This is a genomic window from Thermoproteota archaeon (genome assembly GCA_030130125.1).
Lineage (GTDB): Archaea > Korarchaeota > Korarchaeia > Korarchaeales > Korarchaeaceae > Korarchaeum.
Window position 1 is genome coordinate 1 of record JARZZM010000011.1, and the last position, 41,493, is coordinate 41,493.

Sequence of the window (41,493 nt, forward strand, 5' to 3'; positions counted from 1 at the left end):
AGCGAGTGGCCCAGCTCGTGCACCAGCAGGAAGGCCAGTATCCCGAGCGAGTGGGAGATCGTGGAGCTGAGTACATCCACCTGCATCCCTAATTCTCTCAAGAGAGAAGCTGTCCCATCCGAGATAATCCAAGCAGAGAACAGGACGGTAGCGACGGTAACCGCCGAGGGGGGGTACCTACGCTTAACACGGACACCCCGCCTCCCGGGAATGGAGAATACGAGCAACTTGAGATTCTCCCCATCGTGAAATAGCTTGGGGAGAAGGCCCATTCCGGTTAACTTCATATACAGACTCTTGAAAAGGGGCCCGGTCTCGGAGGGGCTTATCTCCTGCAGTAAGAACTCCACCTTATCCTTATAGTAGACTACATCTTTCACTTCAAAACTCTCGGCCACTACATCTTCTACTAAGGGTGGTATTTTCGACATAGGAGATCCTGCACCATTCGTTTAAAATATATGATCCCGTTGAAATTCCATGTGATGCTCCAAGGCTACAGGATAAGACCCTTCAAGCCCGAGGACTTGGAGGAGGTTGAGCGCATCAACAGGGTCTTCCTGCCTGAGAACTACCCCAGCTACTTCTTCATAGAGAACTACAGGAGGTTCCCGAACAGCTTCTTAGTGGCGGAAAACGATGACGGTAAGGTCGTTGGATACGTGATGTGCAGGGTCGAGAGCTATTACACTAGGGATCAGACTATCCTGCTTGGCCACGTCCTCTCCATAGCTGTGAGCAAGAAGCACAGGAGGAAGGGTATAGGCAAGGCACTAATGGAGGGAGCGGAGAAGGGTCTGAAGGGATACGGGGCTGACGCGGTTTACCTCGAGGTAAGGGTCTCCAACGAGCCCGCGATAAAGCTGTATGACGATCTGGGCTACAAGAAGCTCGGGATAATTCCCGCCTACTATGCTGATGGGGAGGATGCCTACCTGATGTACAAGATGCTAGATGAGGAGGTGGAGGGGGCCCTCGTTGAGGAGGTGCTTGGGAGGAGGGTTGTGAGAATATGAGAACCATCGATCTGAGGGGTAAGAGGAGCCCCTATCCGATAATACAGATAGCGAAAGCCGTGAAGAAGGCCTCCCCGGGTGAAACGGTAAACTTCCTCATCAATGATAAGGAATCGGTAGACGAGGTTTACGACTGGATAAAGAGGACCGGTCACATATTAAAGGCCGTCGTGAAGAGAGGGGATCACTGGCTGATTCAGATAGCAAAGAGGAAGTGATTTTTATTTCCTCAGCTACTAGCCAAGCGATGCGCTATGCCTAAGGTCAAGGATCCCGGTCTAGCTGAGAAGGGCGCGTTGAAAATAGAATGGGCCAAGGCCCATATGCCCGTATTGGGCACAATATCGGAGAGATTCTCCAAGGAGAGGCCCTTAGAGGGCATCAGAATAGCTGCGTGCCTCCATGTCACCAAGGAAACGGCCGTCTTAGTATTGACATTGAAGGAGGGTGGGGCGGAGGTCTGCCTGTCGGCATCGAACCCTCTCTCCACACAAGATGACGTCGCGGCGGCCCTCTCAGAGGAGGGAATAGATGTGTACGCTTGGAGGGGGATGAGCGAGGATGAGTACTTCTGGGCCATAGAGAGAGCGTTGAGCTGCAAACCTCACATCACGATGGACGATGGTGGGGACATTACGGTGATGGCCCACGAGAAGGGATTCGCTGACGGTGTGATCGGTGGGACCGAGGAGACCACCACGGGCGTCCTCAGGATAAAGTCCCTAGCTAGAGATGGGGTGCTCAAGTACCCGGTTATAGCGGTTAACAACGCGGAGACTAAGTGGAACTTCGATAACGTCTATGGGACCGGACAGAGTACGATCGACGGCATCCTGAGGGCGACGAATGTTATGATAGCCGGTAAATACTTTGTGGTAGCCGGATACGGACATGTCGGTCGGGGAATAGCCATGAGGGCCCGCGGAATGGGCGCCAAGGTCATAGTAACGGAGATCGATCCCATAAAGGCCCTGATGGCTGCCATGGACGGCTACCTAGTTATGCCAATGAAGGAGGCGGCTAAGGTAGGGGACATCTTCGTAACCGCCACGGGAAACAAGGATGTGATCAAGGCGGAGCACATAAGCCTGATGAAGGACGGGGCCATTCTGGCTAATGCAGGGCACTTCGATGTGGAGGTATCGGTCAAGGACTTGGAGCTAATGGCCCTCTCTAAGAGGGAGATGAGGGATAACGTGAAGGAATACCTGCTTCCCAACGGAAGGAGGATCTACCTGTTGGCGGAGGGCAGACTCGTGAATCTGGTTGCTGCGGAGGGGCATCCAAGCGAGGTCATGGACATGAGCTTCTCCAATCAGGCCCTAGCTGTCGAGTACCTGATCAAGGAGGGGAGGAACCTCAAGCCAGAGGTGCACCCGGTTCCGAGGAGCATAGATGAGGAAGTGGCCAGGCTGAAGCTGGCGTCCATGGGGATAGAGATAGACGCTCTGACGGAAGAGCAGGAGAGGTACCTCAAGAGCTGGCGTGGATGATCAATGGAGGAACTTCCTCTAGGTGCGCTCAGGGTTAGGGGCTGGAGCAGGGGCTGCGGGCTCTGCTGGGAAGGGGCTAAGATAGTCCTATTCGTGACCGGTAAGTGTCCCCTCTACGAATCCTGTCCATACTGCACGATCTCCGAGTGGCGCCGCGACAAGGACTTGGTGCTGGTGGACGAGAACCCGGTATCTAGCGATGAAGATGTGATCAGGGAGGCGGAACTCGTTTCCGCTCTAGGTGCGGGGATCACCGGCGGAGAACCCTCGCTAGTGGTGGACAAAGTGGCCCACTACGTCCGGATCCTGAAGGGCAGGTTCGGCGACTCCTTCCACATACACATGTACACCAACGCCGTGGGAATAAATGAGAGAAGTCTGTCCATTCTGAGGGATGCTGGGTTAGATGAGATCAGATTTCACAGCTGGGATAGGAGGATCTGGGAGAGGATGGTACTAGCCTTAGACGAGGGATTCATCGTGGGAGCGGAGATGCCCTCCATACCTGGCGAGCCTTGGGTGTCGAAGCTGAAGGAACTCGCCTCCTACCTAGACAGGATAGGCGCCAGCTTCATAAACCTCAACGAGCTGGAGTTCACGCCATCGAACAGGAATGGATTGCTAAAGATGGGTTTCAGGCCTAAGATGGACAGCGAGGTTGCTGTTCAGGGAAGTGCGGAGGCCGCGAGAGAGGTGCTGGAGTTCGTCGAGAGGGAGACGGGCATCATGGGTTACTACTGCCCGGCCCTCCAGAAGGAATATCAGGTGAGGATGAGGTGGGCTAGGAGGGCTAAGAACGTCGCGAAGGAGTATGAGGAGCCGACTGATGAGGGCACCCTCATCTACGGGGAGATCGAGGGTCCGGAGGAGGCTCTCCTATATCTCTCAACCAAGTACAGAGGCGTGATCTCCGGAGGTAGGCTCCTCATAGATCCGTATACCTTCCAAGATATCGCCAAGGAAGTTTGGGAACTCGGTTTGAATGGGAGGCTCGTGGAGGTCATGCCCACAGACGACAGGAAGGTGTTGCAGATCTTTCCCCTAGATTTCATCCTGAGGGAGATGAGGAGGAGTGAAAGAGATTGAGAGGAAGGTATGGGAGGCTTTGAGGAAGGTCAAGGATCCGGAGCTCAAGGTGAGCATGGTGGATGCTGGCCTGATAAAGAAGGTAGAGGAGAAGGATGGTGTAGTGACGGTGGAGTTCACCCTCACAACTCCTTTCTGCCCTTATGCCGATCTTCTCGCGTTAGCAATAAAGAAGGCGGTGGAGAGCATTGAGGGGGTGAAGGAGGCCAAGGTTAGGATAGTGGGGATAAGGGTGTGATTTTAGAATATGACCTCCTCGCCTAGCTCTGGAGAGAAGGCCGCCATTCCCATCTTATCCTCTAGCTCGTTGGCGAACTCCTCCGATTCCTCCCCGTGGACCACCATTATGCTCTCCGGCCTCAATTCCCTGATGAGTTTTAGTATACCGGACCTACTGGCATGAGCAGAGAAGTTGAGCTGGTTTACCTTCATCATTATCCACGTTTCTTCTCCCTCTATCTCCATCTTGCCCTCCTCTATCAGCCTCCTTCCCTCGGTTCCGTCCACTTGGTAGCCTGTCAGGGTTATGGTGCTGTTCTCGTCCTCCTTCCTCTCTCTCACATAATAGTGAACCGGGCCGCCCTCGAGCATACCCGAAGTGGTCAGCACCACATTGGGCCTCTTGGTTATCTTCTTCCTCATGTGCCAGTTCCTCACGGAAGTTATGGTCCTCACGGCCAGCTTCAAGTCGTTAGCGTCCCTAACCCTGTTCGAGAAGTACTCCGTTATCTCCGTGCTTTTCCGGGCCATCCCATCTAGGAAGAGCCTTCCCTTGAACCCCCTAGCCCTCAGAGCCATGGCGACCTCCAGAAGCCTGCCTATCGCGAATCCAGCGACTATGGCCGTCCCGCTGGACTTCAGGGTCTCTATCACTATCTCCTTGAGTAGGAGTTCCTGCTTCGCTCTGGGCGGGTGCTCTTTCCTAGCATAGGTGGATTCCGTTATGAGTATGTCCACCGGCGGTATGTCATCGATGCTAGCTGGAGGCATCAACCTGGAAGGTACTGTATTGAAGTCTCCCGTGTACAGGACGCTCGTCCCGTCGTACTTTATGTGGAACATGGCGCTGCCGGGTATGTGGCCAGCATTTACGGCGGTGACCTCCAAGTCGCCCACCCTGAAGGGAACATTGAATTCCACTGGCCTGAAGTTGTTCAGGATCCTCCTCACCTCTTTCGGTCCGTACCCTATGTGATGGCCCTTCAGCTTCGCCACCTTTATGGCATCATACAGCAGGAGCTCGGAGTACTCCCTAGTTATGTCTATCCCGTAGATGGGTACATCGTGTCCATGGCTAACCAGCCTAGGCAGCGATCCAGAGTGATCCAAGTGCGCGTGAGTCAGAAGGACAGCATCCACTTTCTCAGGTATAGGAGGGAACTCGGGGTGCTCCTTGGGTATTAGCTTCATGCCGTAATCCAGCAGCACCCTCGTACCTCCTGCCTCAAGCAAGAGCGCGCTCTTGCCTACTTCACGGGTTCCACCCAGCGCAGTCACAGATATCTTTCCCATTCTCTTTCTCACCTCTTATCTCGGACCGTCTCTAGCGGTCCTTTACAGGAGTAACGTCCTTCTTACTGATTTAAAAATAGTACCTTTCACGTAGAGTGGGTGGGTTCCATGGGTTACATCTCGTTTTCAGACTTTAAAAAACTGGATTTGAGGGTTGGAGAGATAATAGAGGCAGAGAGGGTTGAAGGCAGCAGGAAGCTCGTAAAGCTGATAGTGGATTTAGGCAATGAACGAAGACAGCTGGTCGCGGGCCTGGCAGAGCACTACGAGCCCGAGAGCCTCGTGGGTAAGCAGATAGTCGTCGTGACGAATCTGCAACCTAGGAAGTTCATGGGCATAGAGTCGCAGGGTATGCTACTCGCTGCGGTGGTGGGGGAGGGTAGACCCGTTCTGCTGACCCCTGAGGAGAAGGTCCCGCCGGGCACACCGGTCTCATGATTCCTCATCGGAACTGCTGGTACCCAGTATCCTGTACACCTCCACCCCCTCATCTCCTATCCTTTCGAAGTCCAGAAACGCTAGGCCCTTCCTCTCAAGCCTCTCCAAGACCTGCTTGGCCGTGTCGACTGGGAGGTTCAGGTCGGCTGCCACATCTGCAATGGTCACGTACCCTCCTTTCCTCCTAGCGAGCCTTATTACCCTCGCCTCGAGGAGTTCCTCGGATACCTGGGCTCTTTTAACCATCATATTAGCGTATATGGCCGCTCCTCCCAAGAGCAGCATGGTAAATCCGGACACGGTCCTAGAGGGGTTGTAGGAACTTGCTATCAGGAAGACCAAGCCGAAGAAGATCAGGATAGCTCCCGCTCCGTAAGCTAAAAAATTCCTGAGAGAGGGCAACTGGGATCAGCCCCCAACTTCCTCCCTCAGTCTCCTCAATTCTTCCTCGAGCTCGCTCTGGAGCTCGATCTTACCCAGTTCCCTCTCAATCTCGTCCTTCTCCTCAGGTTCCAAGACATCTAGAGCCCCTCCGGTGGCAACCAGCTCATCCAGAGCTGCGGCCCTAGCCTTCATCTCGTTGACCTTGCCCTCGGCCCTCTCTATTATCTCGGCAGCCGATGTGAAGTCCTCGGAAAGTCCGGTGACCATCTCCTGAACCTCCACCTGAGCCTTGGAGGCCTCGTACTCCGCCTTGAGCTGCTCCTTCTTTGCCTTGAACAGGTCTATCTTCGTCTTGAGCTTGTCCCTCACCTCAAGCAGTTTCTCCTCGTCCTCCTTCATGTCAGCTATCCTCTCCTCCAATATCTTCTTCTGTCTGACCAGAACGAGCTTCCTCTCTAGGGCCTTCCTAGCCAGATCCTCCCTACCGGCCTTGAGGGCCCTCTTGGCCTTATCATCGAGGTCCTCTATCTTCTCATCTATCCTCTCTAGCTCGAACTCCAGCTTCTTTCTAGCGGTGATCGCCCTAGATAGGGCCATCTCCACATCGTGGAGCTGCTGTACGAGCTTGTCGTACGCGTAATCCAGTTGCTCTCGGGGGTCCTCGAAGTTGTCCAACAGCTTATTCAACTTGGCCTCGATGCTCGTCTTGAGTCTCTCCCAAAAACCGGGCAACATGCATCACCGTGAATCCTCGAGGGACGGGATAAAAAAATTGTTCATCGGGATCGGGCTACTGAGCGACCGTACTGCCTGAGCCCGTAAAGTGCGGCAGCCGCCCTCTCTGGGGTCGGGTAGATCGGTATTCCCCCCTTCTCCATCCTGCGAAGTACCTCCTCGACATCAGGGGTTGTAGGGACTGCGGTGGCCACCACTGGTATATTGGATCTCTCGACCAACTCCAGCAATAGCCTCTCGGTCTTGTCCGGAACCATCCCGGGGACCCCGAACAGGGGTATGAGGAACAGGGCATCATATTCGCTGCTCTCAACGAAGGCCAGTCCAGCCTCCAAGAACTGCTCCGGTGTTGAGTCGCCGGTAAGGTCCGTCGGATTGCCTACTGGGTAGTACGAGGGAAGCATTTCCCTCAATTTCCTCATCAGCTGCTCGGAGGGGGGAGTTACCCTGAAGCCCCTGATTTCTAAGGCATCCACCGCCAGTATCCCGAATCCGCCACCATTCGTCAGCACTGCCACCCTGTCCCCGAACATGGGTGGCTGGGTCGCTAGGGCCACCGGAACGTCCACAAACTCGTTCAAAGTGTTGACCAAGATCCCGCCGCTCTGAAGGACCGCTGCCTGGAATATATCGCTCCTCCCGGCTAAGGATCCCGTGTGGCTCCTCACGGCCCTGTCTCCTGACGAGGTCCTTCCACCTTTAAGGACGACCACGGGTTTCCTCTTTGAAGCCTCCCTTATAGAGTCCATGAACTTCCTCCCGTCGGCCACACCCTCTATGTAGGCCGCGATGACCCTAGTGTCATCGTCCTCCGCCAAGTACAAGATCAGGTCCCCCTCATCCACGTCCAGCCTGTTGCCGTAGCTCACGAACTTGCTTATCCCCCTCCCCTCCTTCCTGATCATCGTGAGGAGGGTGCTTCCCAAGCTTCCGCTCTGCGTAATTATCGAAACCTCCCCGAGGCGCGGCCGGGGTATAACCTCCTCTGGGAGGAACAAGGTATCTATCCTGTCCTTGGGGTCGAATACCCCCAAGCAGTTCGGGCCTATCACCCTCACACCATGCCTCTTCGCCACCTCAAGCAGTTCCCTCTCCAATTGCTCATTCCCTATCTCGGAGAATCCTCCAGACACCACGATGGCGCCCTTGGCCCCCTTTTCAGCCGCCTCCTCTAGGGCTGAGGGAGTGAGGTCGGCCCTCAAAGCTATGACCGCCAAGTCGATGTCGCCGGGTATGTCCGTGACCCTAGGGTAGCAGTTGAGCCCCAGTATCTCGTTAGCCTTCGGATTCACTGGGTATATCCTCCCCGGGAACCCTATCTCTATCAGCCTCTTCAGAATGATGTGTCCAACTCTCTCAGGGTTCCTAGATGCGCCTATGACAGCCACAGATCTCGGCTTGAAGAAGACGTCCAGCTCTCCCAAATTATCCCCTAGGTAATCACGGGAACACGTTAAAATTTAGCAGTCGTGAGTTAGCTGGAATGGTGGTTGAGTCAGGGCTGCCCTTTGAGTCAATAGAGGAGGCATTGATCGAGGCCAGATCACGGGTGTCCTCCTTTCTCTTCCCGAAAAGCGGAGTGGAAGGTGACGCCCTGCTCTCGGTGATAAGAAGGGAGTGGAGGAGCGGTATAGGGCGGGGGGAGATGGAGAGGATAGCTGCCATCGATGGGAGCAACAACAGCGACTACCTCACCCTAGGCCAAGTGATCTTCGTGGTCTCAGCTTCCCTCTTCATGAGGGATAGCGAGCCTGTGATCGGTAGAAAGTACCAGATAGGGGTGATGGACGATTATCACTACAGGGAGAGGATCTCCTTCTGCCGAGAGACCATGGAGATCAAGATGGCCCTCAGATCCTTAGAGCTAGAGCCGGAAATCCTGCTCATGGATGGCTCCTTCTTGGCCATGGTCGACAGGGGGTTGTGGTCCACTCCTTACGGTCAGAAGGTGCCCTACCCCATGAGGAGGATCTTGAGGGAGGTTGAGTCGGCCTTGGGGGTGGATCTCACCCAAGGATTGGTCTCCCACACGCACCTCATGGACATCTCGAGCAGGATAGAGGAGATCGTGACCTCGGTGCTGGAGGATGAGAAGGGGAGATCTCCCGAGAGGGACGAGGTTAGGAGGGCGGTGGCCTTCATAGAGAGGTATGAGGTGCTCTCCAGCCTGAACGAACTTATGAGGAGAGGAAGGGGTATTCTGGTGGCTGTGGCGAAGAGATCAAGCGGCAGGCTCTACTTTAACTCGCGCCTACCCGATATGGAGGTTGTGAGGAGGTATACCAGCCTGGAATCTGGCTACCTGAGCCCGAAGTCAGCCGAACTTCGATTCCCCGAGTACTCGGGTATCGAAGATACCTACCGGATCACGCTGACCTATGCTAGGCTCGAGAGGGCTACCAACCCGCTGAGGGTAGAGGTGGTCGGGGATGCTGATGATTCTTTCTTGGAAGAGCTGCGGGGTTCTCTAGCTAGATACTCCGTGAGGGGGTACCCCTATCACCTTAGGAGGGTACACGAGCTCGCCAAGATAGGGAGAGATCTCATGTCCCACCTAGCGAGGAACCTCCTAGTTCCGGAGGTGAGTGGGAGGGAGAGAATTGGAGAGTGACGTTTTGGGAAGAATTGCTCCCAACTCTACGCCCGTGCAGGCCGAGATGATAGCCTATGCTGGTGTGGTGCCTAGGGTGGGGGACTACGTTGTGATAGACAGCGAGGAGTCCCAGCTGCTGGGTATGGTCAGTAACGTGGTTAGAGGGGCGTTGGAGCTGGCTAGGAGTGATCTCCTCCAAGCGAACTACTACGATACGATACTAGAAGTGGTGGGATCACCATCCGACTGGTTGAAGGCGACCATAAGGATGATAGGGGTGCTCTCGGGGAGCGAGCTAGCTGGCCTCCCCAGGGCGCCTCCTCCAACGGGGGCTCTCGTGAGGAAGGCCCCGGCAGACCTCTTGAGGAGGATATTCGCCCCTCCTGAGGGTAGAAAGGGGATAAAGCTGGGGAATCTCCTGACGAGGGGAGATGTAGTCGTCCATTTGGATCCAGATGAGCTTATCTCGAGACATCTAGCCGTGCTGGCCGTTACTGGTGGCGGTAAGTCCAACTCGGTGGCCGTGATCTTGGAGGAGATAGTCAGGATGGGTGGCGTGGCCATACTATTCGATGTGCACTCGGAGTATACGGGCATGACGTTCGGATGTCCCCACTGCGAGGTAGAGACAGTGGATCCCGTCCTAGATCCCAACACTCTCACCGTCGAGGAGCTAGGTGGTCTGCTGGGAGTTACCTACGATAATGCACCCAAGCAGTTCATCTACCTGAAGGCCGCTTACAAGAGGGCAAAGGAGCTCCTCATTAGGGAAAGGCTTGGAGAGTACCTGAGGAGGGCTGAGATCGAAGCTGAGATGGATGACCTCTTGGCCGGCATGCAGGCCATAATACAGCTGTCCTTAAGGGAGAAGGATTCCGATGACAAATTCCTCATAGCATTTCCTAGCAGCGACAGGGGGAGCGTTGAGAGCCTCCTAGCCAAGGTGGACTTCGTGAGGTCGAAGTACGGGAGGGTCCTCAGGCCAGCTGCCGGCGAACTGGTGGACCACCTGAACTACGGGAAGTTGGTAATAGTGGATCTAGGTCAGTTGGATTCGGATCTCACCGACGTCGTGGTGGGGAAGACCCTGTACACCATCCTCATGAGGGCGAAGCTGAAGAGGATACGGAAGGGGTACGAGGACTTTCCAACACCAGTCTTCGCGGTCTTAGAAGAGGCTCATGCCCTCATACCATCGGTGGAGCATACCTACACGTCGTCAGCTGCTGCATCCATAGCCAAGGAGGGCAGGAAGTTCGGGGTCGGTCTGTGCCTCGTCAGCCAGAGGCCCAAGAGGCTCAACTCCGATGTCCTCTCCCAGATGGTCAACAAGATCATACTGAGGGTCGTGGAACCCGAAGACCAAGCATACGTGAGGAGGGCAACCGAGTTCCTGAGTGAGGAGATGGTCTCCTATCTACCCTCCCTCGATGTGGGCGAGGCCGTGGTGGTGGGGCCCATGGTGAGGATACCAGCATTAGTCAAGGTGAGGCTGTTCGAGGGGAAAAGGGGAGGAGAGAGCCTGAAAGCCTATGAGATGTGGAGGGAAGGCTTGAGGAAGAGGTTAAGCGCATCTACCGACGAGTACTACGACTCCATAGGGGGGTAAACTTGAGGATAGTCCATATGTCCGATAACCACCTCGGGAAGGCCCAGTTCCATCTGGCCGAGAGGGAGGAGGACCTCTACAAGGCGTTCGACATGGCTGTGGATCTGGCGCTCCAGCAGGACCCCGATCTGGTGATACATACCGGAGACCTCTTCGACAGCTACAGGCCCCATCCCAGGGCCTTCGTTAGGGCCTTCGAGGGCTTGCTGAGGATAGTGGAGAGGGACATCCCCATCGCGATAATAGAGGGGAACCACGAACTGGGACCGGATACCGTCAGGAGGAGGATGGCCTCACCTCTGATAAACCTGAGGAAGCTCTTCGAGAGGTTAGGGTACGGGAAGCTTTTCGTGAGGCTGGGGCCCGGCGCGGCTAGGATCGGTGATGTAGTGGTGGCCGGCGCCCCCTACGCCAGCAGGGGAGTCAAGATAGCTGATACGGTAGAGAGCTTAGATAGGAAAGCCAAGAATCTCTGTGAGAGCTGCCCCAAGGTCTTGATGCTCCATCAGGGCGTGAGAGGGATGATAAAAGCCATCTACCCGGAGGTCGATTTCTCTGAGATAGCCAAGAGCTCCTTCGACTACGTGGCCATGGGTCACTACCATAATAAGGTGGTCAGGAGGAGTGGTAAAAGGGTATTCGCCTATTCGGGATCCACGGAGGTCATAGAGACTAGGGAGATCCCCCTAGCTGGAGAGGGGAAGTACGTGCTTTCCGTGAAGATCGACAAGGACTGCATCGAAATGGAGGAGCTGAGGTTGAGGACCAGGCCCTTCCTATACTTCTCAGAGACCCTGAACAATACCCAAGACCTATACGTCCTGATAGAGGGATTGAAAAATCAGTTAACGTCCCAAGAGTTCGATAGAAGGCCCGTGGTGTATGGAAAGCTCTCGTTGAAGGGAGACGTGAGGCCGGGCATGCCTACCCTCGAGATCAGGAGGGCTCTGATGGACCTCTCCCTCTACGTGATCGTCAGGGAGAGCAGGATCACTGAGGAGGGTGAGGACAAGGACCTCCTCACCGGAGTTGGCTTGGAGGAGCTGGTCCAGAACGCAGTAGCATCCCTAGATCTGGACGAAGGGGTAAGATCTTTGGCCCTGAGGATATTCGATCTTTGGTACAGGGAGGGCAAGAGGGGGGAGGCGTTCGTCAAGGGAGTCCTCGGCCTCATGGAGGAGGGATCATGAGGATAAAGCGGTTAGTACTGGAGAACTTCGGTCCGCACGAGAAGACAGAGGTGACGTTCTCGGACGGGATAAATGCGATAATAGGGGAGAACGGCGCGGGTAAAACGACCATATTGGAGGCGATGGCTTATGCCCTGTATCCTAGGAGCGTGAGCAAGCAGGAGAACCTGATCAGATCCGGCGCGCGTAAGATGAAGGTTCAACTCGAGTTCGAGCTGGACGGCCGGAGGTACCTCCTGATTAGAGAGAGGGAGAGGGGAGGGATTTCATCGGCCTCCATATACGACGTGACAGATGGGAGAAGGCTCCTCCAGAGGGATCAAAGTAAGGTGAACAGGCAGATCGAGGCCCTGCTGGGTATAAGCAGAGAGACGTTCCTCCAGGCCATCTACGTCAGGCAGGGCGAGATAGCCCAGCTCCTTGAACAGACTCCTTCGAGAAGGAGGGAGGTGGTGGGGAGACTCCTCGGCATAGAGATGCTGGAGAGGATATGGGAGGGGCTGAGGGATGTGATAAGTCGTTTGGACGCCGATCTCCAGTCGATAGATAGTGAGATCAAGGGTATCGGGGATGTCTTCAAAGAGAGAGCTTCCCTAGAATCCGAAAGGGAGGAACTGCTGGAGGATCTTCAGAAAACTTCAAAGGAGGAGGAAATACTAAATAAGGAGATGGAGAGACTGGAGAAAATTAGAGAAGAATTGGAACGCAAGAATCTAAAGTATAGAGAGCTCAAGACTAGGGAAGAGTCCCTAAGGAGGAGACTAAGCGAGGTATCGAAGCAGCTCAATGTTAAGAAGAAGAGGTTGATGGATCTTGAGCGTGAGCTCCTTAGAATAAGAGATCTGGAGATCAAGGCCTCCAAGTACGAGGAGCTCGAGTACGTGAGGGGTCTCTTGGTTGAGATCGCTCCGCTAGAGGAGGAGATCAAGCGTTTAGAGAGGATGCGACGAGAACTCGCGAAGTACGAGGAAAGGGTCTCCTCTTTAAGCATCCTTAGGGAGAAGGTGTCCAAACTCAGCCGGGAAATTGAAAGGCTCCAGCGGGAGGAGGTCCTCCTAGCTAGCATGGAAGAACGCCTCAGGCAGTTAGAGAGTAAGAGATCTCAGCTAGAGCGCAGGATGTTAGAGTACAGGCGTGAGATCAAGGATACCCTCTCAAACCTGTCCGAGCTGCTTGGCAGGTGGATAAAAGATCCGGAGGAGGGTGAAAGGAACCTCTCCAAGGAACTTTCCAAGTTAGAGGGTGAGTTGGACTACTTGGATAAGGAATTAAGCAGTATCGTTGAGGAGAGGTCTAGACTACTTCAGAGGAAGGAACAGGCATCCCGGTATCTTTCGGATCTAGAGGGGGATGTGGACAGATGTCCCCTCTGCGGGTCCAAGCTGGATCCCGGTTCCGTGGAGAGGCTGAAGGACGAATTAAAGCGGGAGATAGGGGAAATAGATTCTCTAATAATGGATAAGGAGAGGGAGCTTAGGTCCATCAGGGAGAGAAGGGAAAACATCTTATCGAAATATAAGGGGCTGAGCTCCTTTAACTTGGAAGGGACTATCGCCAGGGAGAATGAGTTGAAGTCCTTGGAGAGGGAGATATCAGAGATCAGCGACCAGATTACCTCCCTCAGGGAGGAGACAGTCCCGCTTAGGGAGAAGGTATCTCGCCTGAGCGCGTTGAGGGCCGAAATAGAGATCCTAAGGAGGGATCTCGCGGAAAGGGAAGCCCTGCTAATCAGGATAGAGGAGATTAGAGATGAGCTAAGTGAGAGAGACGTGGATAAATTGAGAGAAAAGTTGAAGAGGTTCAAGAAGGATTTAGAGGAAAAGCTCACGTCCTTGGGCTTGGAACTGGAGTCAGTTGATGGGGAATACAGGGAGGCTCTTTCCGCCGTGAAGGAGGTACAAAGGCTCAGAGGTATCCTGTCCACAAAAGACGGACTTGCCTCCGAGGTAAAAGAACTGGAGAGGAGGAAGCTTGAATTAGAAGGAGAACTCTCGTCCATACATAGAGAGATAGAGGGGCTTTCCTTTGATCCCTCCGAGCTTGAGATCATCAAGAGAGAGATAGATTACCTGAAGAGTAAGCTTAACTCCCTCACGCAGAAGAGGAGCAGGATTCAGGGGAAGATTGAGGAGATAGATAGGAGGATGGAGATCCTCAAGAAGAAGGAATCCAAATTGAGGGAGTTGATGGGGAAGAGAGAGTCGTTAGAGGCCTTCAGGTTGAAGATCCTTAAGGTCAGGGAGGTCTTCAGCAGAGATAAGGGGATCCAGCCTCTGATAAGGGACAGGGCGAGACCCGCCGTGGAGGAGGAACTTAACATCATATTCAGCTCTTTCAACTTCGACTACGACTCCGTGACGCTGGATGATGACTTCACGCCAAGCCTGAAGCGGGGAAGAACGGTGTTCTCTTTCGACAGGTTAAGCGGTGGGGAGAAGATATCCCTTGCCTTGGCGTTAAGGCTGGCGATAACCCGATTTCTCATGATGTCGAAGGTAGAGACATTCCTCCTAGACGAGCCGACCATTCACCTAGACGAGGAGAGGATCGATGCACTAGTTGAGACCATGTCCTCCCTCAACGTACCCCAGCTGATAGTGGTCACGCACTCTCCTAGGTTCAGGGACATAGCCTCCCACTCCATACTGGTCAGCAAGTCTGGAGAGGTGTCATCAGTCGAGGTCGTCGATGAGGGCACCCATGTTAGTGATTAAATAGGTCCTCCGGCTCATTGTTGGCGGGGAATCCCTTGGGCGACGAAAAAAAGAAGAAGCCTTACGACGATCCCTTCGATCACTTCATAAAGGACATGATAGATCTACTCAAGAGGATGGATGAGGACCTCTCAAGATTTGTCAATGGCGATGTATCCGGCTGGAGCGAGGATCTCCCATCAGGGGGGTTCGATGTGGGATATCCCTCCGACACGGGTGGTCTCGGTGGTGAGAGTGTTGAGGGGGGAGGTGCTCCTTTGGAGCTGGAGGAGCAGAGGGTTGATGTGATCGAGCTTGATGAGGAGATAATAATAGTCGCTGATGTCCCAGGCATAAGGAAGGAGGAAATCTCGGTCAGGGTGAAGGGAAGGGAGATCGCTATAAGGGCCGGTGACCTCCACAAGAGGTTCCAGCTTCCTATCGAGATAGATCCCAAGAGAACAAAGGCCACCTACAGGAATGGCATCCTAGAGGTGAGGATCTCCAAAAGGTAGATCCCTTGGCTCGCGTATCCTCCTCAACCCTCTTGGAGATCCTGGGTTACAACTATAGGACCTATTCAGAGGAAGAGGTCAAACCCGAGAGGATTGATCTCACTTTCGGGGACCTAGCCCCCTCCCTTAAATCCTACCCCGGTAAACCCTCGGAGATCGCTGAAATGAGGCTCTACTCGCACCAAGCCGAAGCTCTCAAGGCACTGGAGGAGGGTAAGAACGTCATCCTAATTTCCGGAACCGGTAGCGGTAAGACGGAGGCTTGGTTCTTCTACGCGGCTAAGGGCAAGCGGGCGCTGGCCATATACCCGACCCTAGCGTTAGCTAACGATCAGATAAGGAGGCTCGAGGAGTACTCCAAGGCGCTGGACATCAGCTCCCAGGTGATAGATGCGAGGAGGAGGACCATCCTGATCAAAGAGTTGGGAAGGAGCGGCTTACGGATCAAGATCTCGAGCGTCGATCTCCTGATAACGAATCCAGCTTTCCTCATGACGGATTTGAAGAGGATAGCCACGAAGGGATCCTACTTATCTGACTTCGTGAGAGGTATGGACCTATTGGTGGTGGACGAGCTCGATTTCTACGGACCTAGGGAGCTCGCCCTCGTAATCTCCATGATGAGGATAATTTCCCTTTTAGCGAAGAAATCCCCCCAGTTCGTGATCCTCACCGCGACACTGGGAAATCCAGAGGAACTTGCAGAGTGTTTGACGTCGATAAACGGTAGGGAGACCGTGATCATAAGGGGAAAGCCGTTCAGGGTGAGAAACGAGGTCTACCTCGTCCTAGGCAAGAACATGAAACGGATCTGGGAGGTCGTTCAGAGACATAGGGACGAGCTCCTCAGCCTTCCAATAGGTGAGGACCTGAGGGAAGCGATCACCGATTATGAGAGGTTTGAGAGGGATGTGTATCGAGTGGTTGAACTCCTAAGATCCGTCGGTGTTGAAGCTCCCCAGCCCGAGATCGATCCGGCTGAGGTGATATACCATTACGCTGAGGACGATGGGGTCACTCTGGTCTTCACTAGGGGTATAAGGTCTGCGGAAAGTCTGAAGAGGAGGCTCAAAACGGAATTTGGAATGGAGAATGTCGCCTCGCATCATCACCTAGTTTCTAAGGAGGAGAGGGAGGAGATAGAGGAAGCAGCTCGGAGGGGAGGGATCAAGGTCCTGATAAGCCCCAGAACGCTATCTCAGGGGTTGGACATCGGGACGGTGGTGAGGGTAGTCCACTTGGGCATGCCAGAGAGCGTCCGCGAATTCAAGCAGAGGGAGGGCAGGAAGGGCAGGAGGGAGGAGTTGGGTTGGACGGAGACAGTGATCTTTCCCATGCACAGATGGGACAAGGAGCTCCTTCTGAGGGGAGTGGAGGCCGTGGAGCAGTGGCTCCAGCTCCCCTTGGAGGTCGCCCTCGTCAACCCGAAGAACAAGTACTCCATACTATTCGAGGGGCTCTACAAGTTCGTCCATCCTAGGCTCCGGGATCAACTGAATCAGGAAGAGATAGATCTCCTCAAGGAGTTAGGGCTCGTTTCCCCATCAGGCCTCACCCAGCGTGGGAAGAGGGTCTGGGATAACCTTAACTTCTATGAGTTCGGGCCGCCCTACGGGTTCAAGCGAGCGCTGAGGGAGGGCGGTAATCTTCGGTACTTGGAGGACATAGGGCACTGCGACTTGGTCGAGAGATTTCAGCCGGGATCCATAGACTATAGCAACGATTCTGTGGTGGTTGACTTCCTCAGGAGGGGGAGGGTCATAACAGGGATAATAGAGGAGCCCCTGAACTACTCTACAATATACTCCTTCGATCCGCTCGCCTTCGTAATAGAGGAGTACGAGAGGACCAAGACGGAGTGGGGAGAGAGGGCGGACCTGATAGACGATTATTATAGAGGGAGGATCGGGAGTGAGGTGGTGTGCGTTGTGGATCCTCCCACCGACGGGTTCGGGGTGAAGACGAAGGTCCCTAACAGGGTCTACTGGAAGGTGACCTCCTCCAAGGTTAGGCCCATCCCCCTAGATGATAAGACCCTGTTCATAAGGGAGAGCAGGTCCCTTCCGGTCATGGGACCCACCGGAGGTGTTTATAGGGATTACACCTATGGGCTATCGATCGAGCTCGATCCCGGCGAGGATCTGACCTGGCTGAGGATAGGCCTAGCGACGCTCGTGCTGGTCATGAGGGTCTCGAAGGGGATACCCATAGATGCAATAGCCTACGAGGTAACGAACATCGGGGATAAGAAAATTTTGCTTCTCCACGAACCTGAATCAGCTGGTCTTCTCGAGCAGTTAGATTGGTCAGCGGTGCTCAAGGATGTGGAAAGGTTCCAGCCAGACGATCTATCTGAAGTTTTGATGATGCTGATAGATGATCAGGCCCATTACGAGCTAGTGGTCTCAGGGTTGAGATGGGATCTGGCCATTAAGTTCGCCAAGAGGGCGGTTAGCTATCTCCTGTTGAAGCAGAGGATACCTTTGATCCTAGAGGGAAGAGAGTTCCTCGTTCCGAAGCCGTCTAGGGCCCACAAGATCCTGACGATGGATTCTGTGGTTATGCCCCTCTCCGACGCGGTGACCCTCGGGGTTATAGCCGTGTTCGACGGTGAGAATGTGGGTATCCAGACGATAGCCAAGGAGTTCTTTGAAGGGCAGAGCTATGATCTATCTGAGTTGGAGAAAGCCGTTAACGATGGTTTCGCACTGATATGCTGGGACTTCGCTTCCCTCACTAGAGACCTCACCATGCTGGGACAGAAGACCCTAGTCTACGTGCTCCAAGGACTGAGATCCGAGGGAAAGGTAGTTGAGCTGAGACCGTTGGTGGAGGACTTCTTGGGAGTCTCGCCTGTCTCCCTAGAAGAGGTAGCGAAGGGTATGTGGGGGATAAAGCGGTCCCTAAAAGATGCTCTGGTTGAGGCCAAGAGGTCCATGAGTAAGATTGAGGAGAGAAGTGAGGTGGATTGGAGGAGATACACCAAGTACTTGAGGGAGAAGGTCAGGGAAATAGTGGAGGATAGAGTGAGGTCTCTCTACCTCACCTACTTGGCGCTGAGCGGTCAGTAGACGGGGACCATCCCGTCTATGAGCCTGTTGACGAACTCCCCTATGTTATCGAGTTCCGACGCAATGATCTCCTCTATCTGCCCCTTTATGTCCTCAAAGTTCGCCTCGGTGTACACCTCCGCCGCGGCCAGCGCTGGCTCATTTATCGGTTTTCCTATCCTGCTCAGTAGCCAGACGTAGACCTCCTGAACTTCTTCCACTTCCTTAACTATCTTCTTGGCTATTTCGTGGGTATATGCATTGTATATCTTACCCACATGACTGACGGGGTTCTTCCCGGCAGCTGCCTCCGAGCTCCTAGGTCTCATCAGGGGGATGACCCCGTTGACCCCGTTCCCCCTGCCGACCTGGCCAGAATCGCCTCCCTCGGCAGAAGTGCCTAGGACGGTTAAGTATACACCGTGTACTCCCCTGCCCTCCACATCTAGCGTGTTAATGTGAACATCAATCCTATCGAAGTAGTTCGTGAACCTCTCCTTCAGGAAGGAGTTGATCCTGTCCAAGACCTCCTGCTTACTTCTGAAGTACTCAGACTCGCTGGAGACGAACCTGTCCACGAAAGCGAGCGCTATGGTCAGGTCCAAGTGGTTGTTGTGCCGGCTCCCCATGACCTTTATATCCTCACCGGTCTCTTCAAATTCCTTCTTAAACTCCGGGGAGTTCAGATACTTCTCCAGCTCCAAGACCACCCTCTCAGTTTTGGAGAGTGGAGCGTAGCCCACAGCTGCTGATGTATCGTTGGCGCCCATTATCTCGGAGCCTCGCCTGAATATGTCTGTCAGCTCAGCACTCCCCTGTTTTAGCTCTATCTGGTAGCGGACATGCTCGTCTGGATCGACGAACCGGAGGTTCTCCCTTATCCAGCTCTTGGCTGCGCTCATGACGATCTTCTCCAAGTCTATGGACTCTCCCGCGTAGGAGACAGTGGCTCTGTCACCGAAGACGATCAGCATAGGTTCGATTACCTTGCCTCCACCGAACTGTGGCTCGGTAACACCTGCAGCCAATAGCGATTTATCCGCGTTGTAGTGGAGGATGCCACCGAACTTCTTGAGATACTCCTTGTTCAGCTCCAAAGCTACCCGCTCCATTATACCATCTGTGATCGTATCTGGATGGCCCTTACCCTTTCTCTCAACAATCTCAATGGGTTGCCTGTCCATAGGGAGCTTGTTACATTTGGAGACCTTCAGCATGAAATCACCTACTAAGGGCCAGATAAGAAATTGATAAATCTTCCATCGGCCAAATTACCCGAAAATGCTGATGCAGAGAGGAGGAGTGGAAGGGTAGGATCACCCCGAGAGGAGATCTAAGGCCCGATCCCCCTCCCCGGGATCATCCTCTCACCCCCCATTTCTCCTCCACAGTTATTAGCCAGAGCTTGTATTTAAGATTTTCGTTATATCTCGTAAATTTAGCAAAATAAAGACATGATAGATCGGTAAATTCGATTTATAATATGGATATCTGACTATTAAATTAAATTATTTTCAGAGAGTAAGCAGTACACCATTTCACCATCCATTCGGCCCATTTCCCTCGAAAAACTAAGCAAAGCTTATAGTTATGTGGGGAGGACTTGGAGCGTTCGATTATGGCGCTCCTAATAGTGACCACAACTGGACTCTGTAATCTAAAGTGCTCCTACTGCGGGGGCAGCTTCCCCCCACATCTGGTCCCCCCGAAGGAGCAATACGGACTAGAGGATCTGGTAGCCCTAGTCAAGAGCTTGGATGCGGATGTCGCTTTTTATGGCGGAGAGCCCTTGATCAACCCCGGACTGATCGAGAATGTCATGGATGCCCTAGGGCCTGGGAGGCGTTACATAATTCAAACCAATGGGACGCTCTTCGATAATCTGCCGGAGGATTATTGGTTGAGATTCGATGCCATACTTCTCTCCATAGATGGCAGAAGGGAGGTTAACGACCACTATAGGGGTAAAGGGAACTACGATACCGTGTTGAAAACAGCCAGGCGCTTGAGGGAGCTCGGGTATAGCGGTGACCTAATAGCCAGGATGACTGTCTGGGACCGCAGCGATATATACGAGGAGGTAACTCATTTGCTCGAGCTAGGTTTGTTTGACCATGTCCACTGGCAATTGAATGTTATATGGACCGAGCTGTGGGATTTCAGGAAATGGGCTGATGACTCATATCTTCCTGGAATAAGGAGGCTGGTCTCCCTCTGGGTTGAGAGGATGAGGCAGGGAGAGGTCCTAGGAATAGTCCCGTTTCTAGGGATAGCTAAAGTGGCCCTTTTCGGCGAGTGGAGGAGCCCTCCTTGCGGTGCAGGATCTGAGACCTTCACCCTACTCCCAGATGGGAGGATAGTGGCTTGTCCTATCGCTGTTGACTCCGAGTGGGCAGTTGTGGGAGATGTGAAGAGCGGTGTCTTGAGGAAGGTCCTCATAGGAGAACCCTGTACGAGCTGCAGCTACTTCAAGTACTGTGGAGGGAGATGCCTCTATACCTATATGGAGAGACATTGGGGTGAGAAGGGTTTCAGAGACGTGTGCTTCGTCACTAAAGCGACTATAGAAGAGATCTTGTCGAGAGTAGGTGAAATAAGATCTCTCATAGAGGAAGGCGTGGTGAAGCGAGAGGAGATATATTATCCTCCCTACGATAACACTACGGAGATAATCCCGTAAGGTGATCCTTTGAACTGGGACGATCTCTTGGTCGAGGCCTTCTCGAACAGGATCAGGGTTAGAATACTTAGACTTCTGTCTTCGACTAGAGGCGGTATGAACATAAGTAAGATAGCTAGGACGCTAAATGTATCGTACAGCTCGGCTGAGAGGAACCTTGAAGCGTTAAGATCGGTGGGAATATTGGAGGAGGTCAGGCTGGGGAGGGTTAGAATATATAGGCTATCGGGTAAGAGGGAGGTTAGAGCCGTACTGAGGTGCTTGATGCCCCATGAGCTGGAGGGCCTTCGAGAGGATAGCTGAGCGTTATGACAAGTGGTATGAGGAGAACGAGGACATCTATCTAGCTGAGCTCTCGTGCTTAAAGGACCTACTCAGAAAGGACGGTCCGTGCTTGGAGGTGGGCGTCGGAACGGGGAGATTCGCCGGACCCCTCCAGATAGATGTTGGATTGGATGCCGCTTATTCTCCCCTGCTGTTGGCGAAGGATAGGGGTTTAGAGGTCGTTCAGGGTAAGGCAGAGTCTCTTCCCTTCAGAGATTCATCGTTCTCCTGCGTTATCCTAGTGGTCACACTCTGCTTCCTAGAGGATAGGGAAATGGCGCTTAAGGAGATCGCTAGGGTGCTAAATAAGAGGGGTCTTCTTTACGTATGCGTGATCCCCTCGGAATCGCCGCTGGGAAAGCGGTACTCTGAGAAGAGGGGATCGGGATCCATATACTCTTACGCTAAGTTCGTCAGCAGAGAGGAGCTCCTCTCCCTCCTCAGAAGCAGAGGTTTCCTCCCCATGAGTGAGTGCCACACCTTAATAGAGGGAGGGGTTCCGAACTTCTTATGTTTGGAAGCAATCTACCCGGAAGGCTAGATCCTGAGAACACGTTCCTGCTAGTTATAGACATGCAAGAATCTTTTTCCAAGATAATAGTGGATTTTGACTCGATAGTCGACTCCATAACTTTGCTGGCTAGGATATCCAAGCTCCTAGGCATGCCCGTGGTGGGGACTGAACAGGCCCCAGATAAACTGGGCAGAACCGTTCGAGAGGTGGATGAGTTACTGGACGAGAAGATGGAAAAGACTTCCTTCGATGCGTTCAGGGATGAGAGAATCAGGGAGAGGTTAATCAGCTTGGGAAGGAGAAAAGTCCTGCTAACGGGCATAGAGGCCCATATATGCGTGCTTCAGACCGCATTGAGTGCGACATCCCATGGTCTAGAGGTCCACTTAGTCAATGACGCCACTGGATCGACGTTCCCTGAGGATAAGGAGGTTATCCTAGCTAGGTTGCTAAGGGAGGGGATCCACGTAACGACCTCTGAATCTGCGGTGTACGAGCTCTTAGGTAGCTCGGAACACTACAGGTTCAAGGAGGTGGTGCCTCTGGTGAAAGAGTACAGAAGTAGAAGGTGGAGAAAGATGAGGGGGGAGTAAATTCTACGAGGCTGGCCAGGGCCTCCTCCTCTTTCTTACAACGCTAGACCTGTCTCTCTTATTTCTCCTCATTGCTGGTCTTTTCACTGTCACCTTACGATATCTCTTAGCTTTCTCCTTGGACCTCTCAATGAATGCGTTACTCTTAGACTCCCTGTACGCCAAGTAACCGGCTCCTACTACTATCAAGGTACCCAAGCCCGCGGCGATCTCCAAGTTGCTGAAGTCGAAGCCGGCCCACGAGGCGGAGCTGACCCTTCCTTGGACTGAGGCCGTGACTCTTTTAGAGATCCAAGAGGACCAAGCACCTTTGTCATCCTTGACCCTGAACTTGACGGTGTAGTTACCGCTGGAGACATAGGTGTGGCTGATGAACCTGTGGGGTATGGAGTTCCCCTTTAACTCACCCTCGGTCTTCTTCCCGTCGCCGAAGTCCCATTCGTACGCGAGTACTTGACCATCTGGATCTATACCCATACCTTGGAACATGAAAGTGATGTTATCCCTAGTTCTCACCTCAACTATAGATGCCTGAGGGGGCTTGTTTCCCCTCACAGCCACACTGACCGTATAGGACGTGGAAGAAGCGCCTTTGGAATCCACTGCTCTCACTTTAACTGTGTAAGCCCCTTCCTTCTTGTAGGTATGGGACATTCTAGGGCCTCCGCTCTTTACAGTTCCATCTCCAAAGTTCCACTGAAATGTGAGCTTGTCCCCCTCGGGATCAGATGCAGTAACCCTGAACGTTACAGGAACCCCTATGGAAGGCTCTACTGGGGTGAATTCCACTTTAACTATAGTGGGTGGCTTGTTCTCAGGCTTCGGCTTGGTCTGAGACCGTATGTACACTTCCTCGGTAACCGGATCTGAGTAAGCACCTTTGTCGTCCTTCACCTTCACCTTAACGACGTATGTCCCTTCCTTAGAGTAAGAGTGCGTCACTCTAGTTAGATTGGCTCCCTCGGTCTTCTTCCCGTCGCCGAAGTCCCATTCGTACGCGACTACTTGACCATCTGGATCTATACCCTCTACTTCGAATACTACCTCCTTACCAGGTTGAGCTGGATTAGGGGAGATCCTCTTGAGCCTCACTATAGGCCTATAATTGGACTTCTTGATAGTAACGAGCTTAGTTTTGACACTGGACTCCTTGAGCCAGTCATCTATCACTTGGAGTTTGACCGTGTAGCTCCTATAATCGCTGTAGGTGTGTTTCACCACCATCTTGTAGGTTGAGTTCCCTGTCTTAGACCATCCACCAGTCTTCTTAACTATAGTTCCATCGCCGAAGTCCCAGATCCACTCCCTTAAGCCGCTGTCAGGATCCTCAACCACTCCTATCAGCTCCACCGTTCTCCCGTTGATCTTGTATACAGCTATTTCCACTACTTCAGGTGCCACATCGGTGGAGGAGTCTACGGCGGGGCATCCTGTGTCGGCCGAAACGGCGACTGTCATTAGCATGAGCACTAACAGGGCTAAGATAAGTGTTATTTCTGTTGCTCTCATCAGTTGATCCCCCCTAGTAGCCCTAAATAAAGGTTGATGCGAGCGAACCTCGGATTTACCCATGAAACCGTTTCATTTGTAATATTATATTAATACTCCGGTACTACCAACCTATATGGATGATATCTGCGATATTTTAATATAATTTTAACAAAAAAGAGAGGAAAATTCCATCCTGATCCCTACAGCCTCTCATCCAGAGGTATGTACTTGGCCTCCATCGGACCTATGTATAGGGCCCTCGGCCTTATCAGGACGTTCTCCTCCCAGTATTCGAACACATGACCTATCCATCCGGAGGTCCTAGAGATAGCGAATATAGGGGTGAATATATCTATGGGAATCCCCAGCATATGATATACCTGTCCAGAGTAGAAGTCCACGTTCGGGAATATGCCTTTCTTCCCGAGGAGCTCGATCATTACCTTTTCCACTTCCAGAGCAGTGTTGAACAGGTTCTCCTGGCCGGTTTCCTTTGCGAGCATCTCCGCATATCTCTTGAGTATCCTAGCCCTCGGATCATAAGCCTTGTATACCCTGTGCCCAAACCCCATTATCCTCTCCTTCCTCTCAAGCTTGGCCTTCACATAATCTCTAGCCCTTCTAGGATCTCCTATCTCCATCAGCATCTTCAATGCCTGCTCGTTGGCGCCCCCATGGAGCGGACCCTTGAGAGTCGATATGCCAGTTACCACTGCCGAGTATAGATCTGACAAGGTCGATGCGGTAACTAGACAAGCGAAGGTCGATGCATTAAATCCGTGATCCGCGTGCAATATGAGGGCCACATCCATGAGCTTAGCTTCAATATCCTTGGGCTCCCTCCCCCACATCATGTACAGGAAGTTCGCTGCGTGACCGAGATCGGTCCTAGGATGTACTACCTCCTTACCTTCCCTCATTCTATGGAAGTATGCCATTATAGTCGGCATCTTGGAGAGTATTCTCATAGCTATCCTCAGGTTCTCTGCCCTCTTCTCGTGTATATGCTGGCCCCATATTTTCGGCAGATCGGGATCGAAGGGGCCTAGGGCGGCCACTCCCGTCTTCAGGACATCCATCGGGTGGGAGCTCTTAGGAAGCTTTCTCAGGATCTCGATGATCTCTTCAGGTATCTCCCTCTCCTTGGAGAGGTTCTCCCTGAATTCATCCAGCTCCTTCCTATTGGGTAGCCTACCGAACCACAGTAGGTATGTGACCTCCTCAAAGGATGAGTACTCAGCTAGGTCCTCTATGGAATAGCCCCTGTAGATGAGCTTTCCCCTCTCACCGTCTATATAGCTGAGAGCTGTCTTAGCGACATAGATGCCCTTAAGACCTATGTATACAGGGGGAACCTCCGATGCCAAGCAGCACCACCATTAATGCTGGAGGCCCGTTTTCTTTTAATCATATGTGGGTGAGAACGGGAGGATAGGAGAACTTCAAATGATGGAAGGGGGAACTTCTCTGTGATAGGAGGTTATTACGCCTCGGTCAGGTGATCCTCTATCCTGTCTACTATCTCCTTGAATGCCTTGGACACCATATTCTCCGGATCGGCTAGTACTATAGGCATCCCCCTGTCCATGAATTCAACTACTTTCGGATCTATAGGTATCTCCCCCAAGAAAGGCACTTTCTCCTCCTCGGCGAGCCTCCTTCCACCACCCTCACCGAAGATCCTGATCTTTTCACCGCCGGGACATACGAAGTAGCTCATGTTCTCTACTATACCTAGGGGCTTGTACTCCATCTTCCTCACCATGTGAAGGGCCCTCCTCACATCCATTAAGGCGACCTCCTGAGGAGTAGTCACCAGAACGACGCCATGGAGGGGGATCAGCTGCATGACGCTAAGCGGCTCGTCTCCAGTACCGGGCGGCAAATCCACCACTAAATAGTCTAGGTCTCCCCAGTTGACGTTCTCTACGAACTCTTGAATTGCCTTAGCTTTGAGGGGTCCCCTCCATATGACAGGATCTCCATCCCTGACCATCAATCCTAAAGACATGACCTTCATCTTAAGGGGACCCTCCGCGGGAATGATCCCTTCGTTAGTGGCGTAAATAGGGACGTCTATGAGGCCTAATGCCTTTGGAACGTTAGGTCCGGTGAGATCGGTGTCCAATATGCCGACCGAATACCCCCTCTTAGCCAGTTCCGCTGCTATGTTAACGGATACGGTAGTCTTGCCGACGCCTCCCTTGCCACTCATGACGGCTATCCTTCTCCCTATCTTCTTGACATTCTCAGGTGGTTGTGGGATACCAGCGGCTCTAGGGGGGGTGAAGTGCGCCCTTATGTTGCTCATGATCGATCGATGCCACCTGATTAGACTTGGGTAAAAAAGTTACCTTAAGTAAACTCTCGCCGGGATGTAGGGGAGTACGTCTCTTCCCCTTCTCCTCAGGCCGAATGATATCAACTGACCGTGTTTCAGCGGATAATCCAGCACTTTGACCCATTTACCTCCTTCATAGACCCACACCCCTCCAGGAGACCCTCTATCGCTGATCCAATACTCGCCCCCTACCCTCACTATCTCTATCCATCCCCTAGGTGGGCCGGGAGGCAAGGATCTCCTAGATCCCACCTCCTGTAGATTTACATCCGCTCTTCCTGTTCCTCCCTGTCTCCTTATCCTTCCTATGGTTATCTTATCCCTTAGGGGTATGCCCCTCCCTTGAACAACTATCCTAGGTCCGGATTCGGAGGGAAGCTTCATCCCCATGAGGGCGAGCGACATATCTCTCGCGCTGCTGAACCTGTTCCTAGGATCGGGATCTAAGGCTCTACTCAAGACATATCTGAGATTCCCTGAGAGGTTCTTAGGGAGCTCTTCAGGTCTTATAGGTTCTCTAGGATCGATTCCGTAAACTAAAAAGATGATTAGAACCCCAACTGAGTATATGTCCGCTTCTGGGGATACCTCTCCCTCTAGAAATTCGGGAGCACTCCATCCTGGAGTACCTGCCACGGATCTCTTTCCCACAGCCCTAGCCACACCCAGATCTATGAGGACGGGATGCAGAGAACGTGGTAGGATTATGTTATCTGGCTTGACATCCCCATGAACCACGCCCAATGAATGCATCCTCTCCAGCGCGGAGAGGACGCCTAGGGATATCCTTATTGCATCATTCTGAGTGGCTCTTCTATCCCCATAGGCTTCACCTACCGTAGGGCCTGGGACATACTCCTCCACCAAGGCGGGTACCCTATCGATCCATTCGATGAAGGAGACTATATGTTCATGAGGTGAGGGGATGGATAGCTCCCTCAGGAGGGAGGCTTCCTCCTTGAGCAGAATCTTGGACATCTCGTCATCCTTAGGTAGCTTTACGACGACTAGCTCACCGTTAGTTCTAGCTAGAAGGATTTCAGCGAATCCTCCCCTCCCCAGTCTCTTTATCACGTGATAAGAACCATGGGATCCTTGGATCTTCATAGGGATGGGACACCCAAGTCCTCCGGTTCATTTGAGATGAATCTCAGCCTGACAACCTCGGCTACATCTATCACTGCTCCATTAACGAGCCTGACCGACTCCCCTCTGGTCAACCTCCTGCCATTCACCCAAGTGCCATTTAGGCTCCCTAAGTCCCTTATGAAGTATCCCTGCTGAGTTCCCCTTATCTCGAAGTGTCTCCTAGAGATGTAGTCGAGGTCCTCTTCTGGGACAAAGCCAGCGAAGTCCCTCCTTCCGAAGGTCCTTATTCCCGGGCCGAGCCTAGCAATAAACCCGTTGGGCCCTACCAGTTGCGCTCTCACTTCCCTGCTCCTAGGAGTGGGGGGAGGGGCTTCCATCAATTCCTCAGGTTTGGGCCTGCGAGGCTCTTTCCCTTCCTCGTAAACAGGCATACCCCTCTGATTAGGTGTCCTCCTACTAGGGGGCCTCATCTCCCCTCTTTCGAGCAGCTCTTCAAACTCTTCATCGATCTCGCCCTCCTCCACCTCTATCTCAGCGTATACCATCCTATTTATAGTGATTGACAGGAGTATGAGTCCCAGTATCGTCAATCCAAAGGGTAGGATCATCATATTCGAAAATAATGATAAAGGACCTATTAGAAGTAGCGCAGCTCCTACTCTGAGGTTACCGCTTCTCAAGATCACCCCTAACTTATAGAAGGCGTATACTATAGTTAGAAAAACCACTAAGCCAGTCAAGATGGACACTGCGAGTAGGGGATACTTTGAAGCGACTATAGAGAGGAATCCAGCTGAGCTTTCCCTCAAACCTCTAGTGAGAGAGGAGTACCCGTCCTTGAGGGAGATCAGGAGGAGAGCTAGGGAGGCTACGGTACCATATTTTACCACCCTACTCACTTTGCAGAACAGCTCTTCCAGTCCGAAGCACATCTCGATCCATCCCCTGTACATGAACAGTAGTGATGCCAAGATCAAGACGCCCGAGAGAGCCATAGCCACCACTGCCTCAGATAGGGCCGTTATGAACTGCTTGAAGCTGAGAGAGCTCAAGTCTCCGACTCCTGAGATCCCTAGGGATATCAAGGGTATTATAGTAGCTACCAAGGATAGGATAAGGGCGTTTCTCAGCAGCTTGAATCCTTTGGAAGGGTCTTCCATAGGAGATCAAGAGGTATGGAATCATTAAGTAAAAAAGCATTTAGTCTGGCCTCGGGTGCTGCGGGCTTGAAAGTGGACGTGGCGCTAATTCATGCACCTAGCGTCTATGACTTCAGGGACCGCTACCTCTACGCGACTGTCATAAGCGAAGTGGTGCCTTCCCTCTTCGTCTTCGACATGGTACCCTATGGTTTCCTTACGCTAGCCACCTACTTAAGCAGAAGGGGGTACAAAGTCGGGATATTCAATCTGGCCTCTAAGATGCTGAGAGACAGGGAGTTCAACGTAGAGAAATTCTTGAAGGACTTAGAGGCCGATGTCTATGGGATAGATCTCCACTGGCTTGTCCATGCGCATGGGGCCTTAGAGATAGCTAGGATATTAAAGAGATATCATCCAGGCAGCAAGGTCGTGTTGGGCGGTCTATCCTCTACATTCTTCAGAAGGGAAATCATGACCAGCTACAACACCGTGGATGCCATTCTACTCGGTGACAGCACTGAAGTACCTTTCCTCAAGTTCTTGGAGGAGGGTCCTTCAAGGGCACCTAACGTAATATGGAGAGATAACGGGAGGATCAGGGAGAACAAGCTCGGTTGGATCCCTGACAACTTAGACGAATTTATCGTAGATCACGGGGTCCTAGTGAAGAATTTGATGAGGTGTAGGGATCTCTCGCTGGGGATCCCCTTCTGCTCCTTCATAGAGGCGCCTATCGCGGGGATCATTACCGTCAAGGGATGCTCGTTCGATTGTGTTACATGTGGCGGTTCAAAGTTCACCTACTCTAGGTTCTTTCGGAGGGACAGGCTGGCGCTGAAGTCTCCTAGGGCGATAGCTGACGAGGTAGAAGGAATAGCGAACCTTTCCTCCATGCCAATATTCTTTGTCGGAGATCTCAGGTACGGAGATAGGGTCGAGGAGGTATCTAAGCTCCTCAAGGAGTTAGAATTGGAAAACGAACTGATATTCGAGTTCTTCTCTCCCCCACCGAAGAGAGTGTTAGAGCAGTTGAGGAGGACTTCCCATAAGGTTTACCTTCAGATATCGCCTGAGAGTCCTCTGGAAGAAGTTAGAAGGGCGTTTGGAAGACCTTACAGCAATGAGCAGCTGGAAAAGATGGTTAGGTATGTGGAGGAGCTGGGATTCGAGAGGTTAGATCTGTACTTCATGATGGGTCTTCCGAGGCAAACCCCGGATCAGGCCCACCTAGTGGCCTCCTACTTCCTCAAATTGAGGGAAATCTCGAGCAAGGTGGACGCATTCGTCTCACCCCTAGCACCCTTCGTGGATCCGGGCAGCAGGGCCTTCGTCAACCCCGAGGTGCACGGATATGAGATCCTATTCAGAGACCTAGAGAGTTACCGGAGGGCATTAACCTCCTATCACTGGAAGTACTCGCTGAACTACCGGACCGCTTGGATGGATCGACAGGATGTAGTATCTTCATCCCTGACCGCGTATGAGGAATTGAACAGAGCTAAGCTCGAGGCGGGACTCATAGATGAGAGGGCGTATGAATTGGCAAAGAGGAGGGTTCAGTTGGACAGAGAGGTCTTGAAATATGTCGAAATGGGGCTTTCGCTGGATAAAATGAAGGAATCCATCGAGGAAGTGGCGATAAAGCTGGACGCTGAGGTGAAGAAATCCCTCTCACTCTACCCCACTAGGGACCTCGTTCACTGCATCAAGAACCCGTTGCTGAGGGGAGTAGTCAGTTTCCTTACTCGTTGAAGCTATAGAAATCTCCCTATCAGCTCTCCTGGGATCGAACAGCACGCATGGACTATATCAAGCCCTAGGCTGGGATGGGGGTTTGCTATCCTATCCACCAGACCCTTCAAAGCACTGTCCAACCTCTTCTTCATCCAAGGGGGTCTCATGCACCCGAGGCTGACCTTCGAGGATCTGCTGAGCACACGAGTTACCCCGACCACCCTGTCCAGTGAGGGAGGATCGTGTCCCTCGAAGGGGGTGTCTGGGGTGGGTATGAAAACCAGTACAACTGATCTCCTTATTCCGAGTTCCCTGATTATGTTAGCTGCATCCTCGAACCATTTCTCTCGGGAGCCAGGCAGTCCCACGGTGATGTGGGGAACCACCTCTATAGACGATTCAACTAGAAGCTCCATGCCCCTCACGAAGTCTTCAGGTGTGAGTTTGAGCGACTTTGCCGTTCTTATGGCCTCTTCGTCCAAGATCAACTCGTAGTCGGCCAAGTCCACCCGAGCCGTGGAGAGCAGCTTGGCCTCCTCCTCACCAACCACTCCGGTGTGAACGCTGATGAAGAATCCCATCCCCTTAAGTTCTCGGATAGCCGATGCGAATGGTCTTAGCGGCAGTTTTCCGTCAGTCCCCAAACCACCGCTTATCAAGATACCCTCTATTCCCTTCTTTCTCAAGCTGCGACCCAGCCGGACTAATTCGACCGGGGAAGTAGCTGGCACCATCCCCCTGAGCCATTTTCCACGGCACATTGGGCAATTCAGGGGACAATGGTGTCCAGTTATGCTCACCTCAGCGAACTTTCCCGTAGGAATGAACCCTAAGGTCTTCAACGGCAGTCATCACCTCTTCCCTAACCTTCTCCCAGTCCTCCTTCAGCAGGTCCATGCTGGGGAAGTTGTATATCGGGCCTTTAGGGCTCTCGTTGTAAAAGGGCCTGTTGCAGGAGGGACATCCGCTAGTCAGGAAAGCCTCCCTGTACTCGTCGGGATCGTAAGACTTGATCTCCTCGATGGGGATCCCCTCGCTCAGGAAGTGCCGTATAACTTGAAGCTGCCTGTAATACCTGATATCTGGCTTAGGGTGGGATTCCATGGGTGTTCCGGGAACGGGGGTGAACGAGAAGAGAGCTACCTCAGCCCCCATCCCATATAGAGAGGACATGATATGTATAGCCTCCTCGAGGGATTCCCCCATCCCGGCTATCAGGTGAACGTGTACCCTTCCCCTGCCGAATATATTGATGGCGTTCTCAATGAACTTGATGTACGAGTTCCATGATCCGGGCTTATTCACTCTACGGAATACCATTGGGGACATGGCATCGAGCCCAATTCCTATCCTCTCAGCGTACCTCCTCAGGCGCTGCAGTACATCTCGATGCACGGGATTTATGGAGATGGAGACAGGACCCCTGAACAGCGATGCTAGGCTCTCTACTTCGGATGGAAATCCCCTTCTAAGAGTTGATTGGATGCATATCCTCTCGAAGAGTCCTTGGCCCCTGACCACGCTATCCACGTCAACTAGCGGCCATCTCAGCCTAGCCAATCTGGCCTCCTCGATCCATTGAGGGCAGAAGGCGCACTTGCCCAAACACCCGCCTGGGAGCAGTAGATAAGCCGTTTTAGGAGCTGCAGCCATCTTCATGTGAAGGAGCCCGAGTCTCACTAGAGTCCCTACCGAAGCCCTTACAGTGCTGGAATCCCCCGCCAAACCTGTGTGGAGCCGCACGGGATTCATATACATTAAAACCTTTTAATTTTCAGCTGCTGTGAATCCCGGTGGTCGAATGAAGGGTGGTTGGACTGGCAAGATACTCAGGGTGGACCTCACCCGGGGAAAGACTGTGGTACAGGATCTGGACCCTAAAGTTGCCGTAGATTTTCTCGGTGGAAGGGGCCTCGCCATAAAGACGCTCTGGGAGGAGCTTCCACCTGGCGTGGATCCCCTCTCCCCAGAAAACCTGCTCATATTTGCTACCGGGCCCCTCACTGGACTGACGCTCCCGAGCAGCGGGAAGATGGTCATAGCTGCCAAGTCCCCCCTAACAGGAGGCTACGGGGACGGTAATATAGGCACTAAGGCTTCAGTTCAGCTGAAAAAGGCAGGTTATGACGCAATTATCGTCTCGGGGAAGGCTGAGGAGCCGTCCATGATAGTAATTGAGGACGACAGGGTGGAGATAAAGTCGGCTAAGGACCTGTGGGGGCTGGACACCTACAAGGCTCAGGACGAGTTAGAGTCCCAGTATGGTAAGAATGCTGGGATCCTAGTGATAGGGCCCGCCGGGGAGAACCTAGTAAAGATATCCGTGGTCACCTCGGAGAAAGGGAGGGCTGGCGGAAGGCCTGGAATGGGTGCGGTCATGGGTTCAAAGAATCTGAAGGCCTTGGTAGTGAAGGGGAGCAGAGAGATACCCCTCGATAATCCGAAGGAGGTTCTCAGGCTGGGGGCTGAGGCCTACAAGGATGTGAAGTCCAAGGACAACTACGATTTCTGGGTGCGGCAGGGAACCATGTTCACCGTGGAATGGGCCAACGAGAACAGCGCGCTCCCCACCTACAACTTCAGTGAGGGGGTATTCGATGGGTTTGACAAGATAGGAGGTAACGCCATGGAGAAAATATACAAAGTCGCCCAAAAGGGCTGCCCCAACTGTAACATGCCCTGCGGTAACATAACTGAGATAAAGGAAGGCCCGTATCAGGGAAGGAGGACTGAGGTTGACTACGAGAACATAGCAATGAACGGTTCTAACTTGGGAATCGACAACATGAGCTGGGTAATGACTCTGAATCTCTTCTCTGATGAGACCGGTCTGGACGCCATAAGCATGGGCTCGGCCTTGGCGTTCGCGACCGAGGCGGTCCAGAGGGGTATACTGAGTAAAGAGGAGGTTGGCGTAGACCTAGAGTGGGGCAACGCCCCTGCCATGCTGGAACTGGCCAAGAAGATCGTGGATAAGGAGGGATTCGGTGCTGTGCTGGCTGAGGGGGTGGCTTACGCTGCCTCCAAGCTAGGAAACGGTGCTGAGAAGTTCGCGATGCACGTTAAGGGGCTGGAGACTAGTGCATACGACTGCCACGCATACATAGGGATGGCCCTAGCCTATGGAACGAGCCCCATAGGAGCCCATCATAAAGACGCGTGGTTCATCTCGATAGAAGTCAGGGAGGGCAGAGGAGTAGCCAGCAGGGAGAGGGTGGAGAAGCTCGTCTGGATGCAGAACGTGAGGGGAGGATTCTTCGAGAGCGCTGTGGCCTGCAGATTGCCATGGATCGAGCTCGGCTTCGATCTTGAATGGTACACCAAGTTCCTGAAGGCCGCTACTGGACTGGAGTACACTTGGGACGACCTCTACAGGATCTCCAACAGGATCTACTCGCTGATAAGGGCCTTCTGGATAAGGGAGAAGGGTGGTTGGAGCAGGACCATGGACTATCCACCAGCGAAGTGGTTCGAGGAGCCTCTGACCAAAGGACCGCTTGCAGGCACCAAGCTTGACAGGGACTCTTACGACAAGATGCTCTCATGGTACTACGAGCTCAGGGGATGGGACATCAACGGCGTCCCGAGAAAGGGCACGCTCAGGTCCTTAGGATTGGAGAGCGTCATACCTCAGCTGGAGAAAGTGGCGAGCCTCTCGGAGTAAGGAGGGCCCTCATGAGACTCAAGCTGCTGGGAAAGCCGAGGGAGCTCATGGGCAAGGAGGTAGAGCTGAACCTAGGCAGGACCACGCTGAGGAAGGTGCTTGAAGCTCTTCCAGAGGAAGTAAGGGAGCTCGTGACTGATGGCGAGAGGTTCAAGATGATAGTCCTGATCAATGGGGTATCCGCGGAGTCAAAGGGCGGGCTGGATGCGAAGGTGGGGCCTGAGGACGAGATCACCATAATGCCCGAGGTGGGAGGGGGTTAACTAGAACACCTTAGATACCTTGGCAATGGACGAGTATAGGGTCCCAAAGATCATGGGAGGCCACCCGTTCCCCTCCACTTTTATCGGCTCTATTTTTCCTTCATCCAACCTGGAAACCAACGTCCTGACCTTTCCTATCTCTCTAGGCCAGTGGGCATCACTTCCCCCTATACCCGGTATGCCGTGCCGTTTAGCGAACTCCTCGGCCTTCCTGTTATTCCAAGAGGGAGTCCTTCCATTCATCACCTCTATGTAGTCTATCTTTTCCAGGATATCCAAGACCGCATTTCCCAAGGCCCCCCTCATCTTCCTGTCAAAGGGGTGAGGCACCACCACCAGACCTCCCTGCTCTTTTATTCTATCCACGGTTTCCGAGGCGTCCATGCCTTTGGGTATTCTCTCGTTTATGAAGAGCCCTATGACATCGCCCTGTACCGTCTTCACCTCCTCCCCCGGGATGATAGTCAGATCCACACTCAGCCTCCTGACCTCTTCTAGCACCTCTTGGGCCCCTATCACCTCATTGTGATCGGTTATTGCTATGGCGCTCAGTCCCTTCCTCACAGCCAATTTCACCACATCCCTAGGAGAGGCCATCGAGTCCCGGGATCGCCTAGTGTGCACATGAAAGTCCACCCACATAGGGATCCCTCACAGTGAGTATTCCATTCCCTCTGCCTTACCTTTGACCTCGGGCTGCGGCTGGGGTAGCGGCGGCAAGGGTGGAGGCACACCCACCGATCTACACAGCATAACCGCCTCCGCGAAGCCCGCCGCGTATACAGCTTGGACCACAGGCTGAGGCATCTTACCGTTCCCTATATCCCTCAGCATCCTCTCTATCTCGTCTTTCTTGCCGGTTATGATGACCCTGCCCTCCACAGTTATTCTGGCCACGGAGGGTTGGTAGCTCACATCTATGAGGAACCTACCTTTGGCCCTCTCCTTGGATCCCTCCATCTTCCCTAGGTTCATGTTAACGGAGATCTGTAGGTTAGGCGGCAGCGGATCCTCTGGCTCCACGTATCTCTCGGCCTGAACCCTCATTACCCTCACGGCTATGTTCATGGTGATCATCTCGGCCTTCCCGCACCCCCTTTTAACCGTACCCCTAGGGAGTGAAAGTTTTTCGTATTCAGGTCGCCAGCTCCCCAGGTGATGACATGAAGGTGAGGAAGAGAAGCACCGGGACCGAGGAGGAGTTCCTTCCCGTAAAGATAGTTGCGGCCGCAATTAAGGCCGGAGCTTCCGTTAAGTTGGCTGATGAGGTTGCCAAGGCGGTGCAGGAGAAATTCAAGGGTAAAGAGGTAGTGGATAGCTCAGAGATCAGGGAATTCGTGCTTAACTACCTCAAGGAGAGAGAGCCCTCCGCCTACGAGAACTGGCTCAGGTTTGACAGTCGGGTGAAGGGCATCTCCTCCTAACACCTTTTTCGGGGGGTTCGGGGATAGACCTGAGGGAGCTAGTTGACCTCACCCTGAAAATAAAGGAGAGGGCTCTTCCCTTCATAGGAGCTGACAGGGAATATTCCTACGTTAGCGCTGGAGGGGACACCGCTAGAGCAGTGGACGAGGCCGCGCAGGAGGCTCTCTCTGCATGGTTAGAGGAGAGGGAAAGATATCCGAGCATACTCAGCGAGGAGAGCGGACTTATCGAGGGACAAGAGAGGGGAATCGTCCTCATCGATCCCGTGGACGGTAGTTCCAATGCAGACAGGGGAATTCCTTTCGCCTGCGTCTCCGTGGCCTATTCCTCCTCCTACTCTCTGAAGGATCTCGAGATGGCGGTTATACTAGACCTGTTCAGGGGAGACCTCTATCACGCCATCAAGGGAGGAGGTGCCTTCAAGAACGGGAACAGGGTGAGAGTGAGAGACTTCAGGGGTACACCAGTTATCTACTCACCTTGTCAAAGGAACAACTCGGTAACCAAGGAGAGGCTGGGATTCAAGCATATAGCGAGGAGGGATTTGGGATCTGTGGCCTTGGGCTTAGCTCTGGTGGCAGAGGGTAGGATAGACGCACTCATCGATCTCAGAGGGGACTTGAGAATAGTGGATCTGGCCGCTGGCCTTCTGATGGTTAGGGAGGCAGGAGGAACCGTTTTGGTGAACAAACACCGAATAGAGGGTCTGAGTAGGGAGTACTCCATCGTAGCCGGGATCCGTGAGGTCGTCAGGAGAGTAGAGATAGAGGGCATGATAGAGCTGTGATGGAGCCCCGGGGGGGTCTCGAACCCCCGACCTGCCGCTTACAAGGCGGCCGCTCTGCCAACTGAGCTACCGGGGCCAAACATGAGAGATGGCTCACCTTATATAAGTTTTAGAGGGAGGCTCAGAGGTCCTCTCCTTCCTTCCCCAGCTCGAATTCGTCATGCAATGCCCTCACAGCCTCTTCTCCATCGGTTTCATCGACCACGAACGATATATTGACCTCGGAGGATCCCTGAGCTATCATCTTCACGTTTATGCCCCTCGCGGAGACTGCTCCGAAGACACGGGAGGCAACACCGGGGGTGCCCCTCATCCCGGATCCTATGGCAGCCACTACGGAGCACCCCCTATCCAAGAGGACCTCTTTGAATATGGGCCCCAAGAGCCTAGCCTCCATTATACCCCTCGCCCTCTCAGCCTCTTCTGCCTCCAAGACTATCGAGATGTCCGACTCTGAGATGCTCTGGGAGATCATGAGCACATTGATCCCATTATCCCCCAAGAGTGAGAACAGCCGACCGGCCGTTCCGGGACGCCCGATCATCCCGACGCCCCTGACCGTTATTATGGATACTCCTCTCCTCAGACCCACGGCCTTAACCACTTCCCTGCTCCTCACCTCCCTGCTGGAAATGAGGGTGCCTGGGGACTTCATGTTACGGAAGTTCCTTATCCTCACAGGGGTGGAGGTCGCCATAGCTGGCTCCAAGAACCTAGGGTGCATCCTCTTAGCACCGAAGTACGCTAGCTCTATGGCCTCTCTGTAGGAGACCTGCTTGATCAGGCGGGCGTCCTCAACTATCCTCGGGTCGGCGGTAAGCAGACCGTCCACATTAGTCCATAGCCAAACCTCCCTAGACCCTAAAGAGGATCCGAGGAGGACCGCAGTCAGATCACTCCCTCCTCGCCCTAACGTCGTGACTCTACCCTCTTGGGAGAGACCAGAGAAGCCAGCCACAACGGGCAGTGTGTCTTCGAGAAGTGGGAGGAGCCTGCTCCTCACGTAAACGCGAGTGGCTTTGAGGAGCGGATTAGCCTCGCCATGAGAGTCATCCGTGACTATGCCAGCCTCTCCTCCCGTTAGGAACCTAGATTTAACGCCCTCCTTCTGGAGCAGCTCGGACAGAATGCTTCCAGACAGGTTCTCTCCCATAGAAGCTATTAGATCTTTCAGTCTGGGTGTGATCTCCCCAATATAAGTTATCCCGATCACTATCTTCTCAAGCCTCTCCAACTCCTTCCTGACAGCTTGACAAGTCAGTCCTAAGTCTCCACATATACTCAGGTGCTTCTCACTCAAGGATTGTAGCTCTTTCGTGACCGCAAGCTCGTCTCCTAACGCAGCTAGCTCACCTATCTTGAGTAGATGGTCAGTGACCCCCTTAATGGCGGAGATTACAGCTACTACCCTCTCCTCCTCCAGCGAACCCTTCAGATAATCCGCTATGGATCGGAGATCCCCAGCCCCCTCAAGTATGGACCCTCCGAACTTCATTATGAGCAAGGCTCGACACCTCCCAGGTACATCTTCAGTTCCACCAGATCCCTCATCAGGGCAGCGGCGGTTTCCCTCCCGCCCGCTCCCTTGCCTATCAAGGTGTGCCTCCCGGATATCTCTGCGATGAAAGAGACGGCATTTAGGGCACCTGGAACCACCAGCGGATCCCTCCTATCGATCTCCTCCGGTTGGACCCTGAGGCCAGATTCATCGGCTGTGGCTATCAACCTGACGGTCTTTCCTCTGGAGAGCATATCCTCCGTTATCTCCACATCCCTGATGCCACGGACGGACACATCCTTCAACGTCACGCCTAGATCCATGGCCCAGTTCGAGAGTATAACTAGTTTGGCGGCGGAATCCCACCCATCCACATCGTTACTCGGATCTGCCTCGGCGTATCCCTTCTCTTGAGCCTCTCTCAGCGCCTCTCGGAACGATATTCCGTCCTCCATCCGGTTGAGTATGTAGTTCGTGGTTCCGTTGATCACTCCCCTTATCGATACTATCTTCTCACCGGACAGGCACTTCCCAACGAATCTGAGGAAGGGCGTACCTCCCCCAACCGTCCCGCTGAAGAGAAGTCTGAGACCCTTGTGTTGAAACATCTCCACTAGTGCGGGCATTTCTAGGGCTAGAGGGCCCTTGTTTGCTGTTATAACGTGTTTATCGGTCTGCAGTGCCGCCCTGAGGTGTGAGATCCCTGGTTCTCCTGTCCTGAAGTTGGATGGTGTGACATCGATGACGACCTCCGCTTCCACCTCCCTCACCAAGTCCATACCTCGAACCTCATAGGGAAAGCCGTGCAGAGTTCCTTTGGACCTCTTATGATTCAAGAGCCTCCGCACATCCAACCCCCTAGGATTGTATACCATCGACTTGGAGTCCGCCGCTGCCACCACCATAGGATGGAGGCCGTATTTCCGGTAGAGATCCGCCTTTTCAAGCTCAAGCAGCTCTAAGAATGCTTGTCCCACGACTCCCATACCCATCAGGATTATACGCATCTCTTCCACACGAGGAAGCATACAAAAAGTTTGACTGTATATAGGCCTTTGTCCATGAGGACGCTTAGGAACCGTGACGACCATTCCACTGGGGAAAAAGAGATATATGTGTCATGTGGGGTATGGTTCGGGTGATGCTTTGCTCTCTGGAATGGCGGGCTTGACCCTTAAGCTAATGCAGTTCGGGCCGATAGGGTGGACTGAGCTCCTGATAATAATAGTGATCGCTCTACTTCTCTTCGGGCCCAGAAGGCTCCCGGAGCTGGCTAGATCCATGGGAGAGGCCATAAACGAATTCAGGAAGGCCAGCAGCGGAGTGACCTCCAAGGAGGAGAAGGAGGAGAAGACCAAGAAGAGCAGCAGTGAGATCAGAGAGCTTGCCTTGAGCCTAGGGATAGAAGTAGCTGGCAAGACTGACGAGGAGCTAATGGAGGAGATAAAGGCCCTAGCAGCTAAGAAGAAGGGGTCGGAGGAGTAACCCCTCATCCACCTTTTCGCTGCATTTCTCAACTTTCAGCTTTTCCTGTGCATTTTCTTGGCCAGTAGATAGGAGAGCACGTATAGCGCTAGGAACGGGATAGCCAGCGCTATCATGGAGACTGGGGTGGGATCTGGAGTTATTACGGCGGTCACAACCATTATCACGAACACCACGTACCTCCAGTTCTTCTTCAGGGTGTCTGGGGTTATTATGTCCAAGTAAGATGCCAAGGCGACCACTAGAGGGAAGGTAAACGATAGCCCGGTAGTGAGCATCCCCACTATGGCGAATGAGTAGAATTCCTTGACGGAGAATATGAGCTTAACCCCGCCCAAGAGGTAAAGCCAAGAGAGGAAGAAGAACGTCAATGGGAGGATGACGAAATACGCGTACACGACACCCAAAGCGAACAGCAGGAAGAAGAGGAGTGAAAACGGAACGAGCACCTTCTTTTCTCTCTCTTCGAGGGCCGGCTCCAAGTACTCGTATATCTGCTTAGCCACGTAAGGAGATGCCATAACTAAACCCATCAGGAGGGAGAGCTGGAGAATTACCTCTATGGAATCAAGCCAGCTATGGGCTATGAGTTCAACAGGAAGCTCCTTTATACCGAAAAAGGAGGCTATAGGCTCCACTACTGGGTTATGGACGTTGGTGAGATCCTCCTGCATTTTCTTCATTACGTAGAACACTAGAGGAGTGTACCCATCCCACTTCCACTCCACCAGCTGAGAGGGGATAACGACTACGATACCCGAGGTTACTATGAGGGCTATTAACACCCTCCTCAATCTCTCAAGCAGCTCGATGATGTGTTCCTGCAGCGGCGCCTCCTTATCCTCCGCCAAAGTGCATCCTCCCGGATGTGGGCGAAAGCTAATTTATAGATTACACACCCTTCCCCCCGATGACCCGCATCTTCAAGAGGCTAACTCCCGTGGGGCAGGCGCTTGCTACCTATCTAAACTACCTTCACCCAACCTCACCCGAGGAGGTCGCTCTGAATGAGGCAGGGAATCGGGTTCTAGCAGAAGATGTGATCTCTCCCATTGACATTCCCCCCTTCCATAGGGCCGCTTTCGATGGATACGCGGTCAGATCATCCGACACTTTCGGCGCGACGGCATCCAATCCGGTTGTGCTGAAGGTTGTTGGGAGGCTCGGGCCCGGAGACGAGTCGGAAGTGAGTATAAGAGAGGGAGAGGCAGTGGAAATAGCCACTGGCTCGTACCTACCTAATGGGGCTGATGCCGTAGTACCGCTTGAGTTCTCGAAGGGATCGGGGGATCATGTCGAGATAATAAGGCAGGTTCCCCCCGGTGCGAACGTCGACAGGAAGGGCAGCGATGTGTCGAGGGGAGATACCGTTCTGAGGAGGGGCACGGTCATAGGTCCGTTCGAGATGCTCCTCTTGGCCTCCCTGAACATTACCGAAGTGAGGGTGTTCAAGAAGCCCACGGTCTCGATAATCAGTACGGGAAGCGAGCTTGTGGAGCTTGGATCCCCTCTCGGTAAGGGTAGAATAGTCAACTCCAACAGGTATGCCCTAGAGTCTATGATCTCGGATCTAGCCGTTCCTCGATACTTGGGTATAGCTAAGGACGATGAAGGGGAGCTAAGGGAAATGGTAGAGAGGGGAATGGATGGAGATCTAATAGTCACGATAGCCGGTACAAGCGTCGGAGAGAGGGATCTAGTCCCCAAGATCGTGGGGTCCTTGGGTGGGGAGATAGTGTTCCACGGATTGAGCATAATGCCGGGAAAGCCCACTCTCCTAGCTATGATCGACGGAACCCCGTTGGTAGGGCTTCCGGGGAGCCCTGTTGCGGCCATGGTCGCGGCCATGGAGGTGCTCCTCCCGGTATTGGCGAGGCTTTCAGGTGTGGAAGGGGTTCTCCAGTGGCCGAGGGTTAGGGCTCGTCTGGACAGGAGGATAGCTTCGAGACCTGGCGTCAGACATTACGTGAGGGTCAAGCTCAGGCGGGAGAGTGATGCCTTACTAGCTACGCCCGTGAGGGTCGGTGGCTCGGGAATAATTTCCTCGCTTACCCAAGCCGATGGATTCGTGGTGGTCCCAGAGGATGTGGAGGGATATGAGGCTGGCAGTGAGGTTGATGTGCTCGTTTACAGGAGGTGGCTCAAGTTA

General features: G+C 53.2%; 41 protein-coding genes and 1 tRNA gene. 23 read left to right on the plus strand and 19 right to left on the minus strand.

All coding sequences use genetic code 11. The features are described 5' to 3' along the window. The coding region (locus QI197_01635) for a hypothetical protein (GenBank protein ID MDK2372061.1) at positions 1–431 on the minus strand (431 nt) is incomplete at its 3' end. Between the two features lie 30 nt (positions 432–461). On the opposite strand from QI197_01635, the gene rimI reads away from it, so the two are divergent. Genes rimI through QI197_01660 form a run of 5 tightly spaced genes read left to right on the plus strand, consistent with a single transcriptional unit; the run spans position 462 to position 3,833 of the window. Next, a complete protein-coding gene (gene rimI / locus QI197_01640; protein ID MDK2372062.1) occupies positions 462–1,016 on the plus strand; it encodes a ribosomal protein S18-alanine N-acetyltransferase in 555 nt (184 codons plus the stop codon). Further along, entirely contained in the window at positions 1,013–1,234 is a 222-nt protein-coding gene (locus QI197_01645; protein MDK2372063.1) for a sulfurtransferase TusA family protein, read from the plus strand. The genes rimI and QI197_01645 overlap by 4 nt, the downstream gene beginning before the upstream one ends. 36 nt (positions 1,235–1,270) lie before the next feature. Next, positions 1,271–2,509: an adenosylhomocysteinase gene (locus tag QI197_01650; GenBank protein MDK2372064.1), complete on the plus strand. Its 1,239-nt coding sequence runs from the start codon at positions 1,271–1,273 to the stop codon at positions 2,507–2,509. A gap of 3 nt (positions 2,510–2,512) precedes the next feature. Continuing rightward, complete coding sequence (locus tag QI197_01655) at positions 2,513–3,595, plus strand: radical SAM protein (protein ID MDK2372065.1); 1,083 nt, start codon at positions 2,513–2,515, stop codon at positions 3,593–3,595. After that, entirely contained in the window at positions 3,582–3,833 is a 252-nt protein-coding gene (locus tag QI197_01660; GenBank protein MDK2372066.1) for a metal-sulfur cluster assembly factor, read from the plus strand. The genes QI197_01655 and QI197_01660 overlap by 14 nt, the downstream gene beginning before the upstream one ends. Before the next feature lie 2 nt (positions 3,834–3,835). Here the strand turns inward: QI197_01660 and QI197_01665 are convergent, their stop codons facing one another. Next, the gene (locus QI197_01665) at positions 3,836–5,107 is read right to left on the minus strand and encodes an MBL fold metallo-hydrolase (protein ID MDK2372067.1); all 1,272 of its coding nucleotides are present in this window, start codon (positions 5,105–5,107) and stop codon (positions 3,836–3,838) included. A 108-nt stretch (positions 5,108–5,215) separates the two neighbouring features. Between QI197_01665 and metG the strand changes: the two genes are divergently transcribed. After that, positions 5,216–5,545, plus strand: coding sequence for a methionine--tRNA ligase subunit beta (metG, locus tag QI197_01670; GenBank protein MDK2372068.1), 330 nt, complete (start codon positions 5,216–5,218; stop codon positions 5,543–5,545). On the opposite strand, the gene QI197_01675 is transcribed toward metG, so the two are convergent. The 3 genes from QI197_01675 to QI197_01685 are packed head-to-tail and all read right to left on the minus strand — an operon-like array spanning position 5,540 to position 8,088. Next, positions 5,540–5,947 (minus strand): hypothetical protein, encoded by a 408-nt coding sequence (locus QI197_01675; protein MDK2372069.1) that lies wholly within the window; start codon positions 5,945–5,947, stop codon positions 5,540–5,542. The two genes, metG and QI197_01675, sit on opposite strands and share 6 nt — an antisense overlap. Positions 5,948–5,953: 6 nt before the next feature. Next, on the minus strand, positions 5,954–6,661 hold the full coding sequence (locus tag QI197_01680) for a PspA/IM30 family protein (protein MDK2372070.1): 708 nt from the start codon (positions 6,659–6,661) through the stop codon (positions 5,954–5,956). 44 nt (positions 6,662–6,705) lie between these two features. Then, positions 6,706–8,088 carry a CoA-binding protein gene (locus QI197_01685; GenBank protein ID MDK2372071.1) on the minus strand — a complete coding sequence of 461 codons (1,383 nt, stop codon included), beginning with the start codon at positions 8,086–8,088 and terminating at the stop codon, positions 6,706–6,708. Between the two features lie 59 nt (positions 8,089–8,147). Here QI197_01685 and QI197_01690 point away from each other — a divergent pair, with 59 nt between their 5' ends. The 6 genes from QI197_01690 to QI197_01715 are packed head-to-tail and all read left to right on the plus strand — an operon-like array spanning position 8,148 to position 18,335. Then, positions 8,148–9,275, plus strand: coding sequence for a DNA double-strand break repair nuclease NurA (locus QI197_01690; GenBank protein MDK2372072.1), 1,128 nt, complete (start codon positions 8,148–8,150; stop codon positions 9,273–9,275). Next, positions 9,265–10,866 (plus strand): ATP-binding protein, encoded by a 1,602-nt coding sequence (locus QI197_01695; GenBank protein ID MDK2372073.1) that lies wholly within the window; start codon positions 9,265–9,267, stop codon positions 10,864–10,866. Before QI197_01690 ends, QI197_01695 begins: the two co-directional genes overlap by 11 nt. A gap of 2 nt (positions 10,867–10,868) precedes the next feature. After that, positions 10,869–12,056, plus strand: a complete 1,188-nt coding sequence (locus QI197_01700) for a DNA repair exonuclease (GenBank protein ID MDK2372074.1) — start codon at positions 10,869–10,871, stop codon at positions 12,054–12,056. Further along, entirely contained in the window at positions 12,053–14,770 is a 2,718-nt protein-coding gene (locus QI197_01705; protein ID MDK2372075.1) for an AAA family ATPase, read from the plus strand. The genes QI197_01700 and QI197_01705 overlap by 4 nt, the downstream gene beginning before the upstream one ends. Before the next feature lie 35 nt (positions 14,771–14,805). After that, complete coding sequence (locus tag QI197_01710; GenBank protein MDK2372076.1) at positions 14,806–15,264, plus strand: Hsp20/alpha crystallin family protein; 459 nt, start codon at positions 14,806–14,808, stop codon at positions 15,262–15,264. Positions 15,265–15,269: 5 nt separating this feature from the next. Further along, positions 15,270–18,335, plus strand: coding sequence for a DEAD/DEAH box helicase (locus tag QI197_01715; GenBank protein ID MDK2372077.1), 3,066 nt, complete (start codon positions 15,270–15,272; stop codon positions 18,333–18,335). Here QI197_01715 and QI197_01720 read toward each other — a convergent pair. Then, entirely contained in the window at positions 18,329–19,531 is a 1,203-nt protein-coding gene (locus QI197_01720; protein MDK2372078.1) for a methionine adenosyltransferase, read from the minus strand. The two genes, QI197_01715 and QI197_01720, sit on opposite strands and share 7 nt — an antisense overlap. Before the next feature lie 386 nt (positions 19,532–19,917). On the opposite strand from QI197_01720, the gene QI197_01725 reads away from it, so the two are divergent. The 4 genes from QI197_01725 to QI197_01740 are packed head-to-tail and all read left to right on the plus strand — an operon-like array spanning position 19,918 to position 22,425. Continuing rightward, positions 19,918–20,994: a TIGR04084 family radical SAM/SPASM domain-containing protein gene (locus QI197_01725; protein ID MDK2372079.1), complete on the plus strand. Its 1,077-nt coding sequence runs from the start codon at positions 19,918–19,920 to the stop codon at positions 20,992–20,994. A 9-nt stretch (positions 20,995–21,003) separates the two neighbouring features. Beyond that, on the plus strand, positions 21,004–21,297 hold the full coding sequence (locus tag QI197_01730; protein MDK2372080.1) for a winged helix-turn-helix domain-containing protein: 294 nt from the start codon (positions 21,004–21,006) through the stop codon (positions 21,295–21,297). Further along, complete coding sequence (locus QI197_01735) at positions 21,266–21,859, plus strand: class I SAM-dependent methyltransferase (protein ID MDK2372081.1); 594 nt, start codon at positions 21,266–21,268, stop codon at positions 21,857–21,859. Before QI197_01730 ends, QI197_01735 begins: the two co-directional genes overlap by 32 nt. Beyond that, the gene (locus tag QI197_01740) at positions 21,829–22,425 is read left to right on the plus strand and encodes an isochorismatase family protein (GenBank protein MDK2372082.1); all 597 of its coding nucleotides are present in this window, start codon (positions 21,829–21,831) and stop codon (positions 22,423–22,425) included. The genes QI197_01735 and QI197_01740 overlap by 31 nt, the downstream gene beginning before the upstream one ends. A gap of 3 nt (positions 22,426–22,428) precedes the next feature. Here the strand turns inward: QI197_01740 and QI197_01745 are convergent, their stop codons facing one another. From QI197_01745 to QI197_01765, 5 genes are all read right to left on the minus strand, one after another. Continuing rightward, positions 22,429–23,934, minus strand: coding sequence for a PKD domain-containing protein (locus QI197_01745; protein MDK2372083.1), 1,506 nt, complete (start codon positions 23,932–23,934; stop codon positions 22,429–22,431). A 182-nt stretch (positions 23,935–24,116) separates the two neighbouring features. Further along, positions 24,117–25,283 carry a citrate/2-methylcitrate synthase gene (locus tag QI197_01750; protein ID MDK2372084.1) on the minus strand — a complete coding sequence of 389 codons (1,167 nt, stop codon included), beginning with the start codon at positions 25,281–25,283 and terminating at the stop codon, positions 24,117–24,119. 116 nt (positions 25,284–25,399) lie between these two features. After that, positions 25,400–26,227, minus strand: coding sequence for an Mrp/NBP35 family ATP-binding protein (locus QI197_01755; protein ID MDK2372085.1), 828 nt, complete (start codon positions 26,225–26,227; stop codon positions 25,400–25,402). 39 nt (positions 26,228–26,266) lie between these two features. Continuing rightward, the gene (locus QI197_01760; protein ID MDK2372086.1) at positions 26,267–27,364 is read right to left on the minus strand and encodes an FHA domain-containing serine/threonine-protein kinase; all 1,098 of its coding nucleotides are present in this window, start codon (positions 27,362–27,364) and stop codon (positions 26,267–26,269) included. Continuing rightward, complete coding sequence (locus QI197_01765) at positions 27,361–28,506, minus strand: FHA domain-containing protein (protein MDK2372087.1); 1,146 nt, start codon at positions 28,504–28,506, stop codon at positions 27,361–27,363. The genes QI197_01760 and QI197_01765 overlap by 4 nt, the downstream gene beginning before the upstream one ends. A gap of 72 nt (positions 28,507–28,578) precedes the next feature. Between QI197_01765 and QI197_01770 the strand changes: the two genes are divergently transcribed. Then, positions 28,579–30,240 (plus strand): TIGR04190 family B12-binding domain/radical SAM domain protein, encoded by a 1,662-nt coding sequence (locus QI197_01770; protein MDK2372088.1) that lies wholly within the window; start codon positions 28,579–28,581, stop codon positions 30,238–30,240. A 2-nt stretch (positions 30,241–30,242) separates the two neighbouring features. Here the strand turns inward: QI197_01770 and QI197_01775 are convergent, their stop codons facing one another. Both QI197_01775 and QI197_01780 read right to left on the minus strand, forming a co-directional pair. Continuing rightward, entirely contained in the window at positions 30,243–31,022 is a 780-nt protein-coding gene (locus QI197_01775; GenBank protein ID MDK2372089.1) for a radical SAM protein, read from the minus strand. Position 31,023: 1 nt separating this feature from the next. Next, positions 31,024–31,902, minus strand: a complete 879-nt coding sequence (locus QI197_01780; protein MDK2372090.1) for a radical SAM protein — start codon at positions 31,900–31,902, stop codon at positions 31,024–31,026. 121 nt (positions 31,903–32,023) lie between these two features. Between QI197_01780 and QI197_01785 the strand changes: the two genes are divergently transcribed. Together QI197_01785 and QI197_01790 are read left to right on the plus strand one after the other, a co-directional pair. Beyond that, positions 32,024–33,886, plus strand: coding sequence for an aldehyde ferredoxin oxidoreductase family protein (locus QI197_01785; protein MDK2372091.1), 1,863 nt, complete (start codon positions 32,024–32,026; stop codon positions 33,884–33,886). Between the two features lie 11 nt (positions 33,887–33,897). Beyond that, on the plus strand, positions 33,898–34,149 hold the full coding sequence (locus QI197_01790; GenBank protein ID MDK2372092.1) for a MoaD/ThiS family protein: 252 nt from the start codon (positions 33,898–33,900) through the stop codon (positions 34,147–34,149). On the opposite strand, the gene QI197_01795 is transcribed toward QI197_01790, so the two are convergent. Both QI197_01795 and QI197_01800 read right to left on the minus strand, forming a co-directional pair. Further along, positions 34,150–34,791 carry a PHP domain-containing protein gene (locus QI197_01795; GenBank protein MDK2372093.1) on the minus strand — a complete coding sequence of 214 codons (642 nt, stop codon included), beginning with the start codon at positions 34,789–34,791 and terminating at the stop codon, positions 34,150–34,152. Between the two features lie 9 nt (positions 34,792–34,800). Beyond that, positions 34,801–35,217: a hypothetical protein gene (locus QI197_01800; protein MDK2372094.1), complete on the minus strand. Its 417-nt coding sequence runs from the start codon at positions 35,215–35,217 to the stop codon at positions 34,801–34,803. Positions 35,218–35,312: 95 nt separating this feature from the next. Here QI197_01800 and QI197_01805 point away from each other — a divergent pair, with 95 nt between their 5' ends. Continuing rightward, positions 35,313–35,573: an ATP cone domain-containing protein gene (locus QI197_01805; protein MDK2372095.1), complete on the plus strand. Its 261-nt coding sequence runs from the start codon at positions 35,313–35,315 to the stop codon at positions 35,571–35,573. 83 nt (positions 35,574–35,656) lie between these two features. Then, entirely contained in the window at positions 35,657–36,361 is a 705-nt protein-coding gene (locus QI197_01810; GenBank protein ID MDK2372096.1) for an inositol monophosphatase family protein, read from the plus strand. Here QI197_01810 and QI197_01815 read toward each other — a convergent pair. The 3 genes from QI197_01815 to QI197_01825 all read right to left on the minus strand — a co-directional run bounded on the left by QI197_01815 (position 36,362) and on the right by QI197_01825 (position 38,866). Continuing rightward, positions 36,362–36,437, minus strand: a tRNA-Thr gene (locus QI197_01815). It abuts the gene before it with no gap. 45 nt (positions 36,438–36,482) lie between these two features. Beyond that, on the minus strand, positions 36,483–37,856 hold the full coding sequence (locus QI197_01820; protein ID MDK2372097.1) for an aspartate kinase, monofunctional class: 1,374 nt from the start codon (positions 37,854–37,856) through the stop codon (positions 36,483–36,485). Further along, a complete protein-coding gene (locus QI197_01825; GenBank protein MDK2372098.1) occupies positions 37,856–38,866 on the minus strand; it encodes a homoserine dehydrogenase in 1,011 nt (336 codons plus the stop codon). Before QI197_01825 ends, QI197_01820 begins: the two co-directional genes overlap by 1 nt. A 139-nt stretch (positions 38,867–39,005) precedes the next feature. Here QI197_01825 and QI197_01830 point away from each other — a divergent pair, with 139 nt between their 5' ends. Further along, positions 39,006–39,344 carry a twin-arginine translocase TatA/TatE family subunit gene (locus QI197_01830; GenBank protein MDK2372099.1) on the plus strand — a complete coding sequence of 113 codons (339 nt, stop codon included), beginning with the start codon at positions 39,006–39,008 and terminating at the stop codon, positions 39,342–39,344. 35 nt (positions 39,345–39,379) lie between these two features. Here QI197_01830 and QI197_01835 read toward each other — a convergent pair whose 3' ends face one another. After that, entirely contained in the window at positions 39,380–40,195 is an 816-nt protein-coding gene (locus QI197_01835) for a twin-arginine translocase subunit TatC (GenBank protein MDK2372100.1), read from the minus strand. Between the two features lie 59 nt (positions 40,196–40,254). Here QI197_01835 and QI197_01840 point away from each other — a divergent pair. Beyond that, on the plus strand, positions 40,255–41,493 hold a 1,239-nt coding region (locus QI197_01840; protein ID MDK2372101.1), incomplete at its 3' end, for a molybdopterin molybdotransferase MoeA.

Coding starts and splice junctions, on each gene's coding strand:
- rimI (MDK2372062.1), top strand. CDS start 462: ATGATCCCGTTGAAATTCCATGTGATGCTCCAAGGCTACAGGATAAGA.
- QI197_01645 (MDK2372063.1), top strand. CDS start 1,013: ATGAGAACCATCGATCTGAGGGGTAAGAGGAGCCCCTATCCGATAATA.
- QI197_01650 (MDK2372064.1), top strand. CDS start 1,271: ATGCCTAAGGTCAAGGATCCCGGTCTAGCTGAGAAGGGCGCGTTGAAA.
- QI197_01655 (MDK2372065.1), top strand. CDS start 2,513: ATGGAGGAACTTCCTCTAGGTGCGCTCAGGGTTAGGGGCTGGAGCAGG.
- QI197_01665 (MDK2372067.1), bottom strand. CDS start 5,107: ATGGGAAAGATATCTGTGACTGCGCTGGGTGGAACCCGTGAAGTAGGC.
- metG (MDK2372068.1), top strand. CDS start 5,216: ATGGGTTACATCTCGTTTTCAGACTTTAAAAAACTGGATTTGAGGGTT.
- QI197_01690 (MDK2372072.1), top strand. CDS start 8,148: ATGGTGGTTGAGTCAGGGCTGCCCTTTGAGTCAATAGAGGAGGCATTG.
- QI197_01705 (MDK2372075.1), top strand. CDS start 12,053: ATGAGGATAAAGCGGTTAGTACTGGAGAACTTCGGTCCGCACGAGAAG.
- QI197_01720 (MDK2372078.1), bottom strand. CDS start 19,531: ATGCTGAAGGTCTCCAAATGTAACAAGCTCCCTATGGACAGGCAACCC.
- QI197_01735 (MDK2372081.1), top strand. CDS start 21,266: ATGAGCTGGAGGGCCTTCGAGAGGATAGCTGAGCGTTATGACAAGTGG.
- QI197_01740 (MDK2372082.1), top strand. CDS start 21,829: ATGTTTGGAAGCAATCTACCCGGAAGGCTAGATCCTGAGAACACGTTC.
- QI197_01745 (MDK2372083.1), bottom strand. CDS start 23,934: ATGAGAGCAACAGAAATAACACTTATCTTAGCCCTGTTAGTGCTCATG.
- QI197_01755 (MDK2372085.1), bottom strand. CDS start 26,227: ATGAGCAACATAAGGGCGCACTTCACCCCCCCTAGAGCCGCTGGTATC.
- QI197_01760 (MDK2372086.1), bottom strand. CDS start 27,364: ATGAAGATCCAAGGATCCCATGGTTCTTATCACGTGATAAAGAGACTG.
- QI197_01765 (MDK2372087.1), bottom strand. CDS start 28,506: ATGGAAGACCCTTCCAAAGGATTCAAGCTGCTGAGAAACGCCCTTATC.
- QI197_01785 (MDK2372091.1), top strand. CDS start 32,024: ATGAAGGGTGGTTGGACTGGCAAGATACTCAGGGTGGACCTCACCCGG.
- QI197_01790 (MDK2372092.1), top strand. CDS start 33,898: ATGAGACTCAAGCTGCTGGGAAAGCCGAGGGAGCTCATGGGCAAGGAG.
- QI197_01795 (MDK2372093.1), bottom strand. CDS start 34,791: ATGTGGGTGGACTTTCATGTGCACACTAGGCGATCCCGGGACTCGATG.
- QI197_01800 (MDK2372094.1), bottom strand. CDS start 35,217: ATGAACATAGCCGTGAGGGTAATGAGGGTTCAGGCCGAGAGATACGTG.
- QI197_01805 (MDK2372095.1), top strand. CDS start 35,313: ATGAAGGTGAGGAAGAGAAGCACCGGGACCGAGGAGGAGTTCCTTCCC.
- QI197_01820 (MDK2372097.1), bottom strand. CDS start 37,856: ATGAAGTTCGGAGGGTCCATACTTGAGGGGGCTGGGGATCTCCGATCC.
- QI197_01825 (MDK2372098.1), bottom strand. CDS start 38,866: ATGCGTATAATCCTGATGGGTATGGGAGTCGTGGGACAAGCATTCTTA.